The following is a 49,188-nucleotide window of genomic DNA, read 5'->3' on the forward strand; positions in this document are numbered from 1 at the left end:
CCCCGGCCAGCACCACCGGCGCCACCACGTCGGCCGCGGCGCCCGCAGCAACCCGCCACCGCCCGTCCGCGTCGTCGGCGAGCATCGCCAGCACCCGGCGCACCGACAAGGCATCAGTGCCGTACCCGCCGGCGACCGTCTCACCGGCGAGGGACACCATCAGCAGGTCCGCCTCGTCACGGTGCAGCACCGACACCTCCGCGACCGCGAGCGACCACGCGTCCCCGCCGGCCACACCCACCAGGCGCACCGCGTCACCGGACCGGGCCCGGCCCGCGCCCACCGTCCTCAGCAGACACCGCCGGCCGTCCAGCGGCACCCCACGCGCCACTGTCACCCACCCGGCCGGCCGCTCCGCCTGCAGGAACACCACCACCGGCGGCGACTGGACCTCGGTTCTCATCACGGACCTCCACAGAAGGAACTGCGGGCGGACAGCCCGCGTACGCGAGAAATTCTGGCCCACACCGACCCGCCGGACGTCCCCGTACCGGGTGACATCCGGTGTCCACTTCCAGACGGACCCCCGCCACCCGGCACCCAGCCGGGACGGACCCCGAACCTCGCCCCACGGCCGGACGCCAACACCCGCCGGCGACCACCACGATGGAACCAGTCCGGACGACGACGGCCACACACCGAACGCCCCCGGACACCCAAACCCATCCGTCACGGCCGCGAGGTTTGCCATGCCCACGCCCGGTGCGTTCCTGATCGCCGACCCGGTCCACGTCGACTCACCGGCGTACGTCGCCGACACGGCGAGCCGGTTCCCGCTGGCCGACCAGACCCCGCCCGACGGCTGGCGCGTCGCCGAGCACGGCGGCTGGGTCATGTGGCACCCCCCGCACGCCCAGCTGCCGCAGCAGGGCTGGAAAGTCCACGTGTCAGTCGGCCTCGACGACGCCGCCGACGTCCTCGACCTGGTACGCGACCACTGCGTGAACCACCGCGTCGCCTTCAAGTTCCAGCGCAGCCGCCGCCTCGCCCTGGTCAACAACGAGAAGTACGCCCACCGCGCCGGAAGCGGCAAACTCGCCGCCCTCTACCCGGCCGACGACACCGCCCTGCGCCGCATCCTCGACGACCTCGGCGCCCGCCTCGCCGGCTACCGCGGCCCGTACGTCCTCAGCGACCTGCGCTGGCACGACGGCCCCCTCTACCTGCGCTACGGCGGCTTCGCCGAACTGTGGTGCGTCGACGGCGACCAGCCCGTCCCCGCCGTCACCCGCCCCGACGGAACCCTCGTCCCCGACCGCCGCGAACCCGTCTTCACCGTGCCCGACTGGGCCCCCGTACCCGACTTCGTCGCCGAACACATCGCCGCCGTCGACGCCCAGACCGACGACGAACCGCCCTATCGCATCGAGGAAGCCCTGCACCACTCCAACGCCGGCGGCGTCTACCGCGCCACCGACCTGCGCGACGGCCGCACCGTCGTCCTGCGCGAAGCCCGCCCGCACGCCGGCCTCGACGGCGCCGGAACCGACGCGCTCACCCGCCTGCGCCGCGAAGAGGACATGCTGCGCCGGCTCGCCGGCCTCGACTGCGTCCCACGACTGCTCGACCGCCTCACCTGGTGGGAACACCACTTCCTCGTCGAGGAGCACGTCGAAGGCGACACCCTCCAGCACCACCTCGCCATGCGGCACCCCCTGATCCACCCCGACCCCACCGAGAAGGACCTGACCGACTACACCACCTGGGCACTCGACGTCATCGACCAGGTCGAGGCAGCCCTGTCCCAGATACACGCCAGGGGAGTGGTCTTCGGCGACCTGCACACCGCCAACATCATGATCCGCCCCGACGGCCGGATCGTCCTCGTCGACTTCGAACAGGCATACCTGCTCGACGAGGACTTCACCCCGTCACTCGGCGACCCCGGCTTCGCCACACCCCGCATCCGCCGCGGCCCGGCCGTCGACAGATACGCGCTCGCCTGCCTCCGCCTCGCCGTCTTCGTCCCACTGACACCACTCGCGGCGCTGTGCGACGACAAGTTCGACGACCTCACCACTGTCGCCCGGCGCTTCCCCCTGCCACCCGGCTACCTCGACCGCATCCGCGACGACCTGCACACCGCCCTGAACCCGGCCCCGTCCGCACCCGGCCGCCGCCGCGTCACCCGCTACCCCTGGCCCGCCGACCAACGCCAGCTGATCGCCTCACTCGCCGCCGGCATCCGCGCCACCGCCACGCCGCACCGCACCGACCGGCTCTTCCCCGGCGACCCCGGCCAGTTCCCGCACGGCGGCGCCACCCTCGCGCACGGCGCCGCCGGCGTCATCTGGGCACTCGTCACCACCGGCGTCGACTACCCCGAACGCGACGAACACCTCGACTGGCTCACCCACGCCGCCCACCGCCTGCCCGCCGCCCACCTCGGCCTCTACGACGGCCTGGCCGGCATCGCCGCGCTGCTCGACCGGACCGGACACCACGACGACGCCGATGAACTACTCGACCGATGTCGCACCGGCCTCCACGACCGCTACGGCCCCGGCCTGCACAGCGGCCTCGCCGGCATCGGACTCGCCCTGCTCCGCCCCGGCAGACCCGTCCCCGACGCCGCCCTGCACCTCGGCGACCGACTCGCCCGCACCCTCACCGGCGACACGAGACACCCAGTGCCCGAACCCGCACGCCCCGGCCTGCTCCACGGCTGGTCCGGCCCCGCGATCTTCCTCACCCGCCTCCACGAAGCCACCGCCGACCCCGCCTGGCTCCGCGCCGCCCGCACCGCCCTGCGCCGCGACCTGCAGCACACCGTCCGCGACGACAACGGCAACCTGCACGTACGCGACGGCGCACGGCGACTGTTCTACCTCGACGAAGGCAGCGCCGGCATCGCCGTCGCCGCGCACACACTGCTGCGCCACGGCGAACGCCCCTGGCTGCGCGACATCGTCACCACCGTCCACCGCACCATCGACGTCGAGTTCGTCCTGCTACCCGGCCTCTTCCACGGCCGCGCCGGACTACTCGCCACCACCGCCCTGCTCACCGACGACCCGCCGCGCACCACCCCGCACGGTCCCGCCGGCCTCGTCCGCGACGACGCGCCCCGCCACACCCCGGCCCACCTGACCCGGCTCGCCTGGCACGCCTACGCCCTCGACGGCCACCTCGCGTTCCCCGGCGACACCCTGCTGCGCATCTGCACCGACCTCGCCGCCGGCGGCGCCGGAATCCTCTCCGCGATCCACGCCGCGCTGCACCGCACCGCAGTCACGCTGCCCTTCCTCGACGCGCCCACCCACGTCGCGCCCACCGGCCACCTCCTGGCCGCGAGCTGAACCAGCCGGCGCCCACAGACCCCGTCGGAACCACCGACGGCCAGCCCCACCACACCCGAGAAGGAGGTGAACCCCCATGACGAAGCTCCTCAACCTGCAGGCCATGGCCACGCAGAACGGCACCCGCCACGCGGTCCCGCCGCAGTCCAGCAGCATCAGCATCGCCTGCTGCAACGGCTGAGACGGCAGTGGCGACAGCCACACCTGATCCGCCTGGCGACCCGGGCGGGGGCGACAACCGCCCCCGCCCGGGTCCGCCGTCAACCCGCCCGGTGGAGCCGACCTCCCGCCCGCCACCACGCCCACGGAGCCCTCATGCCACCCACCGGCCTGCGACACAACCGCGACTTCCTCCTCATCACCGTCGCCCGCACCGCGTCGAAACTCGGCACCCAGGTCACCGCCGTCGCCACACCGCTCCTCGTTCTCATGACCACCGGCTCCGCCACCGACGCCGGCCTCGTCGCCTTCGCCGAAGGCATCGCCCTCGTCCTCGTACTCCTGCCCGCCGGCCTGCTCGCCGACCGCCGCGACCGGCGCATCCTCATGCTCTGCTGCGACGGCGGCGCGCTGCTCGCCGTCACCGGCGTCACCCTCCTCGCCCTCGTCGGACACGCGCCCGTCCTGCTGCTCGCCCTCCTCGCCGCCGCCACCGCCGGTCTCGGAGCCGCGCTGCAACCCGCCGCCGCGGCAGCCACCCGCGCCGTCGTCCCGGCCCGGGACCTGCGTACGGCCACCGTGTTCAACGAGACCCGCAACGGCGTCGTCCACCTGGCCGGCCCACCCCTCGGCGGCTTCCTGTTCGGCCTCGCCCCGGCACTGCCGTTCCTCGTCGACGCGATCTCGTACACCGTCTCCCTGATCGCCGTGGCCCTGCTGCGCGGCCCGCTCGGCCGCACCCTGACCACGCCGGGGGAGTCGCTGCCCCGGCAGGCGGTCGCCGGTGTCCGGTTCCTGTGGCGGCACCCCTCACTGCGGTTCACGCTGCTCAGCGGCGCCGTCCTGAACTTCGCATTCGCCGGCGTGCTGCTGGCGATCATCGTCGTGCCGGTCCGCAACGGCGCCTCCGGCCTGTCCGCCGGAACCGTCATGGCGTGCGTCGGGCTCGGCGCCGTCGCCGGGTCACTCGTCGCGTCCTGGCTGACCGCCCGGGTACCCACCCGCTGGCTGATCCTCGCGGTCATCTGGGCCTGCGGCGTGCTCACCACCGCGATGGCCACCACCGACAACGGACTGGTCCTGGGCGCGCTCGCCGGTGCCTGCGTCCTGGTCGTACCGGCGGCGAACATCAGCATGCTGACCCTCCAGACCCTGCTGACCCCCGGCGAGCTCCAGGGCAGGGCGAACGCCGCCACCAGCTTCATCGCGCTGATCGTGGCGCCGTTCGGTCCGGCGCTGTCCGGTCTGCTCATCGACCGGGTACCGGCCCCGGTGGTGTTCGGCAGCTTCGCCGCCGTCATGCTGGCGCTCGCCGTCGTCGCGGCCCTCGCACCCGCTGTGCGCGCCATGCCGGACCTGCGGTCTGTCGAGGACGGTCAAGAGGCGGGGGAGGCCGAGCACCGCGACCCGCAGCCGGTCTGAGGGACAGGGGAGAGGCATCGGTTCTGTTCTTCAGAACCGCGCCGGGACGTTCGGATGATCATGAGAACGCCTCGACATTCTTCCCGTCCCAGGCCACAAGGGACGAGGTGCCGGCGTAAAGCTGCGCAAGAGTTGACCGTGGTTCCGCTGCTGTACCTCAGGCCGGAAGCGGAGAGCCGCGTCGGTGTTGCTGGTGCCGGCCGGCCACTGTTGGGCCGGGGTGTTGAAGGCGCTGTCGGACGCTCTCAGCGTCGAGGACGGCCTCGTTACCAGGGTTCGATAATCTACATTATGTCAAGTTCCGCTTGGGGGTCTCCCCAAGCACCCGCGCGGGCGGCTGACCGCCTAACGCGGGCCCGGTCGGTGCCGGCGTTCAACCGATCACTCGTCGCACCCCGAACGCGGCACCAACTTCGCTCCCACGGACCGACGGCTCCCGCAGCAGAAGCAGCGTGGTGCGGTTACCGACCACCGCGCGGTCGGCTCGTTGGTCCGCAACGGGCGCAATGTCGCCCGGGCTTTCACCGCGCCCGGCAGCCCGCCGAGGCGCGAACTCCACCGACACCGGTCCTCCGGCGTCGCCCCCTCATCTCGTTTCACCATTCCGGCGATCATGAGGTTGGTGGCGACAAAGTGGACAGGATTCCCGGTCAACTTCATGATCGCCGGAACAGAGCGGGTGCCGGCCCTTCCGCCCTCTCTCCCGGCGCCTCCCGAGCGCCGACGGGCGTCGCTGTCGCCAGTTCGCCGAGGTGGCTGCATCGGAGCGCTCGGGATGCAGCCACCTCGGCGAGGTTGAGTTGATCATTGGTTGATCGGATGGCACTCCCCCTGGAATGACCCCTGACAGGAACGCGAGAATCATGCATAATATCCCTTATGCATGACAAACCGGACGAAACGGTAGGGGGTCTGATCAAGGAGTTCCTGACCGCCCGGGCCACCCATAAGCCCTCCCCCCACACTCTGGCCGCGTACCGGCGAGACCTGACCACAGTGGCTGAGCTGGTCGCCGCCGACGGTGACACCACTCCCCTCCCCCTGGACCGTCTTGCGGTCGCCGCGCTCTCCCCCAAGGTGATGCGCGCGGCGTTCGCACGGTTCGCCGCTCCCCGCGCCGCCGCGTCGGTCCATCGTGCCTGGTCGACGTGGAACAGCTTTTTCACGTTCCTGGTGGCCGAGGGCGTCGTACCGGGAAATCCGATGCCGGCGGTGGGACGGCCCCGAACGCCGCTCCCCCGGCCCAAGCCGCTGCGGGGCGAGGACACCCCGGAGGAACTGCTGGCGGCGGTGGCGCGCGCGGAAGGCCGGCAGCGCGATCCGTGGCCGGAGCGCGACCTGGCGGTGCTGGCGCTGGCGTTGTGCGCGGGGTTGCGACTGTCGGAGCTGCTGGCGTTGCGGGTGTCGTCGGTGGCGGGGCGCGACGGCGAGCGGCGGGTGGACGTGGCGGGTAAGGGTGGGCGGCCGCGCACGGTGCCGATCGACGACGCCGTGGACCGGGTGCTTGTGGGTTATCTGGACAGCCGGCGGCGCCGGTTCGGGTCGCGCAGTGTGCGGCCGGACTCGCCTTTCCTGGTGGACCGGCAGGGTGAGGCGTTACGGCGGGGCGGGCTGCAGTACCTGGTGGAGTCGTGTTACCGGCGCGCGGGTATCGGTGACCGGGTGCCGCGGGGCGCGCGGTTGCACGCGTTGCGGCACACGTTCGCGACGCGGTTGGCGGAGGACGGGGCGAGCGCGGCGGAGATCATGCGATTGCTGGGGCACGCGTCGTTGGCGTCGTCGCAGACGTACATCGAGGTGACGGCGGGTCAGCAGCGGGCGGCGGTGGCGGCGAACCGCACCAACCGGGCGTTGTCGGGGTTGGTCAAGCGATAGCCGTCAGGCCGAGCTGAGCGGCGACGTAGGCCAGGTGGTGTGACGTTGCCCAGGCGATCCATTGGGAGGCGGTGCCAGGGCCGGCGTGGCGGGCGGCGCGCAGGGCGATCTGCTCGTCGCCCCAGGAGAAGTGACGCCCGGTGGGCGGCCAGTGGTCGGCGGATACGAGGGCCTGGCAGATGTCGTAGATGCCGCTGTTGCCGCTGCCCTTGCCGCCGCGCGGCGCACGGTAGGTCCACCAGGCGTCCTGGTGGGTGTAGCGGATGTTGGGTGCTGGCCCTCGGGGTCCGGAGCCGGCGCCGGGATAGGTGACGCCGTAGTCGGCGAACTGGATGTCGTGGTCCTTGAGCCGCTGCCAGAGGTCAAAGTCCAGCCTGCGGAGCGGGATGGCGGTGTGGGCTGGTACGTGGGAGATCGTGGCGGGCATGGCTCCGGCAGCGATGACGACCGCCTTCCATGGGCGGCGTCCGGCCCACACGAGGTGTTTGCGGACAAGGGGTTCGGCTCTCGTGAGGTGCCGGTCGGATGCCAACTCGGCGACGTCGATGACGAGGGTGCAGTTCTCGGGTTGCAGTTCGGTGGCGGAGAGGACGTGGCTTAGTTGTGCGTCGGTTTCGGTGTCGTCCGGTTCGGTGTGGTCTGCGGTGAGCCGGAGAACGCCGCCGTAGGGCGCGGCGGCGTAACGGACGTCGGCCAGTTGTGCGGGGCTGTCGTTCAGGTGGGCGACGGGCAGCGCGGGGATCCCCCACGGGTGTAGGTCGTCCGCGATGTCTCGGAGTGGTCGGCGGGTGCCGGTGGTGGGCTCGGGGAGGTGGCGCACGTCGACGGCGATGACCATGTCACGCGGAATGCTGTCCTGTGCGCGTTGACTGAAGGTGCATGCGTCGGTGATCGGACCGTGCTCGGAGGGTGGCAGGTCGAAAATCGGGAGGATGTGTGGTGCGAGTTCGTCGGGGACGTGACTGACGGCCTGGAGTTCGGCTTGGCGCCCTTTGAGGATCGGGTGGTAGTCCGTCATTCGCATCGCCCCACACGATTTCGACGACAGTCACTTACGTCGATGTTCCACGTTCTGTGCCTGATCGACAACCATGCGTGTTCATATTGATTGGGAGCAGGCGGGTGCGCGCTGGCAGGATCGGGCGGATGCGGGTGGGTGCGGCGCGGGCGGTAGCGGTCGGGTGGGTGCGGGAGCGGATGCGCGCCGACCCGTCGATCGAGGGGGCGTTGTTCAGCGGGTCGACTGTGGGATTGCCCGACGACGCGGTGCTGCCGCCGTGGTCGGACGTGGACGTGCTGCTGGTACGCCGGGAGCCCGGCCTGAAGGTGGGCAAGTTCGTGCACCGGGGGGTGCTGCTGGAGGTCAGCACGATCACGTGGGACGAGTTGGGCGGCCCGGAGGACGTGCTGGGGTCGTGGGTGTTCGCGCCGATGTTCCGTACCGATGGGGTGATCGCGGATCCGTCGGGGCGGTTGGCCGCGGTGCGGGAGCGGGTGGCGGCGGGGTTCGCGGATCCGGTGTGGGCGCGGGCGCGGTGTGCGGGGGTGCGGCGGCGGATCGAGAACGGATTGCGGGCGGTGGCGGCTCGGGGTCGCCGGCGGAGCAGGTGCTGGCGTGGGTGTTCCCGACGTCGTTGCTGGCGGTGTGGCCGGCGGTGGCGGGGCTGGCGGATCCGACGGTGCGGCGGCGGTACGCGCGGGCGGAGCGGGTGTTGTCGCGGTTCGGGTTCGAGGATCGGTATGCGGGGTTGCTGGACACGCTCGACGGCGGCGGTGTGGGTGTGGACGCGGCGCGGGTGCGGGAGCATCTGGCCGGGTTGGCGGTGCTGTTCGACGAGGCGTCGCGGTTGCCGCGGGAGGGGTTCGCGTTCGGGGCGGATCTGGGTGCGGCGGGGCGTCCGGTGGTGTTCGACGGTGCGGCTGAGCTGATCGCGTCGGGCCGGCCCCGAGAGGCGATGTTCTGGGTGCTGGTGACGTACGCGCGGTGTCATGTGGTGCTGGGTGCGGTGGGGCCGGAGCGGGGGCGGGCGTTCGGGGCGGTACTGGCGGATATGGGTGTGGCGTCGGCGGCGGATCGGCGGCTGCGGGCGGACGCGCTGCTGGCGGCGTTGCCGCGCTGGCAGGCGGTGGTGGATGCGGTGGCGGCGGAGGCTGTGGCAGGCTGAGGGGGAACGCGACTGGCGGCACGGGGATGGGTGAACCATCGGGGAGCTCGTCGTGGGGGTCGACCGCCTGGGCCTCCGCGGGCGAGGTGTCGTATGTCTTCTGCGCGGTTGTTGCCGGGTGCGCCGGTGGCGGAGCGGGTGTTGTCGGAGGTCGCCGCGTCGGTGGCCGAGTTGCGTGCGGCGGGGGTGACGCCGGCGCTGGCGACGGTGCTGGTGGGTGACGACGACGCGAGCGCGGGCTATATCCGCATCAAGCAGCGTCAGGCGGCGGAGCTGGGTTTCGCGTCGCCGCACGTGCCTCTGCCGGCGTCGGCGTCGCAGGCGGATCTGCACGCGGTGCTGGCGGATCTCAACGCGGACAAGACGGTGCACGGGGTGCTGGTGCAGTATCCGATCCCGGGTCACCTGGACTACGACCGGGCGTTGGCGGAGCTGGACCCGGACAAGGACGTGGACGGGATGCACCCGGTGAACATGGGCCGGCTGGCGTTGGGGTTGCCGGGTCCGTTGCCGTGTACGCCGGCGGGGATCGAGGCGTTGCTGGCGTTCCACGGTGTGCCGGTGGCGGGCCGGGAGGTGGTGATCCTGGGCCGGGGTGCGACGTTGGGCCGGCCGTTGGCGATGTTGCTGGCGCAGAAGCGGCCGACGGCGAACGCGGCGGTGACCGTGGTGCACACGGGTGTGGCGGACTGGCCGCGGTACACGCGGCGGGCGGAGATCCTGGTGGCGGCGGCGGGGGTGCCGGGGATCGTGCGGCCGGAGCATGTGCGTCCGGGTGCGGTGGTGGTCGGTGGTGGGGTGCGGTACGAGGGGCGGCGGCTGCTGCCGGACGTGGACGAGTCGTGTGCCGAGGTGGCGGGTGCGATCACGCCGCGTGTGGGCGGGGTGGGTCCGACGACCGTGGCGATGTTGTTCCGTAACGCGGTGGAGGCGGCGCGGCGGCAGAGCGGTCTGGGCTGAGCGTCAGCCGAGGTCGACGACGAGGGGCCGGTGGTCGGAGATGGTGGCCAGCGGGGTGTGGACGGCCGTGACGGGTGGCAGCCGGTCGAGCGCGTGCCGGTCGGCGAGGATGTGGTCGAGTTGGACGCGGGGTTGCCCGGCCGGGTAGGTGGGGCGGCGGGCCAGGGGCTGCCAGCGGGTGAGCGCGGCTGCGGGTCCGGCGGGCAGGTTGAGGTCGCCGAGCAGGATCCGGGGTGCGGGCAGGGTACGCAGGACGCGGACGACGCGGCGTAGTTGCCACACGTTCCAGCCGGGGACGAAGGACAGGTGGGTGGCGGCGACGGTGAGGGGGCCGTGGGGGGTGTCGAGGACGGCGGCGAGCACGACGCGGGGTTCGTCGCGGAGCAGGACGAGTCCGCCGCCGGGGCCGGGTGCGTAGATGGGTGAGCGGACGGGTGCGGCGCGCAGGCGGGTGACCTGCCAGGAGCGGACGGGGTGGCGGCTGATCAGGCCGATGCCGTAGAGGGGTTCGCCGTGGCCGTCGTCGTCGTGGGTGAGGGGGCGGAACTGTTCGCCGGGGGTGCCGACGACGGCGGCGGCGAAGCGGTGGTGGTCGGCGTGCAGGGCGCGGGCGGCGACCGCGGTGAGGTCGAGTTTGCCGCTGCGGGTCTGGTCGCGGTCGACTTCCTGGAGGGCGAGGACGTCGGCGTCGAGGTCGGTGACGGCGGCGGTGAGCCGGTCGGGGTCGACGAGCCCGTCGGTGAGGGATCGGCCGTGCAGCAGGTTGAAGGTGGCCAGGCGCACCTGGACACCCTACGTCGTCGTGGGAGTCTTGCCGGGTGCTGAAACTGTTGTGCTGTTCGATGCTGGTGTTCGTGGCGGTGGGGTCGGTCGGGGTGTGGTTGCGGCGTCGCCGGGGGCGGTGAGGCTGGCCACAGGGTGCCTCGCGGCCGGTGGTGGCGTGGGCAGAATGCGGCGGTGGATGCCCTGTCGTTGACGACGTTGCTGACCGCTGCCCTCCTGGCCGGGTGGGTGGACGCGGTGGTGGGTGGCGGCGGTCTGTTGTTGTTGCCGGCGTTGCTGGTGGCGGCGCCGGGTGTGCCGGTGGCGACGGCGTTGGGCACGAACAAGCTGGCGGCGATCTTCGGTACGTCGACGGCGGCGGTGACGTACGCGCGGCGCACGAAGCTGGACTGGGCGGTGGCGGGTCCGGCGGCCGGGCTGGCGGTGCTGACGGCGGGGCTGGGTGCGGCGTTGGCGGGTGCGGTGCCGGGCAGCGCGTACCGGCCGGTGGTGCTCGTGGTGCTGGTGGCGGTGGCGGTGTTCGTGCTGGCGCGGCCGTCGCTGGGTGTGGTGGCGTCGCCGCAGCGGCGGACCCCGAAGCGGGTGGTGGTGGCGGTGGCGGTGGCCGGTCTGGGCATCGCCCTGTACGACGGGCTGATCGGGCCGGGTACGGGCACGTTCCTGGTGCTGGCGTTCACGGCGATTCTGGGTTCGGATTTCGTGCACGCCTCGGCGATGGCGAAGGTCGTGAACGCGGGCACGAATCTGGGTGCGCTTGTGGTTTTCGGGTTGACCGGGCACGTGTGGTGGACGCTTGGTGCGGCGATGGCGGTGTGCAACGTGGTGGGCGCGGCGGTGGGCGCGCGGATGGCGTTGAAGCGCGGCGCCGGGTTCGTGCGGGTGGTGTTGCTGGTGGTGGTGCTGGCGCTGGTGGCCCGGCTGGGTTACGACCAGTGGACGGCGAGCTGATCGCGGTGGCGGTGCGGGCGGAGCACGACCGGGCGGTGCTTGCGGGTCTGCTGGGCCGGGATCCGGTGTTGCACGCGTACCAGTTGGGTGATCTGGACGATTTCTTCTGGCCGTACACGTCCTGGTTCCGGCGTGGTGACCAGGTGGTGCTGCTGTATCACGGGGTCGAGTTGCCGACGTTGCTGGCGTTCGCGGCACCGGATCGGGTGGCGGAGCTTTCGGGGTTGCTGGCGGAGGCGGCGCCGGTGTTGCCGGCGCGGATGTGGGCGCACCTGTCCCCCGGTCTGGAGGCCACGGTGGGCCGCTGGTTCGTGGTGTCGGAGGCGGCGGCGCATCACCGGATGGCGTTGACTGATCCGGGGCGGCTGGCCGGGGTGCCGGCGGTGGGTGAGCCGTTGGGGCCGGCGGACGAGGCGGAGCTGGCCGGGTTGTACGCGGTGGCGTATCCGGGGAACTGGTTCGACGCGCGGATGCTGCGGACGGGCCAGTACGTGGGGGTGCGGGAGCGCGGCCGGCTGGTGGCGGTGGCGGGGGTGCACGTGTTCTCGCCGCGCTGGCGGGTGGCGGCGCTGGGCAACGTGACGACGCATCCGGATGTGCGGGGTCGTGGTCTGGGCGCGGGTGTGGTGGCGGCGTTGTGCGCCCGGCTGCTCACGTCGGTGGATCACGTGACGTTGAACGTGCGGGCGGACAACGCGGCGGCGGTGCGCCTGTACGAGCGGTTGGGGTTTTCCCGGGCGGCCGGGTTCACCGAGTGCGCGTTGACGTCAGCGGCCGCGGCTGGGTGAGTCGAATCGGCCGGCGCGGATCTCGCGCAGGGCGCGGCGGCGGGTGTCGCCGCGCAGGGTGTCGACGTAGAGGCGCCCGCGCAGGTGGTCGGTCTCGTGTTGCAGGGCGCGGGCGAGGAAGCCGCTGCCGGTGACGGTGAGCGGTTCGCCGTGCTGGTCGTAGCCGTGGGCGGTGGCGTGCAGCGCGCGGGGGGTCGGGAAGTACAGGCCGGGGATGGACAGGCAGCCCTCCTCGTCGTCCTGGAGTTCGTCGGACACCTCCAGCGTGGGGTTGATCATGTGGCCGCGCCGGCCGTCGGCGTCGTAGACGAACACCTGGGCGTTGACGCCGATCTGGGGTGCGGCGACGCCGGCGCGGCCGGGTGCGCCGAGCAGCGTGTCCATCAGGTCGGTGACGAGGGCGCGCAGTTCGGCGTCGAAGCTGGTGACGGGTTCGCTGGGGGTGCGCAGCACGGGGTCGCCGATGATCCGGATGGGGCGCATAGTCATGCCCGGAAGGCTATCCGTTGCTTACCGGTTCCGGGTGTCCGCTGCGGTGTCGAGGAGTCCGGTGTCGGCGATGCGGTCGCGCAGGGGGCGGCGGCGCAGGGCGTCGAGGACGGCGTACAGCTCGTCGGCGAGCGGCACCGGCAGTTCGGTGTCGAGGTGGCGTACGGCGGCGGTGGTGGCGGCCCATTCGGTTTCGACGGCGGGCAGCAGGGCGCGGGCGCGGTCGGTGAGGGTGACGATGCGGTGGCGGGCGTCGGTGCCGGGGCGCAGGTCGACGAGGCCGGCGCGGCGCATCTGGGCGACGGTCTGGCTGGCGGCGGAGTGGGTGACGCCGACGCGGGCGGCGAGGTCGCGGATGGGCAGCGGGCCGTCGGCGACGAGCGCGCGCACGACTGGTGAGTAGCGGGGCCGGTAGTCGGTGAGGCCGAGCCGGTCGTGGACGGCGGCGACGTCACCGTCGAGGACGTCCAGGACGTGGCGTAGCAGGGTGCCGAGGGCGTCGCGGTCGGGGGCGGTCACGTCCACTAATGTAACAGCGCTGTTGTATCTGACTCGGGGAGGCCACTGATGTATCCACCGATCGAGCCGTACGCGCACGGCATGTTGGACGCCGGGGACGGGCAGCACGTGTACTGGGAGACGTGCGGCAACCCGGACGGGCGGCCGGCGCTCGTGGTGCACGGCGGGCCCGGCTCCGGGGCGGGCGCGTCCTGGCGGCGGCTGTTCGACCCGGCCGCCTACCGGATCGTGCTGTTCGACCAGCGTGGCTGCGGGCGCAGCACTCCCCCGGCGTCGGATCCGGCCACCGACCTGTCGGTGAACACCACCGCGCATCTGCTGGCCGACATGGAGGCGCTGCGCGTGCACCTGGGGATCGACAGGTGGCTGCTGTGCGGCGCGTCGTGGGGGTCGTCCCTTGCCCTGGCGTACGCGCAGCGGCACCCGGATCACGTCAGCGCGCTGGTGCTGTTCAGCGTGGTCGCCAACACCAGCCGCGAGATCGAGTGGGTGACCCGGGACATGGGCCGGGTGTTCCCGCAGGAGTGGGCGCGGTTCCGCGACGGCGTGCCCGAGACCGACCGCGACGGGGACCTGTCCGCCGCGTACGCCCGGCTGGTCGCCGACCCGGACCCGGCGGTGCGGGACCGGGCGGCGCGGGACTGGTGCGACTGGGAGGACGTACACGTGTCCCTGGCCGGCGGGTACGCGCCGAGCCCCCGGTTCGCCGACCCGGTCTTCCGGTACGGGTTCACCCGGCTGGTGACGCACTACTTCGCGAACCGGGGTTTCCAGCCGGACGGGCAGGTGCTGCGCGACGCGGGCCGCCTGGCCGGTATCCCGGGGGTGCTGGTGCAGGGCCGGCTGGACGTCAGCGGCCCGCCGGACATCGCCTGGCAGCTGACCCGGGACTGGCCGGACGCGCGGCTGGAGATCGTGGAGTCCGGCGGCCACGGCGGCGGGCACGGCATGAGCGAGCGCGTGGTCGCCGCCCTGGACTCCTTCGCCGCCGCCGGCTGAGCCGCCGCGCGGCCGCCAGCTCCCGAGCCGTCGCGCGCGGCCCCGCCGGCGCCCGGGCGGCCCGTCAGCCGGCGAGCAGGGCGCGGATCGGGGCGGCCTTGGCGGCGGCCTCGGCGACCTCGGCGGCCGGGTCGCTGTCCCAGGTGATGCCGCCGCCGGCCCACAGGTGCAGCAGGTCACCGTCGGCGGCGGCGGTGCGGATGGTCAGGCCCAGGTCGAGGCGGTCGGGGCCGACCCAGCCGAGCGCGCCCATGCTCGCGCCGCGTCCGACGGGCTCGAGCGCGGCGATGCGGGCCAGGGCAGCGTGTTTGGGTGCGCCGGTGACCGACCCGCCGGGGCACACGGCGCGCAGCAGGTCGGCCAGGCCCAGGCCGTCGGCGGGCGCCGCCGACACCGTGGACTCCGCCTGCCACAGGTCACACCAGCGGCGTACGGCGAACAGCTCGTCGACGCGCACCGAGCCGGTACGGGCCACCCGGGCCAGGTCGTTGCGTTCCAGGTCGACGATCATGACGTGCTCGGCGCGTTCCTTGGCCGAGGCGAGCAGGTCGCGGCGTCCGGCGGCGGTGGCCGGGCGGGTGCCCTTGATCGGGCGGGTGACCAGCCGGCCGTGCTCGACGGCGATGAGGGTTTCCGGGGAGGCGCAGCCGAGCGCCCAGCCGGGGCCGTGCAGGGTGCCGCCGTAGCGGGCGCCGGGCAGCGCGGCGAGACGGGTGAGAGCGGGCAGCGGGTCTCCGGTGTAGGCGGCGGCGGCGTGGCCGACGACGTTGACCTGGTAGACGTCGCCGCGGGCGATGGCGGCGCGGACCGCGTCGACGGCGTCGGCGTGCGCGGCCGGGGTCCAGCTGTCGCGCCAGGGCCCGAGCCGCCACGGCGCCGGGGCCGCCGGCCGGGGCGCAGCGGGCATGTCGGTGTGGTGGTAGACGACCACGACCAGGTCGGGCAGCGCCGGCGCGGGACTCGGCGCGCCGGGCGACACGCCGATGGCGTACGCGCCGGCGGCGGCGGACAGGTACAGCGCGGCACCGCACACCGCGGCGTCCGGGTCGTGGCGACCGGGCCGGGCGAGGTCGTCGCGGTCGACGCCGTGCGCGGCGAGGAAGCGTTGCGCCAGGTCGGCGGGGTCGCCGCCGTCGCCGATCGACCAGTGCAGCCGGGCGGTCTCGACGAGCCGCCGGCGACATCCGGGCGGCGCGCCGGGAGCATCGACCTCCACCAGTGGGAGCGCTTCCACGACGTCCGGGCGGTTACGGGTCATCCGTTCAGCCCATTCTGGGTGAACAAGACGCATCCTTGCTCGTTGCCGCTCAGTTTTCCTTGGTACTGTGCGTCACTGGTCATGTGAACCATGACACAGTGCCCCCACAGTCCGGAGAACCCGATGTGTCAGCACCAGCCCACCTGCCCCTCCGCCGACGCGACCGACCGAGAGGCCGCCCGCGTTCTCGCCTGCTTCCCTGAGCAGGGCTGGAGCCTGCTCTGCAACGGTGTCATCGTCTTCGAGGACACCGGTGAGCTGCTCCCCGACGGGCGCACCATCGCCCCGCACCGGGGTCCGGCCCGCCACGCCCTCGTCGCCTGAGCGATCACGCAGCGTCAGTGAGCGTACGCGCCGGTCACGACCGTCCGGCGCGCCGGCCGGGGCGGCGAGAGCCCACCGCCCCGGCGTCCGCCGCTCAGTCCTCGAACGCCTCCGGCGCGGGACACGAGCAGACCAGGTTCCGGTCGCCGTACGCGCCGTCGACGCGCCGCACCGGAGGCCAGTACCGGCCCGCCCGGTCCACCCCCGCCGGGTAGGCGCCCACCGACCGCGGGTACGGGTGCGGCCACTCGTCTGCCGACACCATCGCCGCCGTGTGCGGCGCGTTGGACAGCGGGTTGTCCCCCGCCGGCCACTCCCCCGAGCCGACCCTGTCGATCTCCGCCCGGATCGCGATCATCGCGTCGCAGAAGCGGTCCAGCTCGGCCAGGTCCTCACTCTCCGTCGGCTCCACCATCAGCGTCCCGGCCACCGGGAACGACATCGTCGGCGCGTGGAAGCCGTAGTCGATCAGCCGCTTCGCCACGTCGTCGACGCTCACGCCGGTGGCCTTGGTCAGCGGACGCAGGTCCAGGATGCACTCGTGCGCGACGAGGCCCTTGTTGCCGGCGTACAGCACCGGGAAGTGGTTGCGCAGCCGCGCCGCCACGTAGTTCGCCGCCAGGACCGCCACGCCGGTGGCGCGGGCCAGGCCGTCGGCGCCCATCATCCGCAGATACGCCCACGGGATCGGCAGGATCCCCGCCGACCCGTGGTTCGCCGCCGAGATCGCCGGCCGCCCGTCGGCGCGCGCGCCGAGCGGGTCACCGGGCAGGAACGGCGCCAGGTGCGACCGCACCGCCACCGGCCCGACCCCGGGGCCGCCGCCGCCGTGCGGAATGCAGAACGTCTTGTGCAGGTTCAGGTGCGACACGTCCGCCCCGAACCGGCCCGGCTTGGCGAACCCGACCAGCGCGTTGAGGTTCGCGCCGTCGACGTACACCTGCCCGCCCGCGTCGTGGACCTTCGCGCACAGCTGGGCGATGCCGGTCTCGTACACGCCGTGCGTCGACGGGTACGTCACCATGATCGCGGCGAGCGCGTCCCGGTGCTTGTCGATCTTCGCGTCGAGGTCGACCAGGTCGACGTTGCCGTCGGCGTCGCAGCCGACCACCACGACCCGCATGCCGGCCATCACCGCCGACGCGGCGTTGGTGCCGTGCGCCGACGACGGGATCAGGCACACGTCGCGGTGACCCTCGCCGCGCTCACGGTGGTAGCCGCGGATCGCCAGCAGCCCGGCCAGCTCACCCTGCGACCCGGCATTGGGCTGCACGCTGACCGCGTCGTAGCCGGTCACCTCGGCCAGCCAGCCCTCCAGCTGCGCGATCAGCTCCCGGTACCCGGCGGTCTGCGCGTCCGGCGCGAACGGGTGCAGGTGCGCGAACTCCGGCCAGGTGATCGGCTCCATCTCGGTGGTCGCGTTGAGCTTCATCGTGCACGACCCCAGCGGGATCATGCCCCGGTCCAGCGCGTAGTCGAAGTCGGCCAGGCGGCGCAGGTAACGCAGCATCGCCGTCTCCGAGTGGTGGCTGCGGAACACCGGGTGGGTGAGGAAGCCCGACGTGCGGGCCAGCCCGTCCGGCAGCGCCGTCACGGTGTCGCCGTCGAACCCGTCGACGCCGAACGCCGCCCACACCGCCTCAAGGTGCGCGGGCGTGGTGGTCTCGTCGCACGACACGCCGACCCGGTCGGCGTCGACCAGCCGCAGGTTCACGTTGCGCTCGGCCGCGGCGGCCACCACGTCGGCGGCCCGGCCCGGCACGATCGCGGTGACGGTGTCGAAGAACGGCACGTCGGCCACGTCGACGCCGCCGGCCCGCAGCCCGGCCGCGAGCCGCGCCGCCGCCTCGTGGGTACGCCGGGCGATCGCGCGCAGCCCGTCCGGGCCGTGGTAGACGGCGTACATGCCGGCCATCACCGCGAGGAGCACCTGCGCGGTGCAGATGTTGCTGGTCGCCTTCTCCCGGCGGATGTGCTGCTCGCGGGTCTGCAACGCCAGCCGGTACGCCGGGTTTCCGTCGGCGTCGCGGGACACCCCCACCAGGCGGCCCGGCAGCATCCGCTCCAGGCCCGAACGCACCGCCAGGTAGCCGGCGTGCGGCCCGCCGAAGCCCATCGGCACACCGAACCGCTGGGTGGTGCCGGCGGCGATGTCGGCGCCGATCTCGCCCGGCGGGCGCAGCAGCGTCAACGCCAGCAGGTCCGCCGCGACAGCCACCAGCGCGCCCACGCCGTGCGCCGCCTCGACCAGCGCCCGGTGATCCCGGACCGCGCCGGAGGCGCCCGGGTACTGCAGGTGCAGGCCGAAGAACTCCGCCGGCAACTCGTCGCGCTCCACGTCGATCACGCGCACCTCGATGCCGAGCGGCTCGGCGCGGCTGGCGATCACCGCGACGGTCTGCGGCAGCGCGTCGGCGTCGACCACGTACACCGGGCTCTTGCTCTTGGACGCGCGGCGCGCGAGCGTCATCGCCTCGGCCGCGGCGGTGCCCTCGTCGAGCATGGAGGCGTTCGCCGTGGCCAGACCGGTCAGGTCGGTGACCATGGTCTGGAAGTTCAGCAGCGCCTCCAGCCGGCCCTGGCTGATCTCCGGCTGGTACGGCGTGTACGCGGTGTACCAGGCCGGGTTCTCCAGCACGTTGCGGCGGATCACCGCCGGGGTGTGCGTGCCGTGGTACCCCAGGCCGATCATGGACACGGCGACGGTGTTGCGGGCGGCCAGGGCGCGCAACTCGGCGATCGCCTCCCGCTCGCTCGCCGGAGCCGGCAGGTCCAGGGTGCCGTGCCAGCGGATCACCTCGGGGATCGCCGCGTCCATCAGCTCGTCGACGGAGCCGTAACCGACGGTCTCCAGCATCCGGCGTTCGTCGTCGCGGCCGGGACCGATGTGCCGGTCGGCGAACTGCTCTGCGGTCATGCGCTGCGCTCCTTGGTGGGGCGAGGTCGACGGGTCGGCCTCCCCCTGAGTCGCGCTGACGCGCTCCACAGCGCCTGCCCACGTGGTCCTTTTGCCTGAGAGGTTCCGGGGAGAATCTGCCCCTTCGGCGCCGTCGGATCGACGGTCTCTCCCACGTGGGTGGTACCGGCACCTTCCACGCTACCAGCGGGCGTGTTTCCGGCTCATGTCCCGGGGGATGATCACACCGCCGCCGGGGCCGCCACCAGCCGGTCGGCCAGCGCGCACAGCGTGGCACCCAGCGGCGCGTCCAGGCGCAGCGCCGCGTACCCGTCGCCACGGGTGACACCCTGGTTGACGATCGCCACCGGGATGCCGTGGCGGGCCGCCCGCAGCACGAACCGCCGCCCCGACATCACCGTCAACGACGACCCGAGCACCAGCAGCGCCCGGGCCCGCTCGACCAGGGCGAAACAGTCGGCGACCCGGGGCGCGGGCACCGTCTCACCGAAGAACACCACGTCCGGTTTCAGCATGCCCGTGCCGCAGAGCGCGCAGCCGACAGTGCGGAACCCGGTCACCGCCTCGTCGGGCAGATCCACGTCACCGTCGGGGTTGACACGCGCCACCCGGGCGTCGAAACCCGGGTTCGCCTCCGACAGCCGCCGGTGCAGCTCGTCGCGGCCGGTGGCGTTGCCGCAGTCCAGGCACGTCACCTCGTCGAGGCGGCCGTGCAACTCGATCACCCCGGCCGCGCCGGCCGCCGTGTGCAGCCCGTCGACGTTCTGGGTGATGATCCCCCCGAGCAGCCCGGCCGCCTGCAACCGGGCCACCGCCCGGTGCCCGTCGTTCGGCGCCGCCCGCGCGATCATCTGCCAGCCCAGGTGGCTACGCGCCCAGTACCGCCGCCGCGCCAGCGGATCCCGGGTGAACTCCTGGTACGTCATCGGGGTGTGCCGCCGGGCCGCGCCGCTGGGCCCCCGGTAGTCCGGGATGCCCGACTCGGTGGACAGGCCCGCGCCGCTGAGCACCACCACACCACCGGCGGCCACCAGCCGCGTCAACTCCTCGAACGCCTCACTCACCCGTCCATGCTCCCTCGCCGGCACGGTGATCGGCGAGGCCGGTCACCCGGCGGGGTACGCCCGGGCGGGCTAGGTTGACCATATGCGCGTCGTCATCGCCGGAGGCCACGGAAAGATCGCCAAACTGCTGGAGCGGGAACTGGCCGGACGCGGCGACACCGCGGTCGGACTCATCCGCAACCCCGACCACGCCGCCGCGCTGCGCGCCGCCGGTGCCGAACCCGTCGTCTGCGACCTGGAACACACCGACGTCGGCACCCTCGCCGCGCACCTGCACGGCGCCGACGCGGTCGTGTTCGCCGCCGGCGCCGGACCCGGCAGCGGCGCCGACCGCAAGGACACCGTCGACCACGGGGCCGCCGTGCTGCTCGCCGACGCCGCCGTCCAGGCCGGGGTACGCCGCTACCTGCTGGTCTCCTCCATGGGCGTGGACGCCGCCCCCGCCGACGGCACCGACGACGTGTGGGCGGCGTACCTGCGGGCCAAGAAGGCCGCCGAGGACGACGTCACCACGCGGGACCTCGACGTGACGGTGCTGCGGCCCGGCCGCCTCACCGACGACGAACCCGAAGGCCGCATCACCCTGGCCCGGCACGTCGAACCCGGCGCGATCAGCCGCGCCGACGTGGCCCGGGTGCTGCTCGCCCTGCTGTACGCCCCGGCCACCGCCGGGCACACCCTGGAACTGGTCGGCGGGGACAGCCCCATCGCCGAGGCGATCGCCGCCGTCTGACCCGCCGGCACGTCCCGGCCCGCCGGGACAGGCGGGCCGGGACAGGCGCTCAACGCTGGTGACGCGACAACGCCGGCTGCGGCACGCCCCCACCGCCCTGCGGCAACTCCCGGGCGATCCGCTCCATCGTGCGCGCCAGCTGCTCACTGCCGTCGTCGAGGTGCCGCGCCGCCGCCTGCATGTGCGAGATCATCATCTCGCCGAAGATCCGCAGCGCCTCCCGCGCCGCCACCGAGTCGTCGAAGCCGCTCCCGGCCGCGCTGCGGTACTCCGCCACCGCCCGCTCGGCCTCCCGCTTCGCCTCCTCCGCCGCCGCCCGCATGTAACTCTCGTACTGGGTACGGGCGTACTCGGCGACCCGGCGCGCGTAGTCGTGGGCCTGCGCGATGATCTGCTCGGCCTCCCGCTGCGCCGCCGACAACAGGTTGACCTCCTTCGCCGCCGGCGCCACCGCCGCCTCGGCGCTCGGGATCACCCCGTGCCGGTGCAGCTCCAGATGGTCGTTGAGCCGCTCGTTCTCCGCCCGCAGGTTCGCCACCTGCGCCGCCAGCAGATCCAGCTCGTCGGCCACCTGCAACCGGAACCGGTCCACATCGGTCTGGTCGTAGCCGCGCCGGGTGAACGCCGCCGACCCGAACTCCCACCGCCGGACCCGGTCGGCGGTCAACCGCACCTGCACCGGACCGGACACCTGCTGCGCGTCGTAACCACTGATCGGGCCCGCGCTCACCGGCTCACCTCCGTTGTTCCCGGCCCGTCGGCGCCGGTCATCGTCCGCCACGCCGGGCCGTACCAGTGCTTGCCGTAACCCTCGTGATGCACCTGGCCCGGCTCGTAACCGGCAGCGGCGAACGCCGCCACCGAATGACCCACCATCTCGTCGGACCCGCACACGTACACATGCCGCGACCGCCAGTCCCCGTCGGCCAGCGCCCGGTCGGCGATCCGCACCGGCTCCCCCGGCCGCCCCGGCTCCGCCCCCGCCACGTACGACACCCGCAGCCACGGATGCGTCGCCGCCAACTTGTCGATCGCCTCGCTGTCGTAGAACTCCGTCCGCGAACGGGCACCCACATACAGGTCCACCCGCCGCCCCGAACCCTCCGCCGCGACCTGCTCCACCAGCGCCTTCACCGGCGCCCAGCCGGTGCCACCGGCCAGCAGCAGCAGATCCGACGACCCGGCCTGCCACAACGTCAACCGGTCCCCCACCGGCGACGCCAAATGGATCTGGTCACCGGCCGCGCACCCGTACACCAGCCGCGACGACACCACACCACCCGGCGCGGCCCGCACATGCAGCTCCACAGTGCCGTCCGGACGCGGCGCGTTCGCCGGCGAGTAGTACCGCCACGACCGCACCGCAGGATGCGACACCCCGATCGACTGGCCCGGCCGGAACGGCAACAGATACTGCGGACGCACCGTCAGCACCGCCACGTCGAACGTGCGCTGCTCGTGGGTCAGCACCTCCGCCACCCACCACGGCGGCGACTGCGACTCCGCGGCCTGCGCGCCCTCCGTCATCACCTGCGCGACCAGCCCGTACGCCGCGGTCCAGTCGGCGGCCAGTTCCTCGGTCCACGCCTCACCGCAGAAGTGCCGCAACGTCGCCAGCAGCGCCTCACCGACGGCCGGGTAGTGCTCGGCGCGCACCGCGAACTTCCGGTGATCCGCGCCGAGGTCCCGCAGGAACCCGACCAGCCGGTCCACCTGATCCACGTGGGACACCACATGCCCCAACGCCGCCACCAGACGGTCCCGCTGCCCGGCCATGTTCGTCGGGAACATCTGCCGCGTCTCCGGATGCGACAGGAACAGCGTCGAATAGAAGTAGAGCGGCACCTGGTCGCCGTGCGCGGCGACCAGGGACCAGCTCTGCTTGAGCCGTGCGACGTCCACGCTCAGGCGTCTCCCGCCGACACGACCTGCTCCCGCACCTGCCCGAGCACGACCTGCACGTCGGCGATCACGTCCGCCGGCACGCCCAGCTCCACCAGCGTCGCGGTCAGGTGCTCACCGACCTTCGCGTAGTGCTCGCCCGTGATGTTCAACGGCTGGTGCGCCTCGTCCAGCCCGCGGCCCGCGTACTCGTTCGGGCCACCCAGCACCACCGCCAGCATCAACGCCAGGTGCCGCCGCTGCTCCACCATGTCCACGTCGGCGAAGTAGCCGGCCAGATCAGGATCGGCCAGCACCTTGTCGTAGAACAGCTCCACAGCGGCCTTCACCGCCGCCGCGCCACCGATGCGCTCGTAGTGGGAGATCGGGGTGGTCTCGCTCGTCACCGTCATGCTCGGTCCTTCCAGCAGGGGTCCGCGGTCAGCGCCGCGGCAGGGGTTCGCCGTCCGGCGCGGCATCACACAGCGTTCCGCCGTGATCTCGACACGCCGACGACCGGAACGGACCATAGCGTGCCCGACGCGCCAGTTCACGCCCACCCTGTCCGGATCCCGAGAACTGTCAACTACGGACAGTCAACAACCGGGGCGAGGTCGATGAACAAAGAGCTACCAGGCGGCGACAGCAGGTGAACACGAACGACGTACCGTCCTTTTCGGACATCACGTGCGCAGCGGCAGTGACCTGCGGACATTCACGCACTACTCGAACCGCGCCGCACACACCCCGAAGGCCACCGGGAAGGAGCACACCCCGTCACCAAAACACGAATCGCGCCACACCCTTTTCGGGCGCGGCGCGATCCCGTCAACGAGACGCGACGCAGGTCACCCGGCCCGACGCCGGGCCCGCCGCGCCGCCAACTCGTCACCCACCGGCTCGGCCTCCGGCTCCGCCGCGGCCGCCGGCTCCTGCCCACCCACCGGCTCCGCCGGCAGATGCGACAACGAACCCTGGATCTCCTTGAACGCCCCACCGATAGCGATGCCGAACACCCCCTGGCCGCCCTGCAACAGGTCGACCACCTCCTCCGGAGACCGGCACTCGTACACGGTCGTCCCATCGGAGATCAACGTGATGCCCGCCAGATCGTCCACCCCACGCGACCGCAACGCCTCGATCGCCTTCCGGATGTTCTGCAACGACACCCCGGCGTCCAGCAGCCGCTTCACGACCTTCAACACCACCAGGTCGCGGAACGAGTACAACCGCGACGTCCCCGAACCCGAAGCGTCACGCACACTCGGCACCACAAGCGCCGTACGCGCCCAGTAGTCGAGCTGCCGGTAACTGATGCCCACCGCCGAACACGCGGTCACACCCCGATAACCGACCTCGCCGTCACCGGCCGGATCGGCCCCCACACCCGCCTGCTGCTGCTCCACACTCGGACCAGGATCCCGCGGCTCGTGCATCCGGACCAACCTCCCCGCGCCCGTGGCGGTGCCGCGCCGACTCCCCGTACGCGCACCACTCGACACGGCAACCCTAACGCCGCCCCCCGCACTTCACCCGCAGGAGACACCACGACACGCCGCGCCACCACCCGGCGACACCACGCACCGGCACGCCTCAACCCGCGAAGTCCTCCGGACGCACCTGATCCAGGAACTCCCGGAACTTCTCCACCTCGTCCTCCTGCTCGTCCGGGATCACGATCCCCGCCTCGCTGAGGACCTGCTCCGCACAACGAATCGGAGCACCCACCCGCAACGCCAACGCGATGGAGTCACTCGGCCGCGCCGACACCCGCACCCCGTCACCCAGAAGCAGATCCGCGTAGAACACGTTCTCCTTCAACTCGGTGATCTCCACCGCCCGCAACGGCGCCTGCAACGCCGCCAGCACATCCCGCAGCAGATCGTGCGTCAACGGCCGGGCCGGCTTGACCCCCTGCTGCTCATAGGCGATCGCCGTCGCCTCGACCGCGCCGATCCAGATCGGCAGATAGCGGTCCCCCTCGACCTCCCGCAGCAGGACGATCGGCTGGTTACTGGGCAGCTCCACCCGAACTCCGACCACGCTCAGCTCGCGCACCGCCGCCTCCGTGTCGTCGTCACCTTGCACCGCGCCCTTCCCTGCACGGTACACGGACCAGGACACGGGAGTCCCACGCGCTACGTGCACCACGCCTCGCCGGACGGGCATACCCCGGCAAGCCTACGACACGCGCCACCAAGCAGATCTTTCCGCGCCCACACGCGACGAAGGGCCGGACGCCGTAACGGCACCCGACCCTCCGCACCGACCTCACCGGCCCAACGTCGACCGCAACCCCACCCGCAGCAACGCCGCGTGCAACCGCTGCGACAACGCCACCAGCTCCCGCGCCGTCTCCGCCGCCCGAGCCCGCGCCGCCGGATCACTCTGCCGCGCCAACGGCGCCACCAACTGCGCGAACAAGCCGACCTCACGATCCGCCGCCGACCGGTACGCCCGCAGATGCCGCGGCTCCAACCCGTACGCCGCCAGACCCGCCACCGCACTCGCGATGATCAACGCATCCGCGTCGTACCACCCCGGCGGATCCGACACCAGCACACCCAGCCGCTCCAACTCCGCGAGCGTCGACTCGTCAACACCACTACGAGCGATCAGACCGGCCCGGTCCAGCCGCACCTCCGACGACTCGGCCGACTCCCCCGGCTCCCGGCCCGGAACCTCACCACCCGGACCCACAGCCACCAGGTTCGGCCGCCCCCGCCCCGGCGACGGGCCAGACCCGTCCCACCGGGCCAACTGCTCCCGGATCACCCGCAACGGCAGATACTGATCCCGCTGCGCGGTCAACACGAACCGCAACCGCGCCACATCGTCCCAGCCGTACTTCCGATAACCCGCCGGCGTCCGCTGCGGCTCCACCAGGCCCTCGGCCTCCAGGAACCGCAACTTCGAGATCGTGACGTCCGGAAACTCCGGCCGCAACTGCGCCAGCACCTCGCCGATACTCATCAGCGCAGGCGCCCGCGCCGCCCCGGACGGCGTCGAAGCCGCAGGCTCGTTCACCCCCGGCCGGCCTCCTCCGGACGCGGACCGGCGATGAACACCACCCGGAACTTACCGATCTGCACCTCGTCACCGTTACTCAACGTGGCCGCCTCGACCCGCTCACGATTCACGTACGTGCCGTTCAGGCTGCCCACATCCCGCACCGTGAACGTCCCACCGTCACGGTGGAACTCCGCGTGCCGCCGCGACACCGTCACGTCGTCCAGGAAGATGTCACTGTCCGGGTGCCGCCCACTCGTCGTCACATCGTGGTCCAACAGGAACCGGGCACCCGCATTCGGACCCCGGCGAACCACCAGCAACGCCATACCCGGCGGCAACGAACCGGACATCCGGCTCGGCACCACATCGGTGTCCGGCCCCTCCAGCACTTCGTCGAGCGAGCCGAGATTGAGCGTCGAAGTGACGTCGAGCGGGGGGAACTCGTCGTCTGGGCGCGTCATGGGACCACCTCACGGATCTGTTCGGTCGGCGTCAGGGAATGGCGGGTCTGGCCGCCGGGCAACACCACACCCGGCGGCTGGCTCCCCTTGCCCGGGAAGGCGCATTCCGCAACGCTCAAACTATTGGTTCTCGGTCGACTGGGCGAGCCTAGCCAGCGCCGAAATGCAGGGCAACCGGACGCGCGGAACCACGCCGCCGCCCGGAACAGCACGAACTCAGCTCTCGGTGAGCTCGCGGTACGCATCGGCGGTCAGCAAACCCTCGACCGCCGCCGGATCGTCCGGAGTGATCTCGACCAACCACCCCGCACCGTACGGATCCGTGTTGATCACCTCAGGGGTGTCGGCCAACGCCTCGTTGCGCGCCGACACCGTACCGCTCAGCGGCGCGTAGATCTCCGACACACTCTTCGTCGACTCGATCTCGCCCAGCGACTCACCCGCCGCCACCACCGCACCGGGCTCCGGCAGCTGCACGAACACGATGTCACCCAGGGCGTCCTGCGCGAAGTGCGTGATACCGACGCGGACGACACCACCGTCACCACCGACCACCCACTCGTGCTCGGCGGTGTACCGCAGATCCTCAGGAATCACCAGCTGCGTCCTTCGTCATCGGTGCACCGGAGAAACCGGCGCGGCCGCGACCGGTCACGAAACCGGCCGGGCGTGGTCCAGCTTGATCGGCGCGTGCAGCTGCGAAACCTCCACAACCTCACGATCCTCGGAGGTCACGTTACCGCCGCCGTCCCGCACCGATGCGACCACCCCGCCGGGAATGTTCAACGCCGTACGCATCGTCGCCGGATCACCGATCACCATGATCGTGAACGGACCCGTCAACCGACGCCCGTCCACCACCAGCGCACCATCGGGCCCGTCCACGAAATACGTCGACGCGATGACCCGCGCCGCCGTACCGTCCGCCCCCTGGATCTGCATCGCCTCCGCGCCCGCACCCCGCAACTCCTGCACCGCGTCCAGGATCCGCGTCGACGACACCGCCTTCGACGGCCCCGAGAACCGCACCTCAAGACCCGGGCCCACCGCCGGCAACGTACCCGCCAGGATGCCCAGCTCGTCCGCCCGCCGCGTCGCCTCCTCCAACGCCGCCTGCCGGCCCTGCTCACCCGAGCGCAACTGCCGCTGGCTCTCCTCCAGCAACTCGATCTCCTGGCGCAGCCGCCGCTCCCGCGAATCCAGATCCGACGAGATCCGCACCAGGTCCTCCTCCCGCGTCGCCGCGAGCGTCGGATCCGTCGACGTCGTCTTGAACTGCACCACCAGCGTGAAACCCAGCAACGCCAGCAGCACCGCGATCATCGCGCCCGCCGACGAGAACCGCCGGGCCACCGACGGCGCACCGGCCGCCGCACCCGGCTCCGGCTCGGACTCCGGCACCGCCTCCCGCTCCGCGGGCTCCGCCGCCTCGTCCGGCACCGGCTCCACCGGCGCCAACGGGCTCAACTCGTCCGGATCGGGCGCGTCCGGGCGCGGATCCGGCTCACCAGCCGGACCCGACGGCCGCGCCGGCTCCCCCGGCCGCGGCCACCCCGTCCCCGTCTCCCTGTGTTCCTCGCTCATCGCCACAAACCTACGCCCGGAACAGGTGCCGGCGGATCGCCGCCACGTTTCCGAAGATGCGCACGCCGAGCACGACCACCACACCCGTCGACAACTGACCGCCCACGCCCAACTGGTCACCCAGATACACGATCAGACCCGCCACCAGCACATTCGAGATGAACGACACCACGAACTGCTTGTCGTCGAAGATCCGGTCCAGCTTCGCCCGCACCCCACCGAACACCGCGTCCAACGCGGCCACCACAGCGATCGGCAGATACGGCTGCAACGCCGCCGGCACGGTGGGGTCCAGATACACCCCGAGCACCACACCGGCGAGCAACGCCAGCACCGCGATCATCGGCCACCTCCCGAAGGGCTGGAAGAAACACCCGGGCCGGACGACCCAGGACTCGACGAACCGGCGGCACCCGAACCCGACGGGCGCGCACTCGCGCTCGGACCCGGCGTCGCCGGAGGCTCGGCGTAGCGTAGCCGCGGCTGCGGCGCCGCCGGCAACGTGAGGTCACCGACCCGCTTCACCCCGAACGACAGACCCGTCGTCCGCGCCACCTCACGCATCAACGCCGCCGCCCGGCTCTCGTCGAACCGGTCCCGCATCGACCTCGGCCCGATCGCCTGCACCTCGTACGGACCCGTCACCGGCCGGTAGTCCACCAGGATCGCCTCACCCGCCGACCGGATCGTCGACGTCGCCGTCAACCGCTGGCCGTTCACCGCCACCGCCTCGGCGCCCGCCGCCCACAACGCGTTAGCGACCTTCTGCAGATCCGAATACAGCACCCGGGACGGACCCGCGTCCCCGTTGGTCACGCCGTCCTCGTCCGCCGCCGCGTCGGCCAGCCGCACCACCACGCCGTCCCCGCGCACCCGGGCCAGGCCGGTACCCGCCTCCAGCGTGCGCAGCCGGGACGCCTGCGAACCGCTCAGCGTCGCGTCCCGCTGCCGGCCGACCTCCTCGCGCAACTGCTCGGCGCGCTCGGTCAACCGGTCGGTCTCCGCCTCCCGGCCCTTGATCTCGGCGACCAGGCCGGCCCGCGCCGTCGCGCGGCTCGGCTCCTCCGCCACCGTCTCCCGGTACGCCACCGCGAACAGGAACCCGATCACCGCCAGCACCAGCAGGCTCACCGGGCGGCCCAGCACCTGCCGCACCCGCGACATCGAGCCCGTCGCCCGGCGCTCCGACGCGTCCCCGTATCCCGGATCCAGCGGATTGCGGAACAGCTCGGTCAGGAAATCCGGCGCGTACACCCGGCTCGACGGGTCGCGCTCCTTCTCCCCGTCCCGGGACGGCGGCGCGGTCATGCCGCCGCCTCCGCGCGCCGCTCCCGCATGACCCGCACGAGGCGGCTGGCCTGCACCACGTACATCGCGCCGGCCACCCAGTAGAGGACCAGGCCCCACCAGGCCAGCCCCCAGCCGATTGCGCCGGCGGCGGTGCCGGCACCCGGCACAGCGTCCGCCAGCAGGAGGACCGGGAACGCCGCCAGCAGCAGGAACGTCGCGGTCTTGCCCATGTAGTGCACCGGCGGCGGGCCGTAGCCGTACCGGCGCAGCACGCCGAGGGACACCAGCAGCAGCAGCTCGCGGGCCAGCAGCGCCCCGGTGAACTGCCAGGGCACCACCTCGCGGGCGGTGAACGCGAGCAGCGTGGCGAGGATGTAGAGGCGGTCGGCCAGCGGGTCGAGTAGCTCGCCGAGCCGGCTCACCTGGCCCAGACGGCGGGCGATCCAGCCGTCCACCCAGTCGCTGGTGCCGCCCACGGCGAGCACCGCGATGGCGGCGACGTCGGCACGGACCACGAGGAACAGGTACAGGAAGACCGGCACGCCGACGAGCCGGACGAAGCTGATCAGGTTGGGCAGCGTGAGGACGCGGTCTCCCACGACCGTGGCGGCCCTGGAATCCGGTTGCTCAGCTGGAGCCGGCCGACGCGACACCGAACCCTCCCTTCGCAGCACGGTCCGGCAGCCGGACGAGCGGCCGCTGGAGGGACGTGCGCGTTGCCGGCCGGTCAGACGCCGGCGCCCTCTGTGATCCCGGGCTGGGACCTCCCCGACGCGGCCCGTGATCACGGGCCCGCCCAGTTGCGCTGCCACTATATCGGGCTCGCCCTTCCCGTCCGTTCGCCCCGCTGCGTGGTTGCTCAGCGGTGTCACGGTGGCGACCGTCACAACCGCTAAGGCATCCTAGGACACTAGTCGAGCGGTGGGAGGCGGGGCGGACGCCGGCGTGCCGGGTCAGGCGGTACGCGCGGCCGAGTCGGAGCCGGCCTGCGGGGCGGTCGTGGTGGCCGCCTGACTGAACGCCACAAGCGCCAGCAGCAGCTCGTGCTGCACCCGGTTGGGCATCCGGTCGAGCACGGCCTGCACCGCCCGGTGCCGCCTCTCCTGGAGGTCGCGCAGCAGCGTGTCCGCCGCCGCGGTCGGGATCAGCCGCACCTCCCGCCGGTCGCGCGGGTCGGCCACCCGGCGCAACAGGCCGACCGCCTCGAGGCGGTCGCAGAGCCGGCTCGCCGACGACGGGACCACGTCCAGCAGCTCGGCCAGCCGGTTCACGTTGGTGTCCGGATGCGACACGATCAGCGACAGCACCCGCAACTGGGTGGGTGAGACGCTGACGGTGTGCCGGGAGGTCGCGGAGTCGAGCACACCGATGAGCGCCTCCGCAGCCGACTCGATGGCCGCGGCAAGATTCGGAGGTCGCTCCACTCGCTGTCCCCTGCGATCGTCCCGCTCGTGTTCGCTCCGCCGCCCCGGTCACTGCCCCGTCGCGTCGTCGGACCGGCTGGAGCCCAGCCAGTCCAGGCAGACGACCACCGCGTCGTCGCGGAGATCCGCGTCGGCATGGTACGCGTGCAGTTCGCGCATCACCGTACCAACTGCCTCGGTCGCCGGCTGCAGCCGAGTCGACCGCATCGCGCGCGCCATCGCCCGGACGCCGTACGGCTCCTGGTCGTCGGGCTCCGCCGCGTACACCCCGTCGCTGACCACGAAGAGACGGTCGCCCGGATCCAGAGTGAACTCCTGCACGTCGTAGCGCGTCTCGGCGAACATGCCCAGCGGCAGTTGCTGCTCCAGCGCGATCGGCGTGACGCGGCCCCCGCGCAGCCGCAGCAGTTGCGGAGAGCCGGCGTCCACCACCCGCATCACGCCCCGCCGGCTGTCCAGCTCCAGCAGCAGGGTGGCCACGTGCCGGCTGCCCCGGTGCTGGTAGTAGATGGTGTCCGAGGCCAGCTCCGCCTGCTCCACCAGGCTGCCGCCGGACCGCCGGGCGTTGCGCATGGCGTTGACGGTCATCGCCGTCAGCATCGACGCGGCCAGGCCGATGCCGGTGCCGTTGAGCACGGTGAGGGTGAGCCGGTCACCGTCCACCGACCAGTCGAAGTGGTCACCGCCCACCGTGTACGCCGGTTCGAGCTGTCCGGCGAGCAGCGCGTCGCCCAGCCGTACGCTGCGCCCCGGCAACAGGTCCCACTGCATCTCGGCGGCCATGCTCAGCCGTTCCCGCCGCCGGGCCCGCCGGTAGCGGTCGGTCTCCCGGTCGGCCGCCCGGATCGCCACGGCGAGTTCCCCGGCGGCGTCGCGGGCGGCCTCCACGGTGGCCGCGTCCGGGTCGCCGGGCAGCTCCACCATCAGCACGCCGAGCCGCTCGCCCCACACCGACAGCGGCAGGTACGCCCGGCAGCGGCCGTCCTCGACGATGTCCAGAACCGGCTCCTGGCTGCTGAAACAGCGCTGGGCCACGCTGCGGGCCAGCAGCGGGCCGCCGTCGGGCACATCCGGGTCGAGCACCGGCCAGAGTCCGCTGGCGCGGTAGTCGGCGACGAACACCTCCGCCCGCGCGGCCCCGAGCGTCTGGCGCAGCACCGCGTCCGCGGTCTCCACCAGCTTGTCGGGCGGCGCCGTGCGCAGGGCACGCGACACCGTTCCGGACGCCTCCGGCATGCTCATCCTCCGATGACGACTATTGCTACAGAGCAAACATCATACGAAGGCCACGGGACGGCGTACGCTCCGCCTCGGCCGCGCGTGCCGGGACCGGCTCAGCCGGCCGGGCGCGACGCCAGCGCGCCGTGGAACGCGTCCGGCACCGGCTCCGGCTCCCCCACCGGCCGCCACCGCGCCACCGGCACGATGCCGTCGCCGGTCGGCTGCCAGCGGCCCAGCAGCGGCGCGAACCGCCCGGGCGCCCGCATCCGGAACGCCGGACCCATCATGGCCAGCGCCTCCGGGTGCCCGGCCAGTTCCTCGGAGTCGAAGTCGATCGCCAGCCGGCTGCCCGGCGCCACCGCCTGGTACAGCTCGTCGAGCGTACGGGCGAGGGTGTCGTCGTCCAGGAACGCCGCCAGCCCGAGGAAGACCACCCCCACCGGCCGTCTCCCCCAGCCCGGCACGAAGCGGTGCAACTGCGCCCGGTCGACGGTCCCGATGTCGGTGGCGTCGCCGTAGCCGTAGCCGGCCCGGTCGCTGCCGGCGAGCAGGCGCCGGCCCAGCCGGACCGTCTCCGGGTCCACGTCGGTGTAGAGGACCGTCGCCTCCGGCGCGACCTCGTGCACGTTGCCGCAGGTGGGCACGCCCGCGCCGAACACCAGGAAGCCGTCGATCCCGTCGTCGGCCATGGCCCGCACGGTACGGCCGAGGAAGCCGCGCAGCGAGCGGAAGATCGCCGCGCAGGGCCCGTACGCCGCCTCGAACGCCGTCGCGGCGGCCACGTCCACCGGGCGGTGGTGCCGGCCGCCGAGCCAGTAGTCGATCATGCGGGCGGTGCTCGGTCCGTCCGGCTGATCCATCGACGGGGCTCCCTCCCCTGGGCGCTGCACGCCAGCGTACCCAGCGGACGAGCCCGCCGGTATCGCCCCGGGCCGAACGTCCCGGCCGCGATACTGGCCACGGGGGTGCCCGCCACGAGGAGGTACTGGTGAACTCGGCGAACGGGGCCGCGGTGGTGGCCGGAGTGGACGGCTCCGAGCCCGCGACGCGGGCGGTACGCCTGGCGGCCCGGGAGGCGCGGGCGCGCAACCGGCCGTTGCGTCTGGTGCACGGCTTCATCTGGCCGCTGATGCGCGTGCCGGTCTCCGCGCCGGCCGGGTCACCACCCGGTGCGGGGCTGCGCCACCAGGCCGAGCAGCTGGTCGCCGACGCGGTCGCGGTGGCCGAGGCGGAATCGCCGGGGCTGCGCATCACCGGCGAGATCATCGACGGCGAGGCGGCGGCGGTACTGCTCGCCGAGTCCCCCACCGCCGCCGTGATCGTGCTCGGCGACCGGGGCCTGGGCGGCTTCGCCGCGCTCGTGATCGGCTCGGTCGCCCTGCAGGTCGCCTCGTACGCCGACTGCCCGGTGCTGATCGACCGCGGCGCCGCCCGCCCGGACGGCCCGGTCGTGGTCGGCGTGGACGGCTCCACACTGTCGCGCGGTGCCGTCGAGTTCGCCGCCGAGACCGCGGCGGTGCGCGACGCGCCGCTGCGGGTGCTGCACGCGGCCTCGCGCAACCGGGACGACGCCGAGCAGGAGCGGGTGCTCGCCGAGGCGCTCGCCGGGATCGGCGAGCGGTGGCCGGCGCTGGCGGTGCACACCGAGGCGATACGCGCCAAGCCGGTCGCGGCGCTGGCCGCGGCGTCCCGCGACGCGCAACTCGTGGTGGTGGGGCGGCAGGGCCGGGGCGAGCTGAGCGGGCTGCTGCTCGGCTCGGTGAGCCAGGGGATCCTGCACCGGTCCGCCTGCCCGGTCGCGGTGGTCCGCGCCCCGGACTGAGCGCCGGCCCGTGCGGCCGGTCCGGCACGGTTGGTCCCGGCCCGGGCGGGTAGACGCCTACGGTCAGCGCACAGCGATCCGCAGGAGGCAGAGATGCCAGGACCACGGCCGGGCAGCAACGCGTACGACAAGCAGCGGGCACGCCTTCGCGACCTCGTCGAGCAGTCCGGACGGGCCGCCGACAAGGAGGCGAACCAGGTCGCCAACCGGATCCTCCAGGACGACAGGGGCCAACGCGGTGTGGTCCGGGGCGAACGGACCTACGGCCCCAAGGGCAACCGGGAACCGGGTGACCCGAAGTGAGGACGGCAGCGGTTGTCGACGGCGCCATCGCGGGCGCCGTCGGCAGCGCCGTCCTCAACGCGGTGTCCTACCTCGACATGGCGTTACGGGCCCGGCCGGCCAGCAGCACCCCCGAATCGGTGGCCGGACGGCTGGCCGACGTCACGCACGTCGACCTGGGCCCCGGCGACGAGGCGGCGAACCGCCGCTCCGGCCTGGGGCCACTTCTCGGGTACGCCACAGGCATCGCCGCCGGAGCCGCGTTCGGCCTGCTCGCCGCGCGTCGCCTGGTGCCGTTGCCGCTGGCCACGGTGCTGCTCGGCGGCGGGGTGATGGCCACCTCCGACGGCTCGATGACGGTGCTCGGCGTGACCGACCCGCGCACGTGGCGGCGCGGCGACTGGGTCTCCGACCTGATTCCGCACCTGGCGTACGGGCTGTCGGCCGCAGCCACCTGGCGGCGGCTGCGGCCGACGTCGGCGCGCGGTTAGCTCTCGTCGTCGGCGACCGGCTCACCGGCCGGGCCGTACGGCGACACCTGTCCCCTCGGGACGGGCCGTCCGGCGTCGGCGTTCGACGTGCCACGGCCTCGCGAACGGCCGCCCGCCTGGGTGGCCGTCTTACGGCTGTCCTGGCTGGTGGCGCCGAGGTCGTTCCGGCGCAGTTCCTCCTGCTGCGGCTTGACCACGGGTCTCTCCTTCCCGGTGGGAGCACACGGCGTCGGCCGCGCACCCGCCCCGCGTACCCGCCGCCGCCCGGCGCATTCCGGCTCGGCCCGGGGGTCTGGCCGGGGCCGGGGCGGGTAATGCGGGTGGATGCCAGACGATCGCAACGTCGCGCGAGCCCTGCTGGACCGGCAGTCCCGCACGTACGCGGAGGAGGCCGGCATCGCCCTGGCCGACCGGCCCGGCCCGCTGTACCAGTTGCTGGTGCTCACCACGCTGCTGAGCACCCGGATCCGGGCCTCGGTGGCGGTGGCCGCCGCCCGGGAACTGTTCGCCGCCGGTTACCGCACCCCGCAGGCGATGGAGGCGGCGACCTGGCAGGACCGGGTCGACGCGCTGGGCCGGGGTCACTACCGGCGCTACGACGAGCGGACCGCCACCATGCTCGGCACCGGCGCCCGGCTCTGCCTTGATCGCTGGCACGGCGACCTGCGGCGGCTGCACAGGGAGGCCGGCGCCGACCGGGCCGTGCTGCGCCGGCTGCTCACCGAGTTCCCCGGCATCGGCCCCACCGGCGCGGACATCTTCCTGCGCGAGGCGCAGTCGGTCTGGCCGGACGTGTGCCCGTACGCCGACCGGCGCACGCTCGCCGGGGCGCGCCGGCTGGGCCTGCCGGCGAGCCCGGGTGACCTGGTCGGGCTGGTCGGCGAGGCCGACTTCGGCCGGCTGGCGTCGGCGCTGGTGCGGGTGGCCCTGGGCGAGGAGTCGGCCGGCGAGGTGAGCCGCAGCGCCGCGACCGCCCACTGAGCCGGGCGGCTACTTGGCCGGGCCGGGCTTGGTGAGGTTCCAGGCCAGCAGCGAGGCGAGCAGCGCGAGCAGCACCACGCCGCCGGAGACGCCCTCCTCGCCGCTGCCGCGGCTCCCGGAGAACCCGAAGTAGATCACGGCAAGTCCGGCCAGCACGGTGATGAACGTACGCAGTCCTCGGTCCTTCACGCCCGCACCGTACGGCCGGCGGCCGGACACGGGACGGGGATCGGGCGGTTGTCCCCCGTCCGGGTGTCAGTCCGGGGAGCGGCCGACAGCGGGGCCGCGCAGCCGGACCCGGCGGATCGCGCGCCCGGCCACCTCGACCACCTCGACGGTGAGGCCGGGCAGCCGCACCCGCTCCCCCGGACCCTCGGGCAGCCGGCCCAGACCGGCCAGCACCAGCCCGGCCACCGTGGTGTACTCCCGCGACAGCGGGAACGTCACGCGCACGCCCACGTCGGGCAGGTCGTGCAGCGGGAAGTCGCCGGGCAGCAGCAACGCGCCGTCCGGCTCCCGCACGGCGCGGCGTACGTCCTTGTCGGTCTCGTCGTACAGCTCGCCGACCACCTCCTCGAGCAGGTCCTCCATGGTGACGAGGCCGTCCACGCCGCCGTACTCGTCGACCACCAGGGCGAGCTGTTCGTGGCGCTGGCGCAGTTGCCGCATCGCGTCGGCCACCGGCAGCGTGCCGGGTAGCAGCAGCGGCGGGCGGGCCCGGTCGCCGACGAGCGTGCCGTCGGCGTCCACCAGGTCGCGGATGTGCACGGTGCCGCGGACGTCGTCGAGGCCGCCCGGTCCGATCACCGGCGCCCGGGACCGCCCGGTCGCGGCCAGGTGCCGCATCGCGTCGGCCGCCGGCAGGTCGGCGGGGAGCGTGGTCACGTCGCGGCGCGCGACGAGGATCTCCCGCAGGGTACGGCCGGCGATGTCGAACGCTCCGGCGAGGATCTCCCGCTGCTGGGCGGACAGGCCGCGCTGGCTGACCAGCATCTCCCGCAGCTCCTCCTCGGTCACCTCCTCGCGGCTGGCGCGCGGGTCGCCGCCGGCGAGCCGGACCAGCAGGTCGGTGGAGCGGCCGAGCAGCCACACCGCCGGCCGCGACAGCCGGGCCAGCAGGTCCAGCGGGGCGGCGCTGATCAGCGCCCACCGTTCCGCCGTCTGCATGGCCAGCCGCTTGGGCGCCAGCTCCCCCACCACGAGGGTGAGGAACGTCAGCAGCAGCGTCACCACGAACACCGCCACCGGACGGGCGGCCGCGCCGAGGAAGCCCAGCGGGCCGACCAGCGGCTCGGCGAGTGTCACCGCGGCGGCGGCCGACGCGAGGAACCCGGCGAGCGTGATGCCGAGCTGGATGGTGGCCAGGTAGCGGTTCGGCTCGCGGGTGAGGCGGCTCAGGCGCGCCCCGGCCCGACCGGACCGCGCCAGCCGCCGCAACTGCCCCTCCCGCAGGCTCACCAGCGCCATCTCGCTGCCGGACAGGGCGGCGTTGACCAGGATCAGGACCAGCACCAGCGCGACCTGGACACCCATCAGTCGGTCTCCAGGTCGTCCAGCGAGATCGCGTGGGTCATCAGCCAGCGGGCCAGCGCGGCCATCCCGAACAGCCACAGCGGCGCCGACTCGGTGGGGCCGTTCGTGGCGAAGATGGCGAAGCGCAGGTCCGGTGCCCGGTACGCCTCGATCCGCCACTTGTGGTTCTTGTCCCGCCAGACCGCGGAAGGGTCCATGGCGTCACGGTAGGTGACCAGCGTGGGGCGGTGGCGCCGGTTGGCTCAGCCCGGCGGGCGGACCACCTCGCGGGCGTCGTCGGGCAACCGCCGGGTGGCCCCGCGCCGGTCCAGCAGCTCCAGCAGCGGCACCGCCACCCGGCGGGTGGTGCCGAGCGCCTGCCGGGCGGCGCTGAGCGTGAACGGCTGCGGCAGCCCGGCGAGCACGCGTACCGCGTCGTCCGGTGCGCCGGGCAGCAGCACCACGTTCTCGGCCAGCTTCAGCAGCGCGCCGGCCCGCACCGCGGCGCCGATCTCCCGAGGGCCGAGCCCGAGGTCGGCCAGGTGGTGCGCCTCGGGAGCCTGGAACGGGCGGTCGCCGTACTCGGCCCGGACCCGGTCCACCGCCCGGGCCACCGGGTCCGGCAGGGTCTGCTGCGGGGCCGCGGTGACCAGGCCGTCACGCAGCCGCAGCGGTGGGCGCAGCAGCGCCGTGACCAGGGCGCGGTCGGGCAGGTCGAGCCGGTGCCGCAGCACGTCGACGGGTACGCCCGCGGCGAGCGGATGCTCGGCGGCGTACCGGGTGACCTCCTCGGTGAGGCGGCGGCCCAGGTCCCGCCAGTGCTCCGGGTCGGCCAGCCACTGCCCCGCCACCGGCGTCGCGGTCGGTGGCACGCCCATCCGGGTCAGGTCCCCGGCCCGGACCAGCCGCCGTCGCCGCAGTTCCCCGGCCGGGTCCGGCCGCCCGTCCAGGCCGGCCAGCACCGCCGCGCGGGCGGCGGCCGCGCCCCGGCGGCGCAGCGGCGGCGGGTCCACGTCCAGCACCGTCACGCCGCCCGCGACGTGGTGCCGGCCGGGATCGCGCAACAGCGCCCGGTCGCCGATCAGCAGCGGCAACGGACGGGCCAGGCGCAGCCGTACCGTGTCCGGGCCCAGCGGCCGGACCCGGGCGGGCACCGCCGCCGAGCCCACGTGCAGGGTGAGCGTGGCCGGCAGGTCGGCGGCCGGATCGCCGGACAGCCGCACGTCGAGCAGGTCGGTACGCCCGAACCGGCCGGGGCTGAGCAGCGCGTCGCCGCGCCCGACCCGGTCCCGGGGCAGGCCGCGCGGGTTCACCGCGACCCGGGCCACCGCCTCGACGGCGGGGTGTGCGACGCCGAGCGAGTGCAGTCCGCGTACCCGTACCGTCTCGCCGGTGGCGGCCAGTTCCAGCTCGTCGCCGACGCGCAGCCGGCCGCCGCCGAGCGTGCCGGTGACCACAGTGCCGCTGCCCCGGACGGTGAACGCGCGGTCCACCCAGAGCCGCACCGGCGCGTCGGCGGCCGGGTCGGGCAGCCGGGCGGTCAGGCGGTCCAGGGCGGCGCGCAGCTCGGGCAGCCCGGCGCCGGTGACCGCGGAGACCGGCACCGCCTCCACCTCGCCCAGCGACGTGGCGGCGACCTCCGCGCGGGCCCGCGCGGAGGCCGGGCCGGGATCGGCCAGGTCCGCGCGGGTCACCGCGAGCAACCCGTACGACACACCCAGCGCGTCCAGCGCGGTCAGGTGCTCGGCCGACTGCGGCATCCAGCCCTCGTCGGCGGCCACCACGATCAGCGCGGCCGGGACCGGGCCGACACCGGCGAGCATGTTCGGCACGAACCGCTCGTGCCCGGGCACGTCGACGAAGGCGAGGGTGCCGCCCGAGGGCAGTGTCGTCCAGGCGAAGCCGAGGTCGATTGTCATGCCCCGGCGGCGTTCCTCCGCCCACCGGTCCGGTTCCATCCCGGTCAGCGCCCGCACCAGCGTGGACTTGCCGTGGTCGACGTGCCCGGCGGTCGCCACCACCCACATGCCGGTCAGTCCTCCACGCTCAGCACTGCCGCGCGGACCCGCGCGTCGGCGCCCTCCGGCACGGCGCGCAGGTCGAGCAGGAGCCGGCCCTGCAGCACCCGGCCGAGGATCGCCGGGTCGCCGGTACGCAGCGGCCCGGCGTACCGCTCGGGCAGGCTCAGCGCCCACGAGTCCAGCTCCACCCCGGGTGCCCCGCCGCCGCCGACCACAGCGGCGCTGGGCACCACCTCGGCCTTGCAGCCGTCCTCGCCGAGCCGGTCGCGCAGCCGTTCCAGCCGTTTCCGCAGCCGGGCCGGGTCGGCGTGCAGCGCGTCCCGGGTGGGCGTGCTCGGCGCGTACAGGGTGGCGGCGAGCGCGGCGAGGGTGAGCTTGTCCACCCGCAGCGCCCGCGCGAGCGGGTGCCGGCGCAGCCGCTGCACCAGGCCGGCGTCGCCGAGCAGCAGACCGGCCTGCGGGCCGCCGAGCAGCTTGTCGCCGCTGGCGGTGACCAGGTGCGCGCCCGCGCGCAGGGTGGTGGCCGCGTCCGGCTCGTCGGGCAGCATCGGATCCGGCGCGAGCAGCCCCGAGCCGATGTCCGCCACCACCGGCACGCCGAGCGTGGCCAGCTCGGCCACCGGCACCGCCGAGGTGAAGCCGGTGACCACGAAGTTCGACGGGTGCACCTTCAGCACGAACCCGGTGTGCTCGCCGATCGCTGCCGCGTAGTCGGCGCGCGTGGTGCGGTTGGTGGTGCCCACCTCGCGCAGCCGCGCGCCGGTGCTGGCCAGCAGGTCGGGCAGGCGGAACCCGTCGCCGATCTCGACCAGCTCGCCGCGGCTGACCACGATCTCCCGGCCGGCGGCCAGCGCGGTCGCGGCGAGCACCAGCGCGGCCGCGCCGTTGTTCACCACGTGCACCGCCCCCGCGTCGGGCACGGCGGCGGCGAGCGCGTCGAGCGCCTCCCGGCCGCGCCGGGCCCGCCGCCCGGTCCGCAGGTCCAGTTCCACGTCGGTGTGCCCGGCGGCGGCGACGAGCGCGTCCACGGCCGACGGGGCGAGCGGGGCGCGGCCCAGGTTGGTGTGCAGCACCACGCCGGTGGCGTTGAGGACCGGCCGGGGCGTGCGGCCGGGCAGGTCCGCCAGTGCCGCGTCGCGTACCTGATCGGGGGTCAGCTCACCGCGGCGGGCGCGGTCCTGCGCGCGGACGATCGCGGCCTTGACCCGGTCGCGGCCGAGCGTTGCGGCGGCGGCGGCCAGCGCGGGATCGGCGAGCAGCGCGTCGGTGCGCGGAACCCGCCGTCGCGGGTCGACCTCACGCATCGGCGCACTCCCGGGAACGGTTTGGCGGAGACGGACGGGAATCGAACCCGCCTGGCCCGGGTCCCGGACCACACCGGTTTTGAAGACCGGGAGGGGCACCAGCCGCCTGAACGCCTCCACGCAGCAGTCAATCACAGCGCGGCGCGGGCCGCCCGGGGAGGTGTCAGACCTGGTCGGCGGCCCGCCGGTCGGCGCGTTCGCGCTGCGGCACCACCGTGTACCGCGGATCCCGCGCCGAGGCGACCCCGCCGTGGAAGATGCCGAACCGGGTGCACACCGACGCGGCGATCAGCGCGCCGCCGGACAGCGCGGACAGCACCCGACTGCGCCGGCCGACGAGCGCGCCCACGACACCGGCGGCGGTCAGTGCCCGGCCCGCGCGCAGCAGCTTCCCCGGCGTGCCCTGGGTGTAGGGCTCACTGAGCAGCCCGAGCCGGTTCTCCACCCGGTGCGAACCCCACAGCTCCATCGCCGCGCCCGCCACCGCGAGGCGCCGCGCCGGGCCAGCCTGCCCGGGCGGCGCGGCCACCAGCCCGACGCCCGCGCCGCTGGCCAGGGCGCTGCCGGCGAAGATGGCGGGCAGTTCCGGGTACGCCTCGTGCCACGACGGCACCGCCGTGTCCGCCAGCAGCACCCCGGTGTACGTGGCCAGCGCCGGCGCGGTGACGGCGGCGACCAGACCGGCGGCGTGCCCGGCCGGGGGCAGCAGCCGGCGGCCGAGCCCCAGCAGACCCCGCTCGGGCAGCAGCGGGGCCGCCTCGGCGATCGCCGCGGCCCCGGCGGCCGGGCCGAACACGCTGAGGATCCAGGTGCCCACCGACATCGGCGAGGTCACCTTCGCCACCCGCAGCATGTGGTGGAAGCGTGACGGCCGGCCCAGGTCGTTCACCAGGAAGTACGTGCTCGCGCCGACCGCCGCGAGCGAGGTGATCCGGCCGGCGCGGCGCAGCGCGGGGCGGCCGGTGAGCTGCCCGCCCGCGGCCAGCAGCGACGAACCGGCGGCGAGACCGCCGGTGAACAGGTACGCGGCGATGTCCCACCGCCACACCGGCGGCTTGAGGACGGGCCGGCCGTAGTAGGAGGTGAACTCGGCCGGTGGGACGTTGAGCTGTTCCCCGCCGCCCTTGCCACCCTTACGGCGGGGCCGGCGCGGCACCGCGTCGCGGGGCGGGTGCGGGGCCAGCCCGGCGTCGCGGGAGCCCGCGTCGGTGCGGCCCACGCCGGGACCGGCGGCGGTGGCCCGGCTGCCGTTCTCCCCCTCGGCGGCGCCGCCGCTCTCCCGTTGCGTGGACAGGCGCTCGCGGAATCGGCGGAACCGGTCACCGACCGGGCGGTCCGGGCTCACGACGATCCTCCGACGAACGCGGCGACGGCAGCCGCCGCCATGGTCAGCGCGGCCAGTCCGGCCCGCTTCCACATCTTCGGCAGGTCCCGGGTGGTGACCACCGGGTCCGGCGGCAGCCCGTACACCTCGGGCTCGTCCAGCAGCAGGAAGAACGCGCCGTCGCCGCCCACCCCGTCGGTCGGGTCGTGGCCGTACAGCCGTGCCTCCGGCACGCCGCGCTCGTGCAGCGCGGTGACCCGCTTCGCGGCCCGTTCCCGCAGCTCGTCGAGAGGGCCGTACTGGATCGACTCGGTCGGGCACGCCTGCGCGCAGGCGGGCGTCATGCCCGCGCCGATCCGGTCGTAGCACAGCGTGCACTTCCACGCCCGGCCGTCGCCCTTACGCTGGTCGATCACGCCGTACGGGCAGGCGGAGATGCAGTAGCCGCAGCCGTTGCAGATGTCCTCCTGCACCACCACGGTGCCGAACTCGGTGCGGAACAGCGAACCGGTCGGGCACACGTCCAGGCAGGCCGCGTGCGTGCAGTGCTTGCACACGTCCGACATCATCAGCCAGCGGAAGTCGGTACGGCTCTCCGCGCCGCTGTCCCGCCCGGGCGGCCGGGCACCGGGCATGCCGAGGAACTCCGGACCGGCGGCCATCCGCGCCGCCGCCTCCGGCTGCCCCGGCGGCAGGCCCGGATTCGTACCGGTGTCCGGTGCCGTGAGCGCGCCGGCGGCCGCCGACGCCGGGCTGGTCGCCGGGCCCGTCGGGTCACCCGCGAACGGCGGCGTGCGGTGACCGGCCGGGCGGGGCTGCTCGATGAACGCGACGTGCCGCCACGAGTTCGCGGTCAGCGCGCCGGTGTTGTCGTACGACATGCCGAGCAGGTCGAACCCCGAGTCGGGGACGTCGTTCCACTCCTTGCAGGCCACCTCGCACGCCTTGCAGCCGATGCACACGCTGGTGTCGGTGAAGAAGCCCATCCGGGGCGGCGCGGAGACCCAGCCCGCGTCCGGGGCCGGGTCCAGCGGGCCGTACAGGCTGTTGGCGTCAGGCATGCGGTTCCCCGTCCTGGTGCGCGGCGGCCGACTGCTCGTCCGTGCTGCCGGCGGCGTCGTCCCCGCCGGCCGCGTCGGTGGTCACCATCGGGATCTTCCGGTCCGGCGTCATCCCGGCCCGCCGCTGGTAGTCGCCGACCAGGTCCAGCAGCGGCGGGCCGGTGGGCCGCCGGCCGGGCCGGATGTCGCAGGTGCCGACCTTGCTCTCCTGGATGAGGACGTTCGGGTCCAGCGTGATGCCGAAAAGGTCGTTCGCCGAGTCGCCGGTCACCAGGCCCTCGGTGCCGAAGTGGTACGGCAGCCAGACCTGGTGGATGATCCGGCCGTCCACCCGCAGCGGGGTGAGCCGGTCGGTGACCAGCACCCGCGCCTCGATCACCGCGCGTCCGGTGATCAGGTGCGCCCAGCCCAGGTGGGCCAGCCCGATCTCACCGGCGAGTTCCGGTGACACCTCGACGAACATCTCCGGTTGCAGCTCGGCCAGGCGCGGCACGGTACGGCTCATCCCACCGGCGGTGTGGTGCTCGGTGAGGCGGCTGACCGTGAACACGTACGGGAAGACCTGGCTGTGCGGCTCCGGCGGGCTCGGGTTCATCCGGTTGATCGGATGCTCGTAGACCTTGCGGGTCGGGTTGGCCTGCTGGCCGTAGAGCGGGTTGCGCATCGGCGACTCGGCCGGTTCGTAGTGCGTCGGCAGCGGGCCGTCGAGGACGCCGCTCGGCGCGTACAGCCACGCCTTGCCGTCGCCCTGCATGACGAACGGGTCGTCACCGGCGAGCCCGTCCGGGCCGGAGGCGCCCTCGGGCGGCCGGTACGACGGCGGCTTCGTCTTCTCGAAGTCGGGCACGTCGTACCCGGTCCACTCGCCGGCGTCCGGATCCCACCAGACGTACTTCTTGCGTTCGCTCCACGGCCGGCCGTCCGGGTCGGCGGACGCGCGGTTGTAGAGCGTGCGGCGGTTCGCCGGCCACGCCCAGCCCCACTCGGCGGCCACCCAGTCCTGCTCGTGGCGGGAGCGGCGGCGGGCCGCCTGGTTCACCCCGCCGGCGTACACGCCGGAGTAGATCCAGCAGCCGATCGCCGTGGAGCCGTCGTCGCGGGCCTCGGCGAAGCCGCTGAGCAGGCGGCCGGTGCCGACCTCGTACCCGTTGATCTCCTTGAGCACCGCCTCGGCGCTCGGCTCCGCGTGCGGGCCGTGCGTGGGGTAGTCCCAGGCGAGGTCCAGCAGCGCGCGGTCGCGGCGCTCGGTGGAGCCGGCCAGCTTCTCCCGAAGCACGCGGCCGAGGTGGTAGAAGAACCACAGCTCGGAGCGGGCGTCGCCCGGCGGGTCGACGGCCTTCTCCCGCCACTGCAGCAGCCGCTGCGTCTGGGTGAACGTGCCCTCCTTCTCCACGTGCGAGGCCGCCGGCAGGAAGAACACCTCGGTGCGGCACTCCTCCGGGACGATCTCGCCGGTGGCGACCTCCGGGCCGTTCTTCCAGAAGGTGGCGCTCTCGATCATGAACAGGTCGCGGACGACGAGCCAGTCCAGGTTGGCCATGCCCAGGCGCTGCGCCCGGCCGTGCGCCGAGCCGACGGCCGGGTTCTGGCCGAGCAGGAAGTAGCCCTTCACCCTGCCGTCGATCATGTTCAGGACCTGCTGGTACGTGCCGTGGTCGCCGGTCATCCGGGGCATGTAGCCGTAGCAGAAGTCGTTCTCCGGCGTCGCCGCGTCACCCCAGTACGCCTTGAGCAGGCTCGCCGCGAAGGAACGCGAGTTGCCCCAGAAGCCCTTCTGGCCCGGGTGCCGGATGCTGTTCACCCACTCGTCGAACGTGGGGTGGTCGGCGTGGTGCGGCATCGGCAGGTAGCCGGGCAGCAGGTTGAACAGCGTCGGGATGTCGGTGGAGCCCTGGATGCTGGCGTGCCCGCGCAGCGCCAGGATGCCACCGCCCGGACGGCCCATGTTGCCCAGCAGCGTCTGGATGATCGACCCGGTGCGGATGTACTGCACGCCGACACTGTGCTGCGTCCAGCCGACCGAGTAGACGAGCGCGCCGGTGCGCTCCCGGCCGGAGTTCTCCGTCCACGCGCGGGCCAGTTCGAGGAACTTCTCCTCCGGGATGCCGCACACCCGCGCCACCATCTCCGGCGTATAGCGGGAGAAGTGCCGCTTCAGGATCTGGTAGACGCAGCGCGGGTGCCGCAGCGTCTCGTCCCGCTCGGTCTGCGGCGGCATCGGCTCGCCGTGCGACTCGTGCTCCAGCCCGGAGGCCGAGTCGCGTTCCTTGCCGGTGCCCCGGATCTTGGCTTCGCCCTCGTGACCCGCGTACTGCCAGGTCGCGTGGTCGTACGAGCCGGTGTCCGGGTTGTAGCCGGAGAACAGGCCGTCCAGGTCCTCGGTGTCGGCGAACTGCTCGCTGACGATGTTTGCCGCGTTCGTGTACGCCAGCACGTACTCCCGGAAGTCCAGCTCGTTCTCCAGGATGTGGTGCACCACGCCGCCGAGCAGCGCGATGTCGGTGCCCGCCCGGATCGGCAGGTACGTGTCGGCGAGCGCGCTGGTGCGCGTGAACCGCGGGTCGACGTGGAAGACCTTCGCGCCGCGCTTCTTCGCCTCCATCACCCACTGGAAGCCCACCGGGTGGGCCTCGGCCATGTTCGAGCCCTGGATGACGATGACGTCAGCGTTGGCGAGGTCCTGCTGGAAGTCCGTGGCGCCGCCGCGACCGAAGCTGGTCCCCAGACCGGGGACGGTGGCGGAGTGTCAAATACGCGCCTGGTTCTCGATCTGGAGTGCCCCCATCGCCGTGAACAGCTTCTTGATGAGGTAGTTCTCCTCGTTGTCCAGCGTCGCGCCGCCGAGGCTGGAGATGCCGAGCGTCCGGTTCAGCGGTCGGCCCTCGTCGTCGACGTCCTCCCAGGTCTCCGCGCGGGCGGCGAGGATCCGGTCGGCGATCATGTCGAGCGCGACGTCGAGGTCCAGGTCTTCCCACTCGGTCGCGTACGGCCGGCGGTAGCGCACCGTGGTCTGGCGCAGCGGGCTGGTCACCAGGCTCTTGCTGGCCGAGCCCTTCGGGCAGAGGCGGCCGCGCGAGATCGGGCTGTCCGGGTCGCCCTCGATCTGGGTGACCTTGCCGTCGGAGTGGAAGACGCGCTGCCCGCAGCCCACCGCGCAGTACGGGCAGACCGAGCGGGCCATGCCGTCGGCGGTATCGGTGCGAGGGCTCAGCTCGGCGGAACGCGCCGACTGGGCGGCGGCACCGCGACCGAGCGGGTCGGTGCCGGTGAGTTGCCGGTAGACGGGCCACCCCTGGATGAACGTCTTCAGACCCACCTGGGCACCCCCTCCCCGTCGAGAACGGCTCACCTCTTCCGGTAACCCTAGGCCAGCCGTCTAGGACGTGCGAGTCGAGCCGCCGATCGGCCCCGTTCGGGGGGCCGGACGGGGTGCCGCGACCGGCGTCCGGGCGAACGTGAAGCGGGGTCCGGTTCAGTCGGGCACCCGACAGCGCCCGTCCCGGTGGTGCTTGATCATCGATGAAGCTGGTGCGGCGGGAGGTCGGAGTGGCAACGGAACTGATGCGGGTACGGACCGAGGACGGCGAGGAGGTCTTCTTCGAGATCCGTCGCCAGGACACCGGGTTCGGCGAGGCCGGGCTCGACGAGCACATCGTGGAGGCGCGCAGGCGTTTCGAGACCGGCCTGCGTGAGATCAACATCGCGGCGCAGAAGGCGCTGGCCACCTTCCGCGCCGCCGCGCACCGCCCGGACGACATCGAGATCGAGTTCGGCGTGAACTTCACCGCCGAGGCGGGCGCCGTCTTCGCCAAGACCGGGATGGACGCCCACCTGACGGTCAAGCTGACCTGGTCCGCCGGGCCACCCCCGGGCGAGGCACCCGCGCGGTGAGTCACAAACCGGCGTGGCACGCCAGGATCACCGGGGCGACCCGCGGCAGCGGCTTCCTGATCGACGAACGCCACGTGCTGACCTGCGCGCACGTCGTCGGTGACCGATCCGAGGTGACCGTGTCGTTCCTGGCTCTCGGCCGAGACCACGCCGCGCCGGGGACTGTCGTCTTCTGCGGCCCCTGGCAGCGCGGGAGCAGCGAGGGAGACCTCGCGGTGGTCCGCCTGGACGAGCCGGTGACAGTGGTCCCGGCTCGGCTGGCGCCGCTGCACGCCGTGGACGTCTACGCCGGGCAGGAACTGGCCGCCTTCGGTTTCCCCAGCGGCTACCTCGAGACCGGGCAGATCGCCTACTTCACCGCGGAGCCGGACCCGCGTCTCGCCGGCCACGCCTGCCAGACCGACGCGACCGACGGCACCGGCTTCGTACTGACCGAGGGATACAGCGGCTCCGCCGCCTACGTCAAGGGCTCGTACGACGTGGTCGGCATGGTGATCTCTGCCGACCGGGCCGGTCCCGGCGGGAGCCGCAGCGGCGTCATCCTGCCGATGGACGAAATCCACAGGCAGTGGCCGGAGATCGCCGAGCGGATCGCGCTGGGTCCGTTCGGTCCGGGGCCCTACCGGGAGCTGCGGGACATCCTGCGGGGCGTCCACCTGCCGGACGCGCACGTCATGGGCCGGGCGCTGTGGACGGGCCCCGACCCGCTGCCTGCCCGCCCGCTGCCCTCCCTGCTCGCGGTGGCCGAGGCACTGGCGGTCCTGCCCACCTCCGGCGAGGACGGGATCCGCGACCTGGTGGTGAGGCTGCTGCGGGAGGTCGGCAAGCGGGTGCCCGGCCGCCGTGCCGCCCTGCACGAATGGAGCGGCCGGCACGGCTGGGGCGCCGGCCCGTCGCCCGCTGACGGGCCGGCCGCCGAAGTCGCGGTCCGGCAGGCGTGGATCGTGGTCCGGGTGGCCACGACCGGCGCGCCTCGCCGCCGGGCGCACCGGCTGACCATCTGGACCGCGAGCGGCCCCGAGGGCGACCTCGACGAGCCGGTCCTCGACGACGTGGAGGTCTCCCGAGCCAAGGTCCGTACCGCCGTGCAGCAGGCGCTGCCCCGCGCCTACGCCCGCATCCCCCACGGCTGCGAGACGATCGGGGTCGAGTTCGTCCTGCCCCGCGGGCTGCTCGGCTGGGACGTGGAGAGCTGGGTCGCCGAGGGCGACACCGCGCCGCTGGGCTGGAAGGGGCCGGTGGTGGTACGCGACCTGGACTGGTTCAACTCCACCACCCCGCACGAGATCGTGCGGCGTGCCAACCGCCTGCGCGAGGACCCACGCACCCTGGACGCGATCGTCCGCTGGCTGGAGTGCTCCGCCGCAGTTCCCCAACCGGACAAGTTCCGGGCCTGGCTGTGGCAGGACGACACGCCGGTAGCGGTCGGCCTGACCGGCGTGTGGGCCGCTGAGAGGCACGTACACGAGGCGGTGGCCACCGGCGTGCCGGCGCTGCTGTGGCGACGAGGCTCCTGCGAACGGCACACCGTGCCGGCCGAGGGATGCCCGGCCACCAGGTTCTGCCGGGACATGGCCGAACGCCTGCATGGTCTGCGCAGCGACCAGCTTCCCCGGACGATTCGCGCGTTGCGCGCGGAATCCGGCCTGAACGACGATCCCGGACACTGCGGCCGGGACGTGACACTGCTGTGGGACGAACCGAAGCGGCGCCCCGCGCCGCTCGGCTTCGCGGAGTGAGGAGCGGACGTGTCCGAGCGACCGGGCTGGTGGATCTACCACGGGACGGGTGTCCCGCACGACGACATCGCCCGGCTGCCGGCACCGCCGCCGTGGCGGTTGTTCGACGACGAGGCCGTCCCCATCTCCCCGTGGGTGGAGGAGTCGGCGGCCGACGCCCGGCGGGGCGAGAACTACCGCCCGGACCGCGACACAGTTGAACTGGTCAACGCCGCCATCCACCTGCGCCGGCCGCTGCTGGTGACCGGCCGTCCCGGCACCGGAAAGTCCACACTGGCCTCTGCCGTCGCCCATGAGCTGGGGCTCGGGCGTCCACTGCGGTGGAACATCACCAGCCGCGTCACGGTAAAGGACGGCCTCTACCAGTACGACCCGCTGGCCCGGCTCTATCAGGCCAGGCGGGACAGCGGGTCCGGGCCCGGCGACGAGCCAGAGGACGTCGGCCGGTTCATCCGCCTCGGCCCGCTCGGCACGGCGCTGCTGCCGGCCGAGCGTCCACGGGTGCTGCTCATCGACGAGATCGACAAGGGTGACCTGGACCTGCCCAACGACCTGCTCGCCATCTTCGAGGAGGGGTCGTACGAGATACCGGAGCTGGTCCGGCAGGCGGATCAGGCCGCCGACGCCGCAGTGATGACAGCGGACAGCACCGAGCGGGTGCCGGTGCGTCACGGCCAGGTCCGCTGCCGGGCCTTCCCGATCATCGTGATGACCAGCAATGGTGAGCGGGACTTCCCGCCAGCGTTCCTGCGCCGGTGCATCCAGGCGACCCTGCCCCAGCCCGAGGCGGAGAAGCTGTCGCGGATCGTCGAGGCGCATCTGGGCACGCTGGCCCCGAGCGGCGCGGAGATCATCCAGCGGTTCCTCAGCCGGCGGGACCACGACGACCTCGCCACGGACCAGCTGCTCAACGCGATCTACCTCACCGACCAGGCGGGACGGACCACGGGTGTGGACCGGGACCAGCTCGCCGACAAGGTGATGGCTCACCTGTCCCGCCGGCCCGATGACGATTGAGCGGCTACGTGCCGCGATCATGGCGGTGGGGGGCGCCCCCACCGCCCGGGACCTCGCCGAGGTCCTATGGCTGAGCCACCACCTCGGCCCGGCGGCGCCGGTGGCCGCTCCCCCGCCGGCCCCGGCCGTCGGGCCGCCGGGCGTGGATGCCGAGCCGGCGGCGCCCGG

49 protein-coding genes, 1 tRNA gene and 1 riboswitch (1 of these 51 cut by a window edge) are annotated in these 49,188 nt (G+C 73.3%); of the genes, 17 read left to right on the forward strand and 33 right to left on the reverse strand.

The annotated features are described in order from the left end of the window. On the reverse strand, nucleotides 1-403 hold the 5' portion of the coding sequence (locus tag AB0D28_RS19050; RefSeq protein ID WP_357387405.1) for a hypothetical protein. It extends 167 nt beyond the left edge of the window; 403 of the gene's 570 nt are visible here — the first part of the coding sequence; its start codon is at nucleotides 401-403; its stop codon lies beyond the left edge, outside the window. Between the two features lie 286 nt (nucleotides 404-689). Between AB0D28_RS19050 and lanKC the strand changes: the two genes are divergently transcribed. The 3 genes from lanKC to AB0D28_RS19065 all read left to right on the forward strand — a co-directional run bounded on the left by lanKC (nucleotide 690) and on the right by AB0D28_RS19065 (nucleotide 6,755). Continuing rightward, nucleotides 690-3,299 carry a class III lanthionine synthetase LanKC gene (lanKC, locus tag AB0D28_RS19055; RefSeq protein WP_357387407.1) on the forward strand — a complete coding sequence of 870 codons (2,610 nt, stop codon included), beginning with the start codon at nucleotides 690-692 and terminating at the stop codon, nucleotides 3,297-3,299. Nucleotides 3,300-3,614: 315 nt separating this feature from the next. Then, nucleotides 3,615-4,880, forward strand: a complete 1,266-nt coding sequence (locus AB0D28_RS19060; protein ID WP_357387409.1) for an MFS transporter — start codon at nucleotides 3,615-3,617, stop codon at nucleotides 4,878-4,880. A gap of 879 nt (nucleotides 4,881-5,759) precedes the next feature. Then, nucleotides 5,760-6,755 (forward strand): tyrosine-type recombinase/integrase, encoded by a 996-nt coding sequence (locus AB0D28_RS19065; protein WP_357387411.1) that lies wholly within the window; start codon nucleotides 5,760-5,762, stop codon nucleotides 6,753-6,755. Here the strand turns inward: AB0D28_RS19065 and AB0D28_RS19070 are convergent. Next, nucleotides 6,745-7,773: a beta family protein gene (locus AB0D28_RS19070; protein WP_357387413.1), complete on the reverse strand. Its 1,029-nt coding sequence runs from the start codon at nucleotides 7,771-7,773 to the stop codon at nucleotides 6,745-6,747. The genes AB0D28_RS19065 and AB0D28_RS19070 overlap by 11 nt on opposite strands. Nucleotides 7,774-8,275: 502 nt before the next feature. Here AB0D28_RS19070 and AB0D28_RS19075 point away from each other — a divergent pair. Continuing rightward, nucleotides 8,276-8,920 (forward strand): hypothetical protein, encoded by a 645-nt coding sequence (locus AB0D28_RS19075; RefSeq protein WP_357387415.1) that lies wholly within the window; start codon nucleotides 8,276-8,278, stop codon nucleotides 8,918-8,920. 93 nt (nucleotides 8,921-9,013) lie between these two features. Next, nucleotides 9,014-9,880, forward strand: a complete 867-nt coding sequence (locus AB0D28_RS19080; protein ID WP_357387417.1) for a tetrahydrofolate dehydrogenase/cyclohydrolase catalytic domain-containing protein — start codon at nucleotides 9,014-9,016, stop codon at nucleotides 9,878-9,880. Between the two features lie 3 nt (nucleotides 9,881-9,883). Here the strand turns inward: AB0D28_RS19080 and AB0D28_RS19085 are convergent, their stop codons facing one another. Next, nucleotides 9,884-10,663 carry an endonuclease/exonuclease/phosphatase family protein gene (locus AB0D28_RS19085; protein ID WP_357387419.1) on the reverse strand — a complete coding sequence of 260 codons (780 nt, stop codon included), beginning with the start codon at nucleotides 10,661-10,663 and terminating at the stop codon, nucleotides 9,884-9,886. Nucleotides 10,664-10,837: 174 nt separating this feature from the next. Here AB0D28_RS19085 and AB0D28_RS19090 point away from each other — a divergent pair, with 174 nt between their 5' ends. After that, a complete protein-coding gene (locus AB0D28_RS19090; protein WP_357387421.1) occupies nucleotides 10,838-11,611 on the forward strand; it encodes a TSUP family transporter in 774 nt (257 codons plus the stop codon). After that, on the forward strand, nucleotides 11,596-12,399 hold the full coding sequence (locus AB0D28_RS19095; RefSeq protein ID WP_357387423.1) for a GNAT family N-acetyltransferase: 804 nt from the start codon (nucleotides 11,596-11,598) through the stop codon (nucleotides 12,397-12,399). The genes AB0D28_RS19090 and AB0D28_RS19095 overlap by 16 nt, the downstream gene beginning before the upstream one ends. Here AB0D28_RS19095 and def read toward each other — a convergent pair. Both def and AB0D28_RS19105 read right to left on the reverse strand, forming a co-directional pair. After that, on the reverse strand, nucleotides 12,379-12,888 hold the full coding sequence (gene def / locus AB0D28_RS19100) for a peptide deformylase (RefSeq protein WP_357387425.1): 510 nt from the start codon (nucleotides 12,886-12,888) through the stop codon (nucleotides 12,379-12,381). The two genes, AB0D28_RS19095 and def, sit on opposite strands and share 21 nt — an antisense overlap. A 21-nt stretch (nucleotides 12,889-12,909) precedes the next feature. Beyond that, a complete protein-coding gene (locus AB0D28_RS19105) occupies nucleotides 12,910-13,407 on the reverse strand; it encodes a MarR family transcriptional regulator (protein WP_357387427.1) in 498 nt (165 codons plus the stop codon). 48 nt (nucleotides 13,408-13,455) lie between these two features. On the opposite strand from AB0D28_RS19105, the gene pip reads away from it, so the two are divergent. After that, nucleotides 13,456-14,406, forward strand: coding sequence for a prolyl aminopeptidase (gene pip, locus AB0D28_RS19110; protein ID WP_357387429.1), 951 nt, complete (start codon nucleotides 13,456-13,458; stop codon nucleotides 14,404-14,406). A 64-nt stretch (nucleotides 14,407-14,470) separates the two neighbouring features. On the opposite strand, the gene AB0D28_RS19115 is transcribed toward pip, so the two are convergent. Continuing rightward, nucleotides 14,471-15,664, reverse strand: coding sequence for a chorismate-binding protein (locus AB0D28_RS19115; protein ID WP_357387431.1), 1,194 nt, complete (start codon nucleotides 15,662-15,664; stop codon nucleotides 14,471-14,473). Between the two features lie 123 nt (nucleotides 15,665-15,787). Between AB0D28_RS19115 and AB0D28_RS19120 the strand changes: the two genes are divergently transcribed. Then, on the forward strand, nucleotides 15,788-15,988 hold the full coding sequence (locus tag AB0D28_RS19120; protein ID WP_013286363.1) for a DUF5999 family protein: 201 nt from the start codon (nucleotides 15,788-15,790) through the stop codon (nucleotides 15,986-15,988). 94 nt (nucleotides 15,989-16,082) lie between these two features. Here AB0D28_RS19120 and gcvP read toward each other — a convergent pair whose 3' ends face one another. Continuing rightward, nucleotides 16,083-18,905: an aminomethyl-transferring glycine dehydrogenase gene (gene gcvP / locus AB0D28_RS19125; protein WP_357387433.1), complete on the reverse strand. Its 2,823-nt coding sequence runs from the start codon at nucleotides 18,903-18,905 to the stop codon at nucleotides 16,083-16,085. 73 nt (nucleotides 18,906-18,978) lie between these two features. Further along, a riboswitch (glycine riboswitch) is annotated at nucleotides 18,979-19,069 on the reverse strand. A 57-nt stretch (nucleotides 19,070-19,126) separates the two neighbouring features. Continuing rightward, nucleotides 19,127-19,969 (reverse strand): NAD-dependent protein deacetylase, encoded by an 843-nt coding sequence (locus tag AB0D28_RS19130; protein WP_357387435.1) that lies wholly within the window; start codon nucleotides 19,967-19,969, stop codon nucleotides 19,127-19,129. 82 nt (nucleotides 19,970-20,051) lie between these two features. On the opposite strand from AB0D28_RS19130, the gene AB0D28_RS19135 reads away from it, so the two are divergent. Further along, the gene (locus AB0D28_RS19135) at nucleotides 20,052-20,702 is read left to right on the forward strand and encodes an NAD(P)H-binding protein (protein WP_357387437.1); all 651 of its coding nucleotides are present in this window, start codon (nucleotides 20,052-20,054) and stop codon (nucleotides 20,700-20,702) included. Between the two features lie 49 nt (nucleotides 20,703-20,751). Here the strand turns inward: AB0D28_RS19135 and AB0D28_RS19140 are convergent, their stop codons facing one another. The 15 genes from AB0D28_RS19140 to AB0D28_RS19210 form a co-directional block, all read right to left on the reverse strand. Further along, nucleotides 20,752-21,432, reverse strand: a complete 681-nt coding sequence (locus AB0D28_RS19140) for a DivIVA domain-containing protein (protein WP_357387439.1) — start codon at nucleotides 21,430-21,432, stop codon at nucleotides 20,752-20,754. Next, nucleotides 21,429-22,604 carry a globin domain-containing protein gene (locus AB0D28_RS19145; RefSeq protein ID WP_357387441.1) on the reverse strand — a complete coding sequence of 392 codons (1,176 nt, stop codon included), beginning with the start codon at nucleotides 22,602-22,604 and terminating at the stop codon, nucleotides 21,429-21,431. The genes AB0D28_RS19140 and AB0D28_RS19145 overlap by 4 nt, the downstream gene beginning before the upstream one ends. Nucleotides 22,605-22,606: 2 nt before the next feature. Beyond that, on the reverse strand, nucleotides 22,607-22,996 hold the full coding sequence (locus AB0D28_RS19150; protein ID WP_194803355.1) for a group 1 truncated hemoglobin: 390 nt from the start codon (nucleotides 22,994-22,996) through the stop codon (nucleotides 22,607-22,609). A gap of 435 nt (nucleotides 22,997-23,431) precedes the next feature. Beyond that, complete coding sequence (locus tag AB0D28_RS19155; RefSeq protein ID WP_357387443.1) at nucleotides 23,432-24,019, reverse strand: MerR family transcriptional regulator; 588 nt, start codon at nucleotides 24,017-24,019, stop codon at nucleotides 23,432-23,434. Between the two features lie 157 nt (nucleotides 24,020-24,176). Further along, nucleotides 24,177-24,641, reverse strand: coding sequence for a bifunctional nuclease family protein (locus AB0D28_RS19160; RefSeq protein WP_091577612.1), 465 nt, complete (start codon nucleotides 24,639-24,641; stop codon nucleotides 24,177-24,179). Nucleotides 24,642-24,854: 213 nt separating this feature from the next. Further along, entirely contained in the window at nucleotides 24,855-25,556 is a 702-nt protein-coding gene (locus tag AB0D28_RS19165; RefSeq protein ID WP_357387445.1) for a MerR family transcriptional regulator, read from the reverse strand. Nucleotides 25,557-25,606: 50 nt separating this feature from the next. Next, nucleotides 25,607-26,056: an FHA domain-containing protein gene (locus tag AB0D28_RS19170; RefSeq protein ID WP_046570336.1), complete on the reverse strand. Its 450-nt coding sequence runs from the start codon at nucleotides 26,054-26,056 to the stop codon at nucleotides 25,607-25,609. Between the two features lie 216 nt (nucleotides 26,057-26,272). After that, nucleotides 26,273-26,653 (reverse strand): glycine cleavage system protein GcvH, encoded by a 381-nt coding sequence (gene gcvH, locus AB0D28_RS19175; RefSeq protein WP_357387447.1) that lies wholly within the window; start codon nucleotides 26,651-26,653, stop codon nucleotides 26,273-26,275. A gap of 54 nt (nucleotides 26,654-26,707) precedes the next feature. Beyond that, nucleotides 26,708-27,640, reverse strand: coding sequence for a DUF881 domain-containing protein (locus AB0D28_RS19180; protein ID WP_357387449.1), 933 nt, complete (start codon nucleotides 27,638-27,640; stop codon nucleotides 26,708-26,710). A gap of 10 nt (nucleotides 27,641-27,650) precedes the next feature. Continuing rightward, a complete protein-coding gene (locus tag AB0D28_RS19185; RefSeq protein WP_007071104.1) occupies nucleotides 27,651-27,983 on the reverse strand; it encodes a small basic family protein in 333 nt (110 codons plus the stop codon). Then, nucleotides 27,980-28,948, reverse strand: coding sequence for a DUF881 domain-containing protein (locus AB0D28_RS19190; protein ID WP_357387451.1), 969 nt, complete (start codon nucleotides 28,946-28,948; stop codon nucleotides 27,980-27,982). Before AB0D28_RS19190 ends, AB0D28_RS19185 begins: the two co-directional genes overlap by 4 nt. Then, nucleotides 28,945-29,583 carry a CDP-alcohol phosphatidyltransferase family protein gene (locus tag AB0D28_RS19195; RefSeq protein WP_357387453.1) on the reverse strand — a complete coding sequence of 213 codons (639 nt, stop codon included), beginning with the start codon at nucleotides 29,581-29,583 and terminating at the stop codon, nucleotides 28,945-28,947. Before AB0D28_RS19195 ends, AB0D28_RS19190 begins: the two co-directional genes overlap by 4 nt. Before the next feature lie 300 nt (nucleotides 29,584-29,883). Then, the gene (locus AB0D28_RS19200) at nucleotides 29,884-30,354 is read right to left on the reverse strand and encodes a MarR family transcriptional regulator (protein ID WP_357387455.1); all 471 of its coding nucleotides are present in this window, start codon (nucleotides 30,352-30,354) and stop codon (nucleotides 29,884-29,886) included. Nucleotides 30,355-30,402: 48 nt separating this feature from the next. Next, nucleotides 30,403-31,590: a GAF domain-containing SpoIIE family protein phosphatase gene (locus AB0D28_RS19205; RefSeq protein ID WP_357387457.1), complete on the reverse strand. Its 1,188-nt coding sequence runs from the start codon at nucleotides 31,588-31,590 to the stop codon at nucleotides 30,403-30,405. A 98-nt stretch (nucleotides 31,591-31,688) separates the two neighbouring features. Next, on the reverse strand, nucleotides 31,689-32,435 hold the full coding sequence (locus AB0D28_RS19210; RefSeq protein ID WP_357387459.1) for an SAM-dependent methyltransferase: 747 nt from the start codon (nucleotides 32,433-32,435) through the stop codon (nucleotides 31,689-31,691). A 128-nt stretch (nucleotides 32,436-32,563) separates the two neighbouring features. On the opposite strand from AB0D28_RS19210, the gene AB0D28_RS19215 reads away from it, so the two are divergent. From AB0D28_RS19215 to AB0D28_RS19225, 3 genes are all read left to right on the forward strand, one after another. After that, a complete protein-coding gene (locus AB0D28_RS19215) occupies nucleotides 32,564-33,397 on the forward strand; it encodes a universal stress protein (protein ID WP_357387461.1) in 834 nt (277 codons plus the stop codon). 93 nt (nucleotides 33,398-33,490) lie between these two features. Next, on the forward strand, nucleotides 33,491-33,700 hold the full coding sequence (locus AB0D28_RS19220) for a phosphatidylethanolamine-binding protein (protein ID WP_120569853.1): 210 nt from the start codon (nucleotides 33,491-33,493) through the stop codon (nucleotides 33,698-33,700). Then, nucleotides 33,697-34,170: a hypothetical protein gene (locus AB0D28_RS19225; RefSeq protein WP_357387463.1), complete on the forward strand. Its 474-nt coding sequence runs from the start codon at nucleotides 33,697-33,699 to the stop codon at nucleotides 34,168-34,170. The genes AB0D28_RS19220 and AB0D28_RS19225 overlap by 4 nt, the downstream gene beginning before the upstream one ends. On the opposite strand, the gene AB0D28_RS19230 is transcribed toward AB0D28_RS19225, so the two are convergent. Next, nucleotides 34,167-34,367: a hypothetical protein gene (locus AB0D28_RS19230; protein WP_318334106.1), complete on the reverse strand. Its 201-nt coding sequence runs from the start codon at nucleotides 34,365-34,367 to the stop codon at nucleotides 34,167-34,169. The two genes, AB0D28_RS19225 and AB0D28_RS19230, sit on opposite strands and share 4 nt — an antisense overlap. 127 nt (nucleotides 34,368-34,494) lie before the next feature. On the opposite strand from AB0D28_RS19230, the gene AB0D28_RS19235 reads away from it, so the two are divergent. After that, a complete protein-coding gene (locus AB0D28_RS19235) occupies nucleotides 34,495-35,151 on the forward strand; it encodes a hypothetical protein (RefSeq protein ID WP_357387465.1) in 657 nt (218 codons plus the stop codon). Between the two features lie 9 nt (nucleotides 35,152-35,160). Here AB0D28_RS19235 and AB0D28_RS19240 read toward each other — a convergent pair whose 3' ends face one another. From AB0D28_RS19240 to fdh, 9 genes are all read right to left on the reverse strand, one after another. Then, complete coding sequence (locus AB0D28_RS19240; protein WP_073829444.1) at nucleotides 35,161-35,340, reverse strand: hypothetical protein; 180 nt, start codon at nucleotides 35,338-35,340, stop codon at nucleotides 35,161-35,163. A gap of 66 nt (nucleotides 35,341-35,406) precedes the next feature. Further along, nucleotides 35,407-36,684: a hemolysin family protein gene (locus AB0D28_RS19245; protein ID WP_357387467.1), complete on the reverse strand. Its 1,278-nt coding sequence runs from the start codon at nucleotides 36,682-36,684 to the stop codon at nucleotides 35,407-35,409. Next, entirely contained in the window at nucleotides 36,684-36,881 is a 198-nt protein-coding gene (locus AB0D28_RS19250) for a hypothetical protein (protein ID WP_013286387.1), read from the reverse strand. The genes AB0D28_RS19245 and AB0D28_RS19250 overlap by 1 nt, the downstream gene beginning before the upstream one ends. A 45-nt stretch (nucleotides 36,882-36,926) precedes the next feature. Then, complete coding sequence (gene selB, locus AB0D28_RS19255) at nucleotides 36,927-38,690, reverse strand: selenocysteine-specific translation elongation factor (RefSeq protein ID WP_357387469.1); 1,764 nt, start codon at nucleotides 38,688-38,690, stop codon at nucleotides 36,927-36,929. Nucleotides 38,691-38,695: 5 nt separating this feature from the next. Further along, nucleotides 38,696-39,988, reverse strand: coding sequence for an L-seryl-tRNA(Sec) selenium transferase (gene selA / locus AB0D28_RS19260; protein ID WP_357387471.1), 1,293 nt, complete (start codon nucleotides 39,986-39,988; stop codon nucleotides 38,696-38,698). A 22-nt stretch (nucleotides 39,989-40,010) separates the two neighbouring features. Then, a tRNA-Sec gene (locus AB0D28_RS19265) sits at nucleotides 40,011-40,106 on the reverse strand. 45 nt (nucleotides 40,107-40,151) lie between these two features. Next, nucleotides 40,152-41,333: an NrfD/PsrC family molybdoenzyme membrane anchor subunit gene (nrfD, locus tag AB0D28_RS19270; protein ID WP_357387473.1), complete on the reverse strand. Its 1,182-nt coding sequence runs from the start codon at nucleotides 41,331-41,333 to the stop codon at nucleotides 40,152-40,154. Beyond that, on the reverse strand, nucleotides 41,330-42,373 hold the full coding sequence (locus AB0D28_RS19275; RefSeq protein WP_357387475.1) for a 4Fe-4S dicluster domain-containing protein: 1,044 nt from the start codon (nucleotides 42,371-42,373) through the stop codon (nucleotides 41,330-41,332). The genes nrfD and AB0D28_RS19275 overlap by 4 nt, the downstream gene beginning before the upstream one ends. Continuing rightward, nucleotides 42,366-45,689, reverse strand: a complete 3,324-nt coding sequence (gene fdh, locus AB0D28_RS19280) for a formate dehydrogenase (protein WP_357387477.1) — start codon at nucleotides 45,687-45,689, stop codon at nucleotides 42,366-42,368. The genes AB0D28_RS19275 and fdh overlap by 8 nt, the downstream gene beginning before the upstream one ends. A gap of 230 nt (nucleotides 45,690-45,919) precedes the next feature. Between fdh and AB0D28_RS19285 the strand changes: the two genes are divergently transcribed. Genes AB0D28_RS19285 through AB0D28_RS19295 form a run of 3 tightly spaced genes read left to right on the forward strand, consistent with a single transcriptional unit; the run spans nucleotide 45,920 to nucleotide 49,020 of the window. Next, nucleotides 45,920-46,264, forward strand: coding sequence for a CU044_2847 family protein (locus AB0D28_RS19285; RefSeq protein ID WP_357387479.1), 345 nt, complete (start codon nucleotides 45,920-45,922; stop codon nucleotides 46,262-46,264). Then, nucleotides 46,261-48,003, forward strand: a complete 1,743-nt coding sequence (locus AB0D28_RS19290; protein WP_357387481.1) for a trypsin-like peptidase domain-containing protein — start codon at nucleotides 46,261-46,263, stop codon at nucleotides 48,001-48,003. Before AB0D28_RS19285 ends, AB0D28_RS19290 begins: the two co-directional genes overlap by 4 nt. 9 nt (nucleotides 48,004-48,012) lie before the next feature. Further along, nucleotides 48,013-49,020, forward strand: a complete 1,008-nt coding sequence (locus AB0D28_RS19295; protein ID WP_357387483.1) for a MoxR family ATPase — start codon at nucleotides 48,013-48,015, stop codon at nucleotides 49,018-49,020. The last annotated feature ends 168 nt before the right edge of the window (nucleotides 49,021-49,188 follow it).

It is taken from the genome of Micromonospora sp. NPDC048169, assembly GCF_040652815.1.
Lineage (GTDB): Bacteria > Actinomycetota > Actinomycetes > Mycobacteriales > Micromonosporaceae > Micromonospora.

Coding starts and splice junctions, on each gene's coding strand:
- lanKC (WP_357387407.1), top strand. CDS start 690: ATGCCCACGCCCGGTGCGTTCCTGATCGCCGACCCGGTCCACGTCGAC.
- AB0D28_RS19060 (WP_357387409.1), top strand. CDS start 3,615: ATGCCACCCACCGGCCTGCGACACAACCGCGACTTCCTCCTCATCACC.
- AB0D28_RS19065 (WP_357387411.1), top strand. CDS start 5,760: ATGCATGACAAACCGGACGAAACGGTAGGGGGTCTGATCAAGGAGTTC.
- AB0D28_RS19070 (WP_357387413.1), bottom strand. CDS start 7,773: ATGACGGACTACCACCCGATCCTCAAAGGGCGCCAAGCCGAACTCCAG.
- AB0D28_RS19080 (WP_357387417.1), top strand. CDS start 9,014: ATGTCTTCTGCGCGGTTGTTGCCGGGTGCGCCGGTGGCGGAGCGGGTG.
- def (WP_357387425.1), bottom strand. CDS start 12,888: ATGACTATGCGCCCCATCCGGATCATCGGCGACCCCGTGCTGCGCACC.
- pip (WP_357387429.1), top strand. CDS start 13,456: ATGTATCCACCGATCGAGCCGTACGCGCACGGCATGTTGGACGCCGGG.
- AB0D28_RS19115 (WP_357387431.1), bottom strand. CDS start 15,664: ATGACCCGTAACCGCCCGGACGTCGTGGAAGCGCTCCCACTGGTGGAG.
- AB0D28_RS19120 (WP_013286363.1), top strand. CDS start 15,788: ATGTGTCAGCACCAGCCCACCTGCCCCTCCGCCGACGCGACCGACCGA.
- gcvP (WP_357387433.1), bottom strand. CDS start 18,905: ATGACCGCAGAGCAGTTCGCCGACCGGCACATCGGTCCCGGCCGCGAC.
- AB0D28_RS19135 (WP_357387437.1), top strand. CDS start 20,052: ATGCGCGTCGTCATCGCCGGAGGCCACGGAAAGATCGCCAAACTGCTG.
- AB0D28_RS19150 (WP_194803355.1), bottom strand. CDS start 22,996: ATGACGGTGACGAGCGAGACCACCCCGATCTCCCACTACGAGCGCATC.
- AB0D28_RS19155 (WP_357387443.1), bottom strand. CDS start 24,019: ATGCACGAGCCGCGGGATCCTGGTCCGAGTGTGGAGCAGCAGCAGGCG.
- AB0D28_RS19165 (WP_357387445.1), bottom strand. CDS start 25,556: ATGAGTATCGGCGAGGTGCTGGCGCAGTTGCGGCCGGAGTTTCCGGAC.
- AB0D28_RS19170 (WP_046570336.1), bottom strand. CDS start 26,056: ATGACGCGCCCAGACGACGAGTTCCCCCCGCTCGACGTCACTTCGACG.
- AB0D28_RS19180 (WP_357387449.1), bottom strand. CDS start 27,640: ATGAGCGAGGAACACAGGGAGACGGGGACGGGGTGGCCGCGGCCGGGG.
- AB0D28_RS19185 (WP_007071104.1), bottom strand. CDS start 27,983: ATGATCGCGGTGCTGGCGTTGCTCGCCGGTGTGGTGCTCGGGGTGTAT.
- AB0D28_RS19190 (WP_357387451.1), bottom strand. CDS start 28,948: ATGACCGCGCCGCCGTCCCGGGACGGGGAGAAGGAGCGCGACCCGTCG.
- AB0D28_RS19205 (WP_357387457.1), bottom strand. CDS start 31,590: ATGCCGGAGGCGTCCGGAACGGTGTCGCGTGCCCTGCGCACGGCGCCG.
- AB0D28_RS19210 (WP_357387459.1), bottom strand. CDS start 32,435: ATGGATCAGCCGGACGGACCGAGCACCGCCCGCATGATCGACTACTGG.
- AB0D28_RS19220 (WP_120569853.1), top strand. CDS start 33,491: ATGCCAGGACCACGGCCGGGCAGCAACGCGTACGACAAGCAGCGGGCA.
- AB0D28_RS19235 (WP_357387465.1), top strand. CDS start 34,495: ATGCCAGACGATCGCAACGTCGCGCGAGCCCTGCTGGACCGGCAGTCC.
- AB0D28_RS19245 (WP_357387467.1), bottom strand. CDS start 36,684: ATGGGTGTCCAGGTCGCGCTGGTGCTGGTCCTGATCCTGGTCAACGCC.
- AB0D28_RS19250 (WP_013286387.1), bottom strand. CDS start 36,881: ATGGACCCTTCCGCGGTCTGGCGGGACAAGAACCACAAGTGGCGGATC.
- selB (WP_357387469.1), bottom strand. CDS start 38,690: ATGTGGGTGGTGGCGACCGCCGGGCACGTCGACCACGGCAAGTCCACG.
- selA (WP_357387471.1), bottom strand. CDS start 39,988: ATGCGTGAGGTCGACCCGCGACGGCGGGTTCCGCGCACCGACGCGCTG.
- AB0D28_RS19275 (WP_357387475.1), bottom strand. CDS start 42,373: ATGCCTGACGCCAACAGCCTGTACGGCCCGCTGGACCCGGCCCCGGAC.